At 66.6% G+C, this 56,510-nt stretch carries 52 protein-coding genes (1 of these 52 only partly in view); 13 read left to right on the top strand and 39 right to left on the bottom strand.

What is annotated here, in order from left to right; genetic code table 11:
• From AC6EUH_RS12685 to AC6EUH_RS12670, 4 genes are all read right to left on the bottom strand, one after another.
• On the bottom strand, positions 1-580 hold the 5' portion of the coding sequence (locus AC6EUH_RS12685) for a GntR family transcriptional regulator (protein WP_499738838.1). 131 nt of this gene lie to the left of the window's left edge; 580 of the gene's 711 nt are visible here — the first part of the coding sequence; the start codon lies at positions 578-580; its stop codon lies beyond the left edge, outside the window.
• A gap of 333 nt (positions 581-913) precedes the next feature.
• Entirely contained in the window at positions 914-1,984 is a 1,071-nt protein-coding gene (locus AC6EUH_RS12680) for an alkene reductase (protein WP_499738837.1), read from the bottom strand.
• An 82-nt stretch (positions 1,985-2,066) separates the two neighbouring features.
• Positions 2,067-3,122, bottom strand: coding sequence for a 2,3-butanediol dehydrogenase (locus tag AC6EUH_RS12675; protein WP_499738836.1), 1,056 nt, complete (start codon positions 3,120-3,122; stop codon positions 2,067-2,069).
• A 136-nt stretch (positions 3,123-3,258) separates the two neighbouring features.
• On the bottom strand, positions 3,259-5,049 hold the full coding sequence (locus tag AC6EUH_RS12670) for an NAD(P)/FAD-dependent oxidoreductase (protein ID WP_499738835.1): 1,791 nt from the start codon (positions 5,047-5,049) through the stop codon (positions 3,259-3,261).
• A 203-nt stretch (positions 5,050-5,252) separates the two neighbouring features.
• Between AC6EUH_RS12670 and AC6EUH_RS12665 the strand changes: the two genes are divergently transcribed.
• The gene (locus AC6EUH_RS12665; protein WP_499738852.1) at positions 5,253-6,590 is read left to right on the top strand and encodes a GAF domain-containing protein; all 1,338 of its coding nucleotides are present in this window, start codon (positions 5,253-5,255) and stop codon (positions 6,588-6,590) included.
• A 31-nt stretch (positions 6,591-6,621) separates the two neighbouring features.
• Here the strand turns inward: AC6EUH_RS12665 and AC6EUH_RS12660 are convergent, their stop codons facing one another.
• Together AC6EUH_RS12660 and AC6EUH_RS12655 are read right to left on the bottom strand one after the other, a co-directional pair.
• Positions 6,622-7,473: a hypothetical protein gene (locus AC6EUH_RS12660; RefSeq protein WP_499738834.1), complete on the bottom strand. Its 852-nt coding sequence runs from the start codon at positions 7,471-7,473 to the stop codon at positions 6,622-6,624.
• Between the two features lie 71 nt (positions 7,474-7,544).
• Positions 7,545-8,135: a DUF6318 family protein gene (locus AC6EUH_RS12655; protein ID WP_499738851.1), complete on the bottom strand. Its 591-nt coding sequence runs from the start codon at positions 8,133-8,135 to the stop codon at positions 7,545-7,547.
• Between the two features lie 269 nt (positions 8,136-8,404).
• Between AC6EUH_RS12655 and AC6EUH_RS12650 the strand changes: the two genes are divergently transcribed.
• The 3 genes from AC6EUH_RS12650 (at position 8,405) to AC6EUH_RS12640 (ending at position 9,740) form a co-directional block, all read left to right on the top strand.
• Complete coding sequence (locus tag AC6EUH_RS12650) at positions 8,405-8,839, top strand: pyridoxamine 5'-phosphate oxidase family protein (RefSeq protein WP_056424672.1); 435 nt, start codon at positions 8,405-8,407, stop codon at positions 8,837-8,839.
• Positions 8,840-8,900: 61 nt separating this feature from the next.
• Entirely contained in the window at positions 8,901-9,332 is a 432-nt protein-coding gene (locus AC6EUH_RS12645; protein ID WP_056424669.1) for a very short patch repair endonuclease, read from the top strand.
• A 114-nt stretch (positions 9,333-9,446) separates the two neighbouring features.
• Positions 9,447-9,740, top strand: coding sequence for a hypothetical protein (locus AC6EUH_RS12640; protein ID WP_499738833.1), 294 nt, complete (start codon positions 9,447-9,449; stop codon positions 9,738-9,740).
• 22 nt (positions 9,741-9,762) lie between these two features.
• Here the strand turns inward: AC6EUH_RS12640 and AC6EUH_RS12635 are convergent, their stop codons facing one another.
• From AC6EUH_RS12635 to AC6EUH_RS12585, 11 genes are all read right to left on the bottom strand, one after another.
• A complete protein-coding gene (locus tag AC6EUH_RS12635; protein ID WP_082492569.1) occupies positions 9,763-11,031 on the bottom strand; it encodes a 5-methylcytosine restriction system specificity protein McrC in 1,269 nt (422 codons plus the stop codon).
• Positions 11,018-13,249, bottom strand: a complete 2,232-nt coding sequence (locus AC6EUH_RS12630) for an McrB family protein (RefSeq protein WP_499738832.1) — start codon at positions 13,247-13,249, stop codon at positions 11,018-11,020. The genes AC6EUH_RS12635 and AC6EUH_RS12630 overlap by 14 nt, the downstream gene beginning before the upstream one ends.
• Before the next feature lie 76 nt (positions 13,250-13,325).
• On the bottom strand, positions 13,326-13,586 hold the full coding sequence (locus AC6EUH_RS12625; RefSeq protein ID WP_056424665.1) for a hypothetical protein: 261 nt from the start codon (positions 13,584-13,586) through the stop codon (positions 13,326-13,328).
• Positions 13,587-13,719: 133 nt separating this feature from the next.
• A complete protein-coding gene (locus AC6EUH_RS12620; RefSeq protein ID WP_056426504.1) occupies positions 13,720-14,148 on the bottom strand; it encodes an acyl-CoA thioesterase in 429 nt (142 codons plus the stop codon).
• Between the two features lie 68 nt (positions 14,149-14,216).
• Positions 14,217-16,160 (bottom strand): ABC transporter ATP-binding protein, encoded by a 1,944-nt coding sequence (locus AC6EUH_RS12615; RefSeq protein WP_499738850.1) that lies wholly within the window; start codon positions 16,158-16,160, stop codon positions 14,217-14,219.
• Between the two features lie 131 nt (positions 16,161-16,291).
• On the bottom strand, positions 16,292-18,025 hold the full coding sequence (locus AC6EUH_RS12610) for an ABC transporter ATP-binding protein (protein ID WP_499738831.1): 1,734 nt from the start codon (positions 18,023-18,025) through the stop codon (positions 16,292-16,294).
• Positions 18,026-18,273: 248 nt separating this feature from the next.
• Entirely contained in the window at positions 18,274-20,010 is a 1,737-nt protein-coding gene (locus AC6EUH_RS12605; RefSeq protein ID WP_499738830.1) for an MDR family MFS transporter, read from the bottom strand.
• Between the two features lie 10 nt (positions 20,011-20,020).
• Positions 20,021-20,500 carry a MarR family winged helix-turn-helix transcriptional regulator gene (locus tag AC6EUH_RS12600; protein ID WP_056424660.1) on the bottom strand — a complete coding sequence of 160 codons (480 nt, stop codon included), beginning with the start codon at positions 20,498-20,500 and terminating at the stop codon, positions 20,021-20,023.
• 181 nt (positions 20,501-20,681) lie between these two features.
• Positions 20,682-22,346 carry a thiamine pyrophosphate-binding protein gene (locus AC6EUH_RS12595; protein WP_056424657.1) on the bottom strand — a complete coding sequence of 555 codons (1,665 nt, stop codon included), beginning with the start codon at positions 22,344-22,346 and terminating at the stop codon, positions 20,682-20,684.
• The gene (speB, locus tag AC6EUH_RS12590) at positions 22,343-23,431 is read right to left on the bottom strand and encodes an agmatinase (protein WP_056424655.1); all 1,089 of its coding nucleotides are present in this window, start codon (positions 23,429-23,431) and stop codon (positions 22,343-22,345) included. Before speB ends, AC6EUH_RS12595 begins: the two co-directional genes overlap by 4 nt.
• A 150-nt stretch (positions 23,432-23,581) precedes the next feature.
• On the bottom strand, positions 23,582-24,157 hold the full coding sequence (locus AC6EUH_RS12585; protein ID WP_056424651.1) for a helix-turn-helix domain-containing protein: 576 nt from the start codon (positions 24,155-24,157) through the stop codon (positions 23,582-23,584).
• 310 nt (positions 24,158-24,467) lie between these two features.
• Here AC6EUH_RS12585 and AC6EUH_RS12580 point away from each other — a divergent pair, with 310 nt between their 5' ends.
• Entirely contained in the window at positions 24,468-25,991 is a 1,524-nt protein-coding gene (locus AC6EUH_RS12580; RefSeq protein ID WP_499738829.1) for a sodium:solute symporter family protein, read from the top strand.
• Between the two features lie 110 nt (positions 25,992-26,101).
• On the opposite strand, the gene AC6EUH_RS12575 is transcribed toward AC6EUH_RS12580, so the two are convergent.
• Positions 26,102-26,338, bottom strand: a complete 237-nt coding sequence (locus AC6EUH_RS12575; protein WP_056424648.1) for a hypothetical protein — start codon at positions 26,336-26,338, stop codon at positions 26,102-26,104.
• Positions 26,339-26,601: 263 nt separating this feature from the next.
• On the opposite strand from AC6EUH_RS12575, the gene AC6EUH_RS12570 reads away from it, so the two are divergent.
• The gene (locus AC6EUH_RS12570) at positions 26,602-27,801 is read left to right on the top strand and encodes a VIT1/CCC1 transporter family protein (RefSeq protein ID WP_056424645.1); all 1,200 of its coding nucleotides are present in this window, start codon (positions 26,602-26,604) and stop codon (positions 27,799-27,801) included.
• A complete protein-coding gene (locus tag AC6EUH_RS12565; protein ID WP_056424643.1) occupies positions 27,801-28,709 on the top strand; it encodes a matrixin family metalloprotease in 909 nt (302 codons plus the stop codon). Before AC6EUH_RS12570 ends, AC6EUH_RS12565 begins: the two co-directional genes overlap by 1 nt.
• Positions 28,710-28,713: 4 nt before the next feature.
• Here the strand turns inward: AC6EUH_RS12565 and AC6EUH_RS12560 are convergent, their stop codons facing one another.
• The 5 genes from AC6EUH_RS12560 to AC6EUH_RS12540 all read right to left on the bottom strand — a co-directional run bounded on the left by AC6EUH_RS12560 (position 28,714) and on the right by AC6EUH_RS12540 (position 33,655).
• Positions 28,714-29,847 (bottom strand): LOG family protein, encoded by a 1,134-nt coding sequence (locus AC6EUH_RS12560; RefSeq protein WP_056424640.1) that lies wholly within the window; start codon positions 29,845-29,847, stop codon positions 28,714-28,716.
• A gap of 114 nt (positions 29,848-29,961) precedes the next feature.
• Positions 29,962-30,735: an SDR family NAD(P)-dependent oxidoreductase gene (locus AC6EUH_RS12555; protein WP_056424637.1), complete on the bottom strand. Its 774-nt coding sequence runs from the start codon at positions 30,733-30,735 to the stop codon at positions 29,962-29,964.
• Positions 30,736-30,761: 26 nt separating this feature from the next.
• Entirely contained in the window at positions 30,762-32,147 is a 1,386-nt protein-coding gene (locus tag AC6EUH_RS12550; protein WP_499738828.1) for an MFS transporter, read from the bottom strand.
• A gap of 202 nt (positions 32,148-32,349) precedes the next feature.
• Positions 32,350-33,057 (bottom strand): FadR/GntR family transcriptional regulator, encoded by a 708-nt coding sequence (locus tag AC6EUH_RS12545; RefSeq protein WP_056424632.1) that lies wholly within the window; start codon positions 33,055-33,057, stop codon positions 32,350-32,352.
• Positions 33,058-33,142: 85 nt separating this feature from the next.
• Positions 33,143-33,655 carry an SRPBCC family protein gene (locus tag AC6EUH_RS12540; RefSeq protein ID WP_499738827.1) on the bottom strand — a complete coding sequence of 171 codons (513 nt, stop codon included), beginning with the start codon at positions 33,653-33,655 and terminating at the stop codon, positions 33,143-33,145.
• Positions 33,656-33,708: 53 nt separating this feature from the next.
• Here AC6EUH_RS12540 and AC6EUH_RS12535 point away from each other — a divergent pair, with 53 nt between their 5' ends.
• The 3 genes from AC6EUH_RS12535 (at position 33,709) to iolB (ending at position 36,485) form a co-directional block, all read left to right on the top strand.
• Positions 33,709-34,506 carry a gamma-glutamyl-gamma-aminobutyrate hydrolase family protein gene (locus tag AC6EUH_RS12535; RefSeq protein ID WP_499738826.1) on the top strand — a complete coding sequence of 266 codons (798 nt, stop codon included), beginning with the start codon at positions 33,709-33,711 and terminating at the stop codon, positions 34,504-34,506.
• Between the two features lie 169 nt (positions 34,507-34,675).
• The gene (locus tag AC6EUH_RS12530; protein ID WP_056424623.1) at positions 34,676-35,416 is read left to right on the top strand and encodes a GntR family transcriptional regulator; all 741 of its coding nucleotides are present in this window, start codon (positions 34,676-34,678) and stop codon (positions 35,414-35,416) included.
• A gap of 172 nt (positions 35,417-35,588) precedes the next feature.
• Positions 35,589-36,485, top strand: a complete 897-nt coding sequence (gene iolB / locus AC6EUH_RS12525; RefSeq protein ID WP_499738825.1) for a 5-deoxy-glucuronate isomerase — start codon at positions 35,589-35,591, stop codon at positions 36,483-36,485.
• A 125-nt stretch (positions 36,486-36,610) separates the two neighbouring features.
• Here the strand turns inward: iolB and AC6EUH_RS12520 are convergent, their stop codons facing one another.
• The 7 genes from AC6EUH_RS12520 to AC6EUH_RS12490 all read right to left on the bottom strand — a co-directional run bounded on the left by AC6EUH_RS12520 (position 36,611) and on the right by AC6EUH_RS12490 (position 44,130).
• Positions 36,611-37,645, bottom strand: a complete 1,035-nt coding sequence (locus tag AC6EUH_RS12520) for a Gfo/Idh/MocA family oxidoreductase (RefSeq protein ID WP_499738824.1) — start codon at positions 37,643-37,645, stop codon at positions 36,611-36,613.
• A complete protein-coding gene (locus tag AC6EUH_RS12515) occupies positions 37,642-38,436 on the bottom strand; it encodes a TIM barrel protein (RefSeq protein ID WP_499738823.1) in 795 nt (264 codons plus the stop codon). The genes AC6EUH_RS12520 and AC6EUH_RS12515 overlap by 4 nt, the downstream gene beginning before the upstream one ends.
• Entirely contained in the window at positions 38,436-39,566 is a 1,131-nt protein-coding gene (locus tag AC6EUH_RS12510; protein ID WP_499738822.1) for a Gfo/Idh/MocA family oxidoreductase, read from the bottom strand. Before AC6EUH_RS12510 ends, AC6EUH_RS12515 begins: the two co-directional genes overlap by 1 nt.
• A 32-nt stretch (positions 39,567-39,598) precedes the next feature.
• Positions 39,599-40,516, bottom strand: a complete 918-nt coding sequence (locus tag AC6EUH_RS12505) for an ATP-binding cassette domain-containing protein (RefSeq protein ID WP_499738821.1) — start codon at positions 40,514-40,516, stop codon at positions 39,599-39,601.
• Positions 40,517-40,531: 15 nt separating this feature from the next.
• Positions 40,532-41,581, bottom strand: coding sequence for an ABC transporter permease (locus tag AC6EUH_RS12500; protein ID WP_499738820.1), 1,050 nt, complete (start codon positions 41,579-41,581; stop codon positions 40,532-40,534).
• A gap of 52 nt (positions 41,582-41,633) precedes the next feature.
• Entirely contained in the window at positions 41,634-42,629 is a 996-nt protein-coding gene (locus tag AC6EUH_RS12495; protein WP_056424603.1) for a substrate-binding domain-containing protein, read from the bottom strand.
• Between the two features lie 271 nt (positions 42,630-42,900).
• Complete coding sequence (locus AC6EUH_RS12490; protein ID WP_499738819.1) at positions 42,901-44,130, bottom strand: MFS transporter; 1,230 nt, start codon at positions 44,128-44,130, stop codon at positions 42,901-42,903.
• 171 nt (positions 44,131-44,301) lie between these two features.
• Between AC6EUH_RS12490 and AC6EUH_RS12485 the strand changes: the two genes are divergently transcribed.
• Entirely contained in the window at positions 44,302-44,751 is a 450-nt protein-coding gene (locus AC6EUH_RS12485; RefSeq protein ID WP_056424597.1) for a MarR family winged helix-turn-helix transcriptional regulator, read from the top strand.
• A gap of 30 nt (positions 44,752-44,781) precedes the next feature.
• Here the strand turns inward: AC6EUH_RS12485 and AC6EUH_RS12480 are convergent, their stop codons facing one another.
• The 9 genes from AC6EUH_RS12480 to AC6EUH_RS12440 form a co-directional block, all read right to left on the bottom strand.
• On the bottom strand, positions 44,782-46,206 hold the full coding sequence (locus tag AC6EUH_RS12480) for a sugar porter family MFS transporter (RefSeq protein WP_499738818.1): 1,425 nt from the start codon (positions 46,204-46,206) through the stop codon (positions 44,782-44,784).
• A complete protein-coding gene (locus AC6EUH_RS12475) occupies positions 46,203-47,078 on the bottom strand; it encodes a sugar phosphate isomerase/epimerase family protein (protein ID WP_499738817.1) in 876 nt (291 codons plus the stop codon). The genes AC6EUH_RS12480 and AC6EUH_RS12475 overlap by 4 nt, the downstream gene beginning before the upstream one ends.
• Before the next feature lie 83 nt (positions 47,079-47,161).
• Positions 47,162-48,175: a Gfo/Idh/MocA family protein gene (locus tag AC6EUH_RS12470; RefSeq protein WP_056424591.1), complete on the bottom strand. Its 1,014-nt coding sequence runs from the start codon at positions 48,173-48,175 to the stop codon at positions 47,162-47,164.
• A gap of 19 nt (positions 48,176-48,194) precedes the next feature.
• Positions 48,195-49,106, bottom strand: coding sequence for a sugar phosphate isomerase/epimerase family protein (locus AC6EUH_RS12465; protein ID WP_056424588.1), 912 nt, complete (start codon positions 49,104-49,106; stop codon positions 48,195-48,197).
• A gap of 31 nt (positions 49,107-49,137) precedes the next feature.
• Entirely contained in the window at positions 49,138-50,652 is a 1,515-nt protein-coding gene (locus tag AC6EUH_RS12460; RefSeq protein ID WP_499738816.1) for a CoA-acylating methylmalonate-semialdehyde dehydrogenase, read from the bottom strand.
• Positions 50,653-50,701: 49 nt separating this feature from the next.
• On the bottom strand, positions 50,702-52,630 hold the full coding sequence (gene iolD / locus AC6EUH_RS12455) for a 3D-(3,5/4)-trihydroxycyclohexane-1,2-dione acylhydrolase (decyclizing) (RefSeq protein WP_499738815.1): 1,929 nt from the start codon (positions 52,628-52,630) through the stop codon (positions 50,702-50,704).
• Positions 52,631-52,669: 39 nt separating this feature from the next.
• The gene (locus AC6EUH_RS12450; RefSeq protein WP_499738814.1) at positions 52,670-53,632 is read right to left on the bottom strand and encodes a Cgl0159 family (beta/alpha)8-fold protein; all 963 of its coding nucleotides are present in this window, start codon (positions 53,630-53,632) and stop codon (positions 52,670-52,672) included.
• Positions 53,629-54,630, bottom strand: coding sequence for a 5-dehydro-2-deoxygluconokinase (gene iolC, locus AC6EUH_RS12445; RefSeq protein WP_056424576.1), 1,002 nt, complete (start codon positions 54,628-54,630; stop codon positions 53,629-53,631). The genes AC6EUH_RS12450 and iolC overlap by 4 nt, the downstream gene beginning before the upstream one ends.
• A gap of 244 nt (positions 54,631-54,874) precedes the next feature.
• Positions 54,875-55,279: a tautomerase family protein gene (locus tag AC6EUH_RS12440; RefSeq protein ID WP_499738813.1), complete on the bottom strand. Its 405-nt coding sequence runs from the start codon at positions 55,277-55,279 to the stop codon at positions 54,875-54,877.
• Between the two features lie 182 nt (positions 55,280-55,461).
• On the opposite strand from AC6EUH_RS12440, the gene AC6EUH_RS12435 reads away from it, so the two are divergent.
• Positions 55,462-55,860: an ArsR/SmtB family transcription factor gene (locus AC6EUH_RS12435; protein WP_056424571.1), complete on the top strand. Its 399-nt coding sequence runs from the start codon at positions 55,462-55,464 to the stop codon at positions 55,858-55,860.
• The gene (locus tag AC6EUH_RS12430) at positions 55,857-56,339 is read left to right on the top strand and encodes an SRPBCC family protein (RefSeq protein ID WP_056424566.1); all 483 of its coding nucleotides are present in this window, start codon (positions 55,857-55,859) and stop codon (positions 56,337-56,339) included. The genes AC6EUH_RS12435 and AC6EUH_RS12430 overlap by 4 nt, the downstream gene beginning before the upstream one ends.
• Positions 56,340-56,510: the final 171 nt, after the last annotated feature.

Genomic DNA, 56,510 nt, shown 5'->3' with positions numbered 1-56,510 from the left:
GTTCGGCGTCGGTGATACCCACTCCCCCGAAGAGCCGGAAGCGCTGGACCTGCCCGCCGAGGGCAGCGTAGGCGGCAACCATGAACTGGTTGCCGGTGTATTCAGCGATCAGCCGGTGGAAGCGCTCGTCGGCCTCTAGGTAGTCGCGGTATTCGGCAAACGACGGGCCCCTCGGCGCCTTCTTGAGATCGGCGACGGCCTGCGAAAGTTTGGCGAGGTGCGCCGGGGTCAACCGGGCGCACGCGAGGCGGGCATTGACCGGCTCGATCGCCAGGCGTGCCTCCATCAGCTCGGCGAAATCTTCCTGGGTGAAGACCGGGGCAACCCGGTACCCCTTGAGGGCCACACGGCGGACCATACCGGTGTGTTCCAGCCTGGCAAGTGCTTCGCGGACCGGCGTCGGGGACACGTCGAGCTCCCGGGCGGTTCCGTCGATGCTCACCGCGGCCCCGGGCTCGAGCCGCCCGTCCATCAGCGACGCCAGGAGTTCCTCGTACACGTGGTCCGCGAGAACCTGACGGCTGACAGGACGGCCTGCGGGGCGGATCTCAGGCCCGGTCCCGGACGAAGCTGGTTGCATCCTCAAATCCTATAGGACCGGCCGCATCGGAGCGCCCAAAGTCCCGTGCTCGGACATGCCCATTCTTCACTCCCGGGCACACGAGTCATGCCCACTTTTCACTCCCCTACCCGAGGGACATGCCCATTGTTAGGCCACGCCCATCTGGGACATGCCCACCCTTAAGCACCAACAGTGGGCAGAATGGCATTCTGCCCACTGTTGGTGGGTTACGCGGGACATGTCCAACGGTTAGCCTGGCTGCCGCGGGGACATTTCCACTGGTGGTGACTAGCGCGGCACATGTCCAGCGGCGCGCGTGCTGTTGGCGGCGGCGACGTGCCGGGGCCGGTGTTAGTTCTGGTACGCCGGGTAGTCCGTGTAGCCCTCGGCGCCGTCGGTGTAGAAGGTGGACGGGTCCGGCTCGTTGGTCGGAAGTCCTTCGCGCCAGCGGCGGACCAGGTCCGGGTTCGCGATCGCGGGGCGGCCGACGACGACGGCGTCAGCGTGGCCATCCTCGATTATGGCTACGGCCTCCTCGCGGGTGGTGATGACGCCGAAGCCCGAGTTCAGCAGGAAGGTGCCGCCGAAGCGGGCGCGCAGATCCTGCACCAGCTCGCTGGTGGGTTCCTTGTGCAGCACGCTCAGGTAGGCGAGCTTCAGGGGAGCCAAGGCATCCACCAGGGCAGTGTAGGTCTCATTGACGTCAGCCGCGTCGACCTCAAGAGCTCCCTGGACGTTGTGTTCCGGCGAGATCCTGATGCCCACCCGGTCCGCACCGATGGCGTCCGCGACGGCCTGTGCCACTTCAATCACGAAGCGTGCACGGTTTGCGGGCGAGCCGCCGTAAACGTCCTCGCGGTGGTTGGCAGACGGCGACAGGAATTCGTGCAGCAAGTAGCCGTTGGCGGAGTGCAGCTCGACGCCGTCGAACCCTGCACGGATCGCGTTGCGGGACGCGGTGACGAATTCCTGGACGATGCTCGGAAGCTCCGTGGTGGACAGGGCGCGGGGAACGGGGAACGGCTTCTTGCCCTCGTAAGTGCGGGTCAGGCCGTCGATCGCGATGGCGCTGGGCGCAACAACTTCGTGGCCGCCGTTCGTGTCTTCATGCGTGACGCGTCCGGCGTGCATCACCTGGGCGAAGATCCGGCCGCCCTCGGCGTGCACCGCTGCCGTAACCTCCGACCAGCCCTGGAGCTGCTCCTCGGTCACCAGGCCCGGCTGGCCGGGGAATCCCCGGCCGGCGCGGCTGGGGTACGTGCCCTCGCTGACGATCAGGCCGAGGGACGCCCGCTGCCGATAGTGCTCGACCAGCAGAGGACCGGGGATGCCTTCCTTGCCGGAGCGGACGCGCGTCAGCGGCGCCATCACCAGTCGGTTGGGCAGTTCCAGCTCGCCGAGAGTCATCGGGGAAAACAGCATGCGCATTTCCTTTCACCAGGGATTGGGTTCACTGGCGGCAACTGCCCGGCGCCTGCAACTATTCCACCTGAGACTCGGATCACTACGGGTGGACGATAATCTTGACCGCGGTGTCGTTGTGGTGGATCAGGGTGTCGAAGCCCCTGTCCACGAGATCGTCCAGGGCGATTCGTCCCGTGATGAAGGGCTTCAGATCGACTTTGCCCTCCTGGACGAGCTTGATCGCGGCCGCGTGATCACCGCAGTAGGCGATGGTGCCGCGGAGGTCGATTTCCTTCAGGACGACCTTCTGCATGTCCACGGTGGCCGGGTGTCCCCAGATCGAGACGTTAACGACGACGCCGGCCGGTTTCACGACGTCGAGCATGGTGTCCAGCACGGCATTCACACCGGCACATTCAAACGCTGCATCTGCCCCCGCGCCCTCAGTCAGCTCCAGCACCCGCGCCTTGACGTCGTCGGAGCTCGGATCCAGAACATGGTCCGCGACTCCCGAGGAAACCGCCTTGTCCTTCCGGGCCGCCGACAGCTCGGTGACGATCGTGGTGACGCCGAGGCCCTTGAGGACTGCTGCGGTCAGCAGACCGATGGGTCCCGCACCGCCGACGACGGCGACGTCGCCGGCTTTGACGTCGCTCCGGCCGACGGCGTGATAGGCCACGGCGAGGGGTTCGATGAGGGCGGCTTCGTCCAGCGGGATGTCGCCGACGGGGTGGACCCACCGGGTGTCGACGACGATTTTCTCACTCAGGCCCCCGCCGCCGCCGGCCAAGCCAATGAAGCCCAGTTTGGTGCACAGGTTGTAGTGACCGCTGAGGCACGGGCCGCATTCATTGCAGACAATATAGGGCTCCACCACAACGCTGTCCCCGACGGCGAGCCCGGTCACACCCTCGCCCAGTTCCTCGACAGTGCCGGAGAATTCGTGCCCCAGGGTGACGGGGGCGGCCTCATGCGAAAGCACGTGGGGGCTTCCGGGCGGCGGGGTGAAGATGGGCCCCTCCAGGAACTCGTGGAGGTCCGTCCCGCAGATCCCGCACCAGGCGACGGCGATTTTCACCGTTCCGGGGCGCAGCTCGGGCTCCTGAACGTCTTCGATCCGGAGGTCCTCACGGGCGTGGAATCGTGCTGCTTTCATGGTGTTTTTCCTTCGCGTTACGGGCCGTGGATGCGCCCGGTCAGGCGCATCCACGGCGGGTCGTTGGATAGTCAGGGAAAGTGGCCGTCAACCCCAGTGTGGTTCCCGGGGCTGTCATTGTCACGGTCCGTCCGGGTCAGCGCGTGTGGTGCGTTGGCTGACGTTCGAAAACCGGTGTCGGCAGCCCTTCCATCCTGGCCTTGAGCTGCAGCGCCAGATAGTTGGAGTAGTGGCGGCTTTGGTGCAGGTTGCCGCCGTGAATCCACAGGTTGTCCACGTTGGTGGGCTTCCACATGTTGCGAAGTTCGCCTTCCCACGGCCCCGGGTCCTTGGGAGTATCGGAGCCGAAGCCCCAGCACTTCCCGACGGCGTCGGCCACCTCGGGTGAGACCAGGTCGGCCAGCCAGCCGTTCATTGACCCGTAGCCGGTGGCGTAGATGATGGCGTCCGCCTCCAGCTCCATTCCGTTAGCCATCACGACGGCGTTCCCGGTGATCTTGCCGACCTCACCGCTGGCGAGCTTGACCCGGCCGTCGATGATCAGCTGCGAGGCGCCGACGTCGATGTAGTAGCCGGAGCCGCGCCGCAGGTACTTGAGGAACAGTCCGGAGCCGTCAACGCCGAAGTCCAGTTCGAAGCCGGCGGCCTCCAGCTGGGAGTAGAACTCGGCGTCGCGCTCGGCCATCTCCGCATAGACCGGGATCTGGGCTTCGGGCAGGATCCGGTACGGCAGGGACGCGAACAGCAGGTCGGCTTTCTCCGTGGTGACCCCGTTGGCCAACGCTTCCTCGGAGTACAGGCCGCCGAGGGCAAGGTCCATGAGGGATTCGCTGCGCGCGATGTGCGTGGAGGACCGCTGGACCATGGTGACGTCTGCGCCGTGTTCCCAGAGATCGGCGCAGATATCGTGGGCCGAGTTGTTGGAGCCAATGACCACGGCCTTCTTCCCGGTCCAGTCTCCGCCGCCCGGATGCTTGGACGAGTGGTACTGCTCCCCCAGGAAGGATTCGGCGCCGTCGAACGCTGGAACGCTGGGATACCCCGAGACGCCCAGGGCGAAAACGAGCTGCTTGGGGCGCAAGGTGACCGGTTCGCCGTCGCGCACTACCTCCACCACCCACTCCTGGGACGCTTCGTCGAAACGGGCATTGGTGCATTCGGTCTTGGACCAGTAATTCAGCTCCATGATCCGCGTGTAGTTCTCCAGCCAGTCGCCGATCTTGTCCTTGGCCGCGAACACCGGCCAGTCGTCGGGGAACTTGATGTAGGGCAGGTGGTCGTACCAGACGGGGTCGTGGAGGTGCAGGGACTTGTAGCGGTTGCGCCAGGAGTCGCCCGGGCGGTCGTTCTTCTCGATGATGATGGTGGGCACGCCGAGCCGGCGCAGGCGCGCGCCGAGCCCGATCCCTCCCTGGCCGCCGCCGATGATGACGGTGTACGGCTGGTCTTCGTAGCCCAGGCGGGCTTCCTGCTCTTCCTTCAGCTCCAGCCACGACTTGCGGCCCTTGCTGATCTCATGGGCGACCCCTTTCTCCCGGTTGGCACCCTTCTTTTCTTCGAAGCCCTTGAGCTCCTGCATCGTGGTGAGCAGGGTCCAGCACTTGCCGTTCCGGAGCCGCAGGTGGGCGTAGCCCCGGGCCTGGGCGGTCTCGAAATTAACCCATGCCTCGGTGTTGGCGGCATCCCCGGTGGCGTCCTCGGCCAGAGTCCAGTTGCTGGGCTGTACGTCGTCCAGGGTCGCATCCAGCATGCGCCGGATGTCCTCTTTGCCCTCAAGGGTTTTGAGGTTCCAGGTGAAGGAGACGAAGTCGCGCCAGTACGAATCGTCGTCGAAAAGCTCAAGCACGTCGTCTGTGTTGTGGCTGCGCAGCGCCTCATCGAACTGCGCCAGCCACGCCCCGACCACGCCGTTTGGAGTCTCAGGCATGTTTCCTCTTTCCGTTGCTAACTGGGGGCCGGCCCCGTTGCGTGGCATTCAGTCCACGCAGTGACCCGCATCACAAGTAAATTCCGCAGGGGGTTACAATCGGGTTACACAGGGCTCTCAAGCTCTTGGCCCGCGCCACTGGCGGCCAAGTGGGCGGATGCTGGCCGGGTGCGACGATTCGAGGGCGAGTTGGAACAATGACCATGCGGCAGGGCAGCCGTTCCATCACGCAGCTAGCGGACCTGAGGTTTTCCGCGCCTGCGGAGTATGCACGCGCCCTGCGAAAGGCCCACGAGTCCACTATCTCCGGCAATCCGAATCAGCATCTTTCGCCGTCGCTCGTCAAGTCCTGGCAGCGCTCCCTCGCGTTAGGCATCAATCCGGACCAGCACCGTCCGATCCACCGGCATGAAGTGTCCGAGGCGCGTTCGCTGGGTGCCGGCCACCGGCTGGCGGCCGTGATGCCGGCGCTGTCCCAATTGCTGGCCGACGAGACCGCGACCGGGCGCCACCTGCTGATCGTGACCGACCACGAGGGCGAAGTGCTGTGGCGCGTGGGCAGTAAACAGGCGTTGAAACTCGCGGACTCCCTGGAGTTCGTGGAGGGGGCAGACTGGTCCGAATCCGGGGTTGGCACCAACGCCATCAGCGAAGCCCTGGTGACGGGGGCCCCGGCTCAACTCTTCTCGGCCGAGCACCTGGTGCGGACGCATCACGACTGGGCCTGCACGGCCTCCCCGATTCGCGACCCTCTGACGGGGGAAGTCATCGGCGTCCTGGACGTGTCCGGCCCGTTCGAATCCGTCACGCCGGACAGCCTGCGCTTGGTGCGCTGTGGAGTGCGGCTGGCTGAGGAACTGTTGAAATCCGCCAGCCCGCCCGTGACGGCCGGCCCCAGGACCGGACTGCCTGCTGCCTCTGCCGCTGCGGGACGCCCCGAGATAGGGGTCCGGTCACAGCTGACGCTCCGGCTGCTGGGGGACGCTCCGTCCGCGGCCCTCGACGGCGGCGCCCGCCGCCCGCTGACACTGCGCCGCGCCGAGATCCTGGCCCTGCTGGCATCCCGGACCCAGGGCTGGAGCGCCGATGAACTTGCCTACGAGATCCACGGCGACGCAGGCACCGCTGCGGCGATCCGGACCGAGATGCACCGGATACGCAGCCTCCTGGGCAACGTCGTGGAAGCGAACCCCTACCGATTCTCGTCCGCCGTCCGGGTGGTCACTGATGCCTCAGAGGTGGCTTGCCATTTGCGGGACGGCCGGGTTGCCGAAGCCTTCGCCGCGTATGGGGCCAAATTTCTCAACCGTTCGAGCAACCTCGCGATCGGGTTTATGCGCGACGAGCTCAATGAAGCCATGGGCGCCTCTGTCCGGGCCAGCGGTGACGCCGGGTTAATGCTTCAGTGGTGCACCAGTGACATGGGATCTTCGGACACAGCGGCCGCAGCAGCGGCGGCCACACTGATGGGACCCCAGGATCCACGTTGTCAGCTGGTGAGCGCCCGGATGGAGCGGCTCGACCGGGAGCTGCGGGCTTAACTGCCACGCCTTCGGGGCCGACGGCTCAAGTTTAAGGTGCACGAGGCGCGACGCCGGGGCAACCTTGACCCTGCGGGTTGCGGAGGCAGTCGTCAGCATAGTTCCGTGTGATGGAGCGCCAGACGCTGACGGTCTGCGGCGGTGAGCTGAATTGCCCTTGGCCCGGGATGGGCAACGGCGGGCCGCCGTTGACCGAATAGGTCCCCTGGAAGTGGGTGGTCAGCACCACTCGGAAATCGCCGGTCGCGGTGTAGACGTGGCTGGTGGCGGTCTTTTCGCCCCAGCGGTCCTGCGGGAGGGGTCCCCCGGCCGCAGTCTGCGGCCCAAGCGAGCTGCCGTCGCCGTAGTTCCAGGTGTACTGGACGGGTTTTGCGACGATCGAGACGCTTTGACCGAGCATATCTACAGTGAACACTTGCTCAAGGGCCTCTGCGTAGAAGTTGGTCTCGGCACCCCTGAGTGTGTGCGGGCTCGGCTGCATTACGGAGTTGCCCGCATTGACGGGGAGTTGCCGGAACCTCATTTGAATCTGGGCAGCGATCCTACCCAATACGTCATCAGGCTTTTCGGAGTACACACAGCGGTCCGGGGTAATTCGGCTCCAATCGTTCGGGCCCGCGACTACCAACTTCCACCACCATCTGACCGGACGCCCGTTTTCGCCGGCATTACACTCTGACGTCGCGGCGAGACACTCGAGATCAAAAGCATTGTTGTCCACTAGGCACAGGTAATCGAACCTGTACTGATACGGACTCTCGGGAACCGTGTTCGGCGCGTCCACCCAGACCTTGAGGGAAGCGTCGTACCGCCAAACGCCAACGCCGGCTGAGTTCCAGAACACGTCCGAGGTATCGGCGGCAGCAGGTAAGCCGGCTGACATCGATATCAGAATGACAGCGACTAAGACCCTGGAACTGCGCCCAAGCCAGCCACGAAGACCCCCTCCTCGCTTCATACACCGAGCCGGTCAACGTCCAGCGCAGTCCATCTGCCTTCGGTAAAGCGAACCGTCATAATGTCGGCGAGAACCTGAGATGCAGGTACGGACTTCTCGACAGTTGAATCTGCCCGATAGAGGAACCCGACAGGCTGTTCCAACTGTGTGGTCACTTGATAATTACCCTCGGCCGTCCTCACAAACTCGGTGAACGCCCCCTTGACGACAACAAGGCCTCCGGCAATCCAGCGTCCGCCTGAGTTCCACTCAACAATGCCCGGGCGAACCTTCGCGCACATACGACATGCGGTGCCCGTGACAGCCTCCATCGGCCCGAAATCTCCCGTTTGGTAGGCGTAATTAAGAACTGTGTACCAGTGCTTAGCGAAGGCAATTGCACCTGCCTTCGTCTCCACCTTCGCAGCTTCCGGCAGCACTGGAACCGGGACGTTCTGCGCCCTGCCTGAGGCGTCCGCGGGTTTGTAGCTGGCCGTCGGCGTGGGGGTGGCAGTGGGCGTCGCCGACGGCGTCGGGCTCGATGTCACGGGGGCGGCTGTTGCACCCGGCGTGGTTCCTCCGCCGGTGCAGGCCGCGACTGGCAACATACTGAGCGCAACCAAGACAGCGCAAATCCGCCTGCGGCGGCCGAAGGATGAAGTGCGGGATGTCATGGTCAGCTATTCCCCCCGATAGAAAATCAAGACGCGTGCAGCCAAACAATGCCTTAAGGGTAACCGACATCACATTTCGGGCATCAAGGTTATCCACAGCCGCCCGATTGACCGCACGCACCACCGCATAAGTGCTTCGAGTCACACCGATTTCCCCGCACAAGCCTCTGGCGCTTTTGTACCCCGGCCAGAACAATGAACCCATGATCTTCGAACATCCAGACGACAACCCCATCCTCGTACTCACCGACGATCAGAGCTGGAAGCTGATTGAGGGCACCAAGCACGGCAGGCTGGTGGTGATCGTGGGCGGCGAACCCGATATCTTCCCGGTCAACTACGCCGTGAGCGGCCGGAAGCTTTACCTCCGGACGGCCCCTGGCAACAAACTCGCGGAACTGACCATCAACGCCAAGGTGCTGTTCGAGACGGACGGCATCCTCTCCGAGGAGGCCTGGTCGGTTGTCCTGCGCGGCACGGCCCGAGTGCTGGACAAATCCGCCGACATCGCGGCGGCTGAGGCGCTGGGGCTCAAGCCGTGGGTGCCCACCCTGAAGGACTTCTACGTCGAGATCGAGCCGACCAAGGTCAGCGGACGTCACTTCCAGTTTGGCGAGCACCCGGAGCGGGAGATCTAGCAACCGTTCGACGTCGGCAACGCCGCCGGCTCGGCCGGTCCCTGCCGCCTAGACTTAATCCATGGCCGACAAGCTGACCCCCGAGCGGCGCAGCTGGAACATGTCCAGGATCCGCGGCAAGAACACCAAGCCCGAACTGCTGGTCCGAAGACTGCTTCACGCCAAGGGCTACCGCTACCGGTTGCACGGCACCACCCGCGGCGGACGTCTCCCGGGTAACCCGGACCTGGTCTTCGCCGGCCGCCACAAAGTCATCTTCGTCAACGGTTGCTTCTGGCACTTCCACGACTGTCGGGTGGGGCAGCACGCCCCCAAGGCCAACGCCGAGTTCTGGGAAACCAAACGCACCCGGACGCGGAACCGCGACGCCGAGCAACGCCGCCTGCTGGAGCACTCGGGCTGGGACGTCCTCACCGTCTGGGAGTGCGAGCTCAAAGATGTGTCCGTGCTGGAGCAGCGACTGGACGAATTCCTGGACACGACACAAAATTGATCGTCGCGCCAGAGGCGACATACCGATGTGTCTCAGGTAACATGCGAACTCGGGGACAAGGACCCTACCGGTCCGCACTTACTCGAACTTTTCTACTCCACGGGAGAGCGCCAGATGCCGCACTTGCTGAGGTCCACCACGTCGCTGAGGACCGTAACTCGGCCCTCGAAGTCGTCACCCGATTACCGGCCGCAGGAGTTCCGGCGGTCCCCCGAGGTCGATGAGGAGCTGGAACCCCTGCGCCTGCAGGTTTCCGCGATCATTGACGCCATTCTCTCCGACACCAGGCCGGAAGAGGCGCAGGTGCGGGAGCAACTCCGGTGGCATCTCGCCAACTGCCCCGGCCAGCCTGAGAAGGCGCTCTTGAACCACCTCCTGTCTGTTTCCGTGGAGCAGGAAGCCAGCTAGCGGCGCGTCCGAAGGAGGTGCGTCAGCGGCTGATGGTCGCCTGACGCACCACTTCGCCCCACGACTGTTGCGCGAGGTCCGCCACGGAGGCCAGGATCTCCGACGGCGGCCGCGACAGGTCCAGCGGAAACTCCACCACGTCGATGTCCGTGTTGAGGATCCGGCGCAGCTTGATCTCCCCCGCGCCCGGGTACACCAGCCAGGCCGTCGGCACGCGCAGGGACGTGCAGTACGCCAGCATCCGGTAGTGGTCCCCCGAGAGTGAAGCACCGGCGTCGGCCGCTGCCTGGTACTTGGCGTCGTAGACCATCACCGGCCGCCCTCCCAGCAGGTGGACGGCGCCGGGCTGCACCACGATCCGGTCCGAGTCGCGCACAGCCTCGTTGAGCAGGGCGTTGTACCGGAGCCGCATCTCCCCCGGGTAGGCGGCCATGGCCTCGCGGAGCGCCGTGCCCACGAAGTCCTCGAACACCACGGACATGTCCACCACGAACGACGCCGACTGTTGCGTGCCGTCGCCGGCCTCCGCCGAGGCGTGGCGCAGAATCACCTCGGCGAGCCGCAGCGCCGCCTGGTAACGGGTGTTCATCCGGCTGGCCCGCCACACCGGCAAGGGCGCGCCGGGCTGCAGGCGGGTCACGGCGGCGAGCTTGCCCTTGAGCTGGCGGAGCCGGCTCAGCACCTCCGGCCGCACCCCCGGGACCTGCGACATCCGTTCCAGCGCCGCCCGCAGGACGCGGTTCTCGGCAATGTCCTCCGTGAACTCGTCATAGGAGACCTCCAGCGGCACCAGCATGCCGGGCCGCCGCGAGATCTGGTCGGAAATGCGGATCCGGCCCTTGACCGTCCGGAGTGATTCGTCGACGTTGAGGTAGCCCTGCAGGACACCGCGGCTCAGGGCACGGTCCGCGAGCTGGGCCAGCGACTCGGCCAGCGCGCTCCACAGATCCGCTTCCTCCACCGCGGCCACGGAGTCCTCCCGGAAGCCCTGGTCGCCGGCGTAGCCCAGCAGGAACAGGAGCCGGCCCAGGCCCAGCCGTTCCTTGGGCCGCACCTCAAGCTGCACGGTCGGCGTGCGCACCGAGCCGACCTTCCCCACCGGCTCGATCCGGTACAGGCCCATGCCCATGGGCGAGGCGTTGGCCAGGCCGCTGCCGTTGACAAAGGCGGCGCTGGCAGGGTCGAGCCGGTCGACGACGCCGCCGGAGAGCTCGTCGAGGACGATCCGGCGGACCGGCGGCGAACCCGGTGCGCCGTGGCCGGCCGGCCGCGGCTGGCTAGACGCGCGCAAGGCGGTCACGGAGCTGGTCCAGGCCGAAGCGCTCCTCCAGCTGGGCCCGGTTCAGCTGGCCGTGGTAGTGCTCCTCCAGGAGCGGCATCAGCTCGTACTTCCAGATCCGGCGCAGGCCCTTGGGCGTCTGGGCGGACTTCTTCATGAAGTAGGACGGGCCGATCATAAGGTCGCGGTCCCACTCGTCAATGGCGTCGTTGAGTGCGTCCATGAGCAGCGCCGGCGTCGTGTCCAGGTCCCGGGCCTGCAGGAACCGCAGCAGCGAGCCCTTCACCGGTTCCGTCTTGGGGTGCAGCTCAATGAAGGAGAAGCGGCGGCGGATGGCGGCGTCCATCATCGCAATGGACCGGTCAGCTGTGTTCATGGTGCCGATGATGTAGAGGTTGTCCGGCAGCGTGAACGGCTCGTTGGGGCTGTACTGCAGGTAGATCCGGTCGTCGCGGTATTCGAGCAGGAAGTACAGCTCACCGAAAACCTTCGCGAGGTTCGCCCGGTTCATCTCATCGATGATCAGGAAGTACGGCTTGCTCTCGTTCCCCGGCTTGGCGGCTTCCTCGGCGATCCGGCGCAGCGGCCCGGCGACCAGCTTGAAGGACACCTGGCCTTCCTCAGTCTTGTCCGGCCGGAAACCCTCGAAGAAGTCCTCGTAGGCGTAGGAGGGGTGGAACTGCACCAGCTTGACGCGTTCATCGGTGGTGTCGCCGGCGAGCTGGGCCGCCAGGTGCTTGGCCAGGTACGTCTTGCCGGTTCCGGGCGGGCCGTAGAGCACCAGCTGGCGGTTCTCCTCCAGCAGTTCGGCGATCTCCTGCAGCGGTTCCAGGTCCATGTGCAGGGACGCGGCGAACTCCGGCGTCAGCGGGCGGAACCCTTCACAGGCGGGTGCGACGACGGCGGCCGGCTCCGTACCGTCGTCGGGCTCGGCTTCCGCCTCGGCGGGCAGAAGCGCTTCCAGGGCTTGGATGACGCGGGTGATGTCCACGACGATGCCGGAGGTGGCCAGTTGGCGCTGCACGTGGCGGGGCAGCTCGGTCATGTTGTGGGTTTCGTCGAACCAGCGGACCTTGCGGCGCAGCCGGCGGTTGTCCTCGTGGTGCTCAGGCTCACCGAGGACCACCCCCACGCGGACGGTGCCCGAGCTCTGGTACAGGGTCAGGTCTCCGGGCTTCATCACGGTCAGGAAGGCGAAGACGGCGGTTTTGGTGTCCTCGCGTTCCACGTAGCCGAGGTGCTTGTAGTCCTCGTCCACGGCATGCTGGACCAGCCCGGCGGTGACGCCGGGGTCCAGCAGGCGGAGGTGCTCGACGTCGAGCGTCACCGATTCCTCGGCCTGCCAGGTGCCAAGCAGGTCAGCGTTGTCGTGGTGGGTGCGCAGCAGCCAGGCGCGGCGGCCGGGGTCGCCCACCTTCCGCCACTGGCTCACCAGCTGCCGGGAGTACCAGTCGATGCGTTGGCCGGCCTGCTCGTCGAGGTGCAGCCGGATGCGGTGGATGTCCGCGGAAACTTCCTCGTCGCTGTCGCCCTTCGCCCCGCCCACCAGGGAGGCAAAAGCGTCGCGGATCTCCTGGCGTTCGACATCGGCCACCACCGGCTCGAAGTAGCTGGGCCAGACCAGGAATTCGATGCTCCGGCGAATGGCCGGCTGGTCATCGGGGGTGCCGGCCACCAGCTGGTGGAATGCCAGCGGATCCTTGACGGCCGCCGCGACGGCGCCCGCCGGACGCTGGGCGACGTGCTGCACAAACCGGCAGAGCCATTTCAGGTGGTCCCAGATGGTCCAGTTGAACTCGGCGGTGCGGTCACGGATGACTCCGTGATCCGTCATGCCGGCGTACAGCTCGTCCGGCAGTTCCAGGGGCGGCTCCAGCCAGGACGCAGCCTCGGCCACCCGAGCACGCTTGACCTTGAGGGACTTCACCTCGTGTGCCAGAGGCAGGGACTGCAGGAAGAGCAGCTCGACCGCCAGCTGCTTGGCGCCCCGGGAAGCGTCCTGAAGGTTCTGCCGCAGGTTGGTCATCATGGGAGCTTTGGGGTCCGGCACCCCGCGTTCGAGGCGGTCGAGGAGCTCCGCTGCGGCCTGCACCGACCATGTTTTGGTGCGTCCGTCCAGGGCCGACGCTTTACCGTGCAGCCCCGGCCCCAAAACGAACCACGCCGCGTCTTCGATCTCTTTGGAGATGCCGAGGGCGCGGTGCATGGCAGGCTTTTTGGTTGGGGTCATGCTTTCAATTTACAGGCTTAAGCTGACAGCCCGCATCACGGTCCGCCCCGAAGTTACTGAACGGTAGCGCGTTTCCTTACTTAGCGGCGCGGCCGCGCTTGACGCCAAACGTGAAATAGCTGCCTGGTCCGACGAAGTTGACCAAGGTCGCCATCCGCCACAACGTTTTGCTGCCGCGGATCTGTTCAGCCGGGCGGCGGGTGATGTCCCGCTGCGCGGCGACCAGCATCGAAAGCTGGACGAGTGCGGCGGAAATCGTCCCGAACTTCGCCATGGGCGAGAGTTCCTTCCAGGTCTTCTTCTGGGCGTTCCTCTTGCGTGCTCGTTTGGTCACCATGACTCGTGCTCCTTGGCTTCGGGGCGGACTGCCCGCGGGTTGGTTCATTCTAGGGACGATCCGTGGAGCGAGATAGAGTCCATGGGACCGGATTTGCCTCCCCGGCTCCGCCGGATGGCTCACCCGGAATGGCTCACCCGGCGTGGACCGGGGTGAACCGGGCGAGCTTTTCCTTCTGCTCCGGCGTCAGCCTGAGCACCCGGCCGGTGGCCTCGTCCACGAACGCCAGGTGGCTCGTGGCCCGGACGCAGTCTTCGCGGGTGACGGGATCCTGCACGAGGTAGTGGATGTCAAAGCTGGCACCCTTCACCGCGCCGATCCAGAGCTGGACCAGAGCGGGTACGTTGCGGTACTCGAGGGTCCGGACGTAACGGATCTTGTGTTCCACGATCAACGCCAGGGTCCCCTCCGGGACCTCGTTGAAGAGGGACACCGGGGGCTCGATGCCCGGCAGCCCGGCGCCCCGGGGCGGCCCGAAGGCCGCGATGCGGGCTTCCTCGAGGATCCGGACGATCTGGACGTTGTTGATGTGGCCGTAAGCGTCCATGTCGCCCCAGCGCATCGGGATCTGCACCTCGATGCGCCGGGACAATGACTCTGCTGCGGACTCTGCCGCAGCGCCGGCGGCGCTCAGCTGTGCACCGCCGTCGCGTCGTTTGCCGTGTTTTCCGAAAAGGCCGTTTCTGCGTCTTCGCCGGCGAACTGGGACATGTACAGCCGGTAGTAGGCGCCCTTGAGGTCCAGCAGCTGGGCGTGGGCGCCCTGCTCCACGATCCGGCCGGCCTCCATCACCAGGATGGTGTCGGCGTCGCGGATGGTGGAGAGGCGGTGGGCGATCACAAAGCTGGTGCGCTCGGTGCGGAGGGCGGCCATGGCCTTCTGGACGAGCACTTCGGTGCGGGTGTCCACCGAGCTGGTGGCCTCGTCCAGGATCAGGAGCGAGGGATTGGCCACGAAGGCCCGGGCAATGGTGATCAGCTGCTTCTCGCCGGCGCTGACGTTGTTGCCTTCCTCGTCGATGACGGTGTTGTAGCCGTCCGGGAGGGCACGGACGAAGCGGTCAACGAAGGTGGCCTTCGCTGCCTCCATCACCTGTTCCTCGGTGGCGTCCAGCTTGCCGTACCGGATGTTGTCGTAGATGGTTCCGCCGAAGAGCCAGGCATCCTGCAACACCATGCCCACCTTGGCGCGCAATTCCGCACGGCTCAGATGGGTGATGTCCACGCCGTCCAGGGTGATGCTGCCGCCCTGGAGTTCATAGAAACGCATCACGAGGTTCACCAGGGTGGTCTTGCCGGCCCCGGTGGGGCCAACGATCGCCACGGTGTGCCCGGGTTCCGCGGTGAAGGACAGGTCCTCGATCAGCGGCTTGTCCGGGGTGTAGCTGAAGGACACGTGCCGGAACTCGACGTGGCCGTCGGTCTTGGCCGGCAGCTGCTCGGTGGCGGTCTCGGCGTCCTGTTCCTCGGCGTCGAGGAATTCAAAGACCCGTTCCGCGGAGGCGACACCGGACTGCAGCATGTTGGCCATCCCCGCCATCTGGCCCAGCGGCTGGGTGAATTCGCGCGAGTACTGGATGAACGCGGTGGCGTCGCCCAGGCTCATCCCGCCGGACGCGACGCGGAGGCCGCCGACGACGGCGATTCCGACGTAGCTGAGGTAGGACACGAACTGCATGACCGGCATGATCATGCCGGAGACGAACTGCGCGCCGAAGCTGGCCTTGTAGAGGGCCTCGTTGCGCTCGTCGAAGCGGTCCAGCATGTCGGCGTCGCGGCCGAAGACCCGGACGAGGTCGTGGCCGGAGAAGGATTCCTCGATCTGGCCGTTGAGCTCGCCGGTGTTTTTCCACTGGGCGGCGAAGAGCTTCTGGCTGCGGGAGCCGATGATGCCGGCGGCGACGGCCGAGAGCGGCAGCGCGACCAGGGCAATCAGCGCCAGCTGCCAGGACACGATGAACATCATGATGACGATGCCGATCACCGTCAGTGCCGAGTTCACCAGCTGCGCGAAGGCCTGCTGCAGCGCCTGCTGGATATTGTCGACGTCGTTGGTGACCCGCGAGAGGATGTCACCCCGCTGGCGGGTGTCGAAGTAGTTCAGCGGGAGCCTGTTGAGCTTCTTCTCGGTGTCGTCGCGGAGTTTGCGGACCACCCGCATGACCAGGATGTTCAGGACGTAGCCCTGCAGCCACAGGAAGATGTTGGCGACGAAGTACATCACCAGCACCACGCTGATCAGGAAAGCGAGCTCTTGGAAGTTGATGCCGACCCCGGGGATAACATCCATCCGGGCGAGCATGTCCGCGAAGTTGTCCTGGCCCTGGGCACGCAGGCCTTCGACGAACTGCTCTTTGCTGCCGCCGGCTGGCAGCTGCTTGCCGATGACGCCGGCGAAGATCACGTCCATTGCCTGGCCGAGGATCCGCGGCGCGACGACGTTGAGGACGACGGCGACCGTCACCATCGCGAGCACGGCGATGATGCCGGCCCGCTCGGGCTTGAGCAGGCCCATCAGCCGCTTCGCGGAGGGCCAGAAGTGCTGGGCCTTTTTGGCCGGAATGTCGCCGAACATGCCGCCGTCGGCTTCGCCGGGCTTGTATTCCTCCTCGTAGAAATCGTCGTCCGGCTCCGTCGCGGTGAGCTGCGGGTCGGGTTCCGTGGCGATGGGCCTGCCGGACTTTGGCGTGACGTTCTCTTTGGTGCTCATGCCACTGCCTCCGCGGTCAGCTGGGATTCGACAATTTCCTGGTAGGTGCTGGAACTTTCCAGCAGCTCGTCGTGGGTGCCGCGGTCCACAATCCGGCCGTTGTCGAGCACCAGGATCTGGTCGGCGTCGGAGATGGTGGAGACGCGCTGGCCGACGATGATCACGGTGGCGTCCGCGGTTTTAGCCTTGAGGGCCCGGCGGAGCCGGGCGTCCGTGGCGACGTCGAGGGCGGAGAAGGAGTCGTCAAACAGGAAGACCTTGGGCTCGGTGACAAGGGCGCGGGCGATGCAGAGCCGCTGGCGCTGGCCGCCCGAGACGTTGGTGCCGCCCTGGGCAATCCGTGACCCGAGCCCGTTTTTCTTCTCGCGCACAAAGTCCGCCGCCTGGGCCACGGTCAGGGCGTCCCAGAGCTGCTCGTCCGTGGCGTCGGGCTTGCCAAAGCGCAGGTTGTGCTCGATGGTCCCCGAGAACAGGTACGGCCGCTGCGGCACCATGGCGACGCGCTGCGTGATTTCCGCCCGGTCCAGGTTGGTGACCGGGACGCCGTCGAGCAGCACTTCCCCCGAGGCGGCGTCGTAGAGGCGGGGCAGCAGGGCCAGCAGGCTGGACTTGCCGGCGCCGGTGGAGCCGATGATCGCCACGGTCTGCCCGGGTTCGGCGGTGAAGCTGATGTCGCTGAGCACCGGCGCCTCGGCGCCGGGGTACGCGAAGGACACGTTCCGGAATTCCACCCGGCCCGCCTTCTCAGCCGGCGCCACGGGGGTGAGTGCCTCGTGGATGGAAGGTTCGACGTCGAGCACCTCACCGATGCGGTCCGCGCAGACCGAGGCACGCGGAATCATCATGGCCATAAAGGTGCCCATCATGACCGCCATCAGGATCTGCAGCAGATACTGGAGGAAGGCCGTGAGCGCGCCGACCTGCATTTCGCCGGCGTCGACCCGCTGGCCACCGAACCACAGCACGGCCGCGGTGGAGATGTGCAGGATCATGCCGATCGCAGGGAACATCAGGACGAACAGCGCACCGATTTTCAGTGACACGTCGGTCAGGTCCTTGTTGGCAGCGCCGAAGCGCTCGGCCTCGTGGGGTTCGCGGACGAAAGCACGGACAACGCGGATGCCGATGATCTGTTCGCGGAGGACGCCGTTGAGCCGGTCGATCTTCGTCTGCATGGACCGGAACAACGGCATCAGGCGAACCACGAGGTAGCCCACAACCACCACGAGCACCGGAACCGAAACCCAGACCAGCCAGGACAGGTTGACGTCCTCCCGGACAGCCATGAAGATGCCGCCGATGCACATGATGGGGGTGGCCACCATGAAGTTCAAGCCCATCAGCATGAGCATCTGCACCTGCTGGACATCGTTGGTGCCACGCGTGATCAGGGTGGGGGCGCCGAATACGTTGACGTCCTTCGCGGAGAAGCTGGTGACCTGGCGGAACACGCCGCGGCGCAGGTCGCGGCCGAACGCCATGGCCGCTTTGGACCCGAAGTACACCCCGGCGATCGCGGTGGCGACCTGGATGAGGGCGACGCCCAGCATCACCCCGCCGGTGCGCCAGATGTAGTCCGTGTCGCCGCGGGAAACGCCCTCGTCAATAATCTGGGCGTTCAGGCTGGGAAGGTACAGCGCCGCGATGGTGGAGGCCAGCTGGAAGAAAATGACTGCCCAGATGTACGGCAGATACGGCTTCGAATAGCGCCGTATAAGAGTGACAAGCATGCCCACGAGTCCTTAGGAGATACCGAATAAATGAGGCTGGAGAAGTGCCTGGCGGGGAACATCAACCGGATGCTCCCAGTAGTAGCAAAGGGGGCCGACAGCCATAGCCATCCAACTCTACGAAACGACCAGCCCGGGTGGAACATCGGCGACCGAAAATCATCCAAACGGCGTACTTTTCGCGCCCGGATCTCCCGGGGAGCCCGCGGCCGGCCCTGTCCGGGCCGGCCAGCGTGCCACTCCCCCACTCAGTCGCCCCGGCGCTGACTTTCGCGCTGCCGGCTGAGCACGTCAACGAATTCCCGGTCGAGGTCGACGATTCCGGTCCCTGCCATGGGACTGGCGGACGCGGCCGAGACGGGCGCCGCCGACTCAACCGCAGTCGCAGCGGACGGGGCCGTTGCAGACGGGGCCGGGCCGCCGCCGTCGACACCCTTTGACGAGGGGTTGACGATGTCCACGGTGCGCCGCAGCGGTTCTTCCTTGATGAAGAGGATCGCAACCAGGGCGACCAGCCCGATGATCGCGGAGACCATAAAGATCTGGGCCGTGGCGTCTCCGTAGGCGGCGCGCATGATCTCGCGGACGGGTTCCGGCATGTCTTTGAGGTCCATGCTGGCGCCGGCGCCGCCGCTGACGGGAATCCCCGCGGCAGCGAGTCCCTCGGTGGCGAGTTCCTTGACGCGGTTGGCCATGATGGCGCCCAGGACGGAGACGCCGATGGCGCCGCCCACCGACCGGAAAAACGCGACGGAGGCGCTGGCGGTTCCGATGTCGCTGGCCCGCACGGTGTTCTGGACTGCCAGGACGAGGTTCTGCATCAGCAGGCCCAGACCGATGCCGAGGATCGCGGTGTACACACCGGTCTGCCAGAGTTCGGTGGTGTGATCGATGGTTCCGGTCAGTCCGAGGCCACTGATCAGCAGGATGGCGCCCGCCACGAGGTACCGCTTCCATTTTCCGGTCCGGCTGATCAGCTGCCCGGAGACTACGGAACCGATCAGGTTGCCGGCGATCATCGGCAGGGTCAGGAGCCCCGCTTCGGTGGGCGATGCGCCGCGCGCCACCTGGAAGTACTGGCCCAGGAACGCGGAGGAACCGAACATCCCGACGCCGACGGCGATTGAGGCCAGGATGGCGAGGGCGGTGGTTCGCTGCGAAATGATCTTCAGCGGGATGATGGGCTGCGGCACCTTGGATTCCACCAGGACCAGCAGCGCCAGCAGGACCACGCCGCCGCCCACCATGGCCACGGTCTGCCAGGACCACCAGTCGTAGTAATCCGGGTTGCCGGCGAAGGACACCCAGATCAGCAGCAGGCTCACGCCGGAGGTCAGCAGGATGGAGCCGAGCCAGTCGATTTTCGCGGGGCGCCGGACGTGCGGCAGCTTCAGGGTGACCTGCAGCAGGATGAGGGCAATGATGGCCAGCGGGACACAGACGAAGAAGGTCCAGCGCCAGCCCAGCGGGCTGTCCACGATGAAACCGCCGAGCAGCGGTCCTCCCGCGGTGCCCACGGCCATCACGGCGCCCATGTAGCCGGAGTACTTGCCGCGGTCGCGGGGCGGGATGATGGAGCCGATAATGGCCATGGCCAGTGCCGTGAGCCCGCCCATAGCGACGCCCTGGATAACGCGGGCGGTCAGCAGCAGCGGGATGGTCTCCGACAGGCCTGCCATAACGGACCCGGCCACGAAGATCACGATGCTCAGCTGGACCAGGAGCTTCTTGTTAAAGAGGTCGGCCAGCTTGCCCCAGATCGGCGTGGTGGCGGCGTTGGCCAGCAGGGCAGCGGTGATGACCCAGGCGAAGTCCGTCTGGGTTCCATGGAGCTCGGACATGATCGTGGGCAGGGCGTTCGCGACGATCGTGCTGCTGATGATCGCGGTGAAGAACGCGGCCAGCAGGCCTGTGAGGGCTTCCATGATCTGGCGGTGGGTCATCACCGCCGCCGGGGCGGGTGGCTTCTCTGTGGTTGCTGTCATGGGGTGCTCCTCAAACAATGTCGGTCGTGGTGGTGGATCCGGCCGTCGTTGCCCGGGCTGATGTCCTGAGGGACTCAGCAAGTTTCTGCAGGGTATTGGTGGTTTCCTCGACGTCCTGCTCACTCCAGTCCTGCAGGAAACCGAGAAGTGTGGCGGCGCGCTGGTCCTCGATGGCGCGGAGTTTTTCGACCCCCGACGCGGAGAGCGCGATCAGTTGCGCCCGGCCGTCCAGGGGGTCGGGCCGGCGGACCACGTAGCCCTGTTCCTCCAGTTCGGCGATGTGCCGGCTGAGGACGGGGGCGCTGACGCCGAGCCGTTCCGCCAGCGCTGTGGCGCGGGATTCCCCCTCCCCCACGAAACGCAGGACGCCCTGCAGTGCCACGCCGGTGTCCTCGCCGCGCAGCTTCAGGGCGGCGACGCATCGGACGGCGCGTTGCAGGTCGAAGATCTGGTGGACGAGTTTGGCGGCGGTGTCCGGCGCGACTGCCATAGCGGCTCCCCTTTTGTTTGCCTAAGGCAACAAATATACCGGAAATTAGTTACTTTGGGAAACTAACCCTGTTTTCTGGGGGCTTGGCGGCTTAAACGCCAAGCGCAGACCGGCAGCAGTGCTGCCGGTCCGCGCTTGTTCTCGCAGAGGCGTGGAGCGTGGTGCTCAGACGTCCAGGTGCTTATGCCTCCAGGTGGGTGGGGGCGAACATCTTGAGCAGGGTCTCGACGACGACGACGTTCGGTCCGTCGGCGGCGAATCCGGCCTTGAGCGCGTCCCCGACGTCCTCGGGGGCAACGCGGACGGCCGGAACCCCGAACGCCTCCGCCAGCTTCACGAAGTCGGGGCGGGCAAGTTCGGTGGCGGTGGCCTTACCGAAGGCGCCCACCATGTATTCGCGCAGGATGCCGTAGCCGCCGTCGTCCACGATCAGCCAGGTGACCGGGACGTTGTGCTGCTTGGCCGTGGCCAGTTCGGAAATGGAGTACATCGCCGAGCCGTCGCCGGACACGGCGAGCACGCGGGCCGAACCGCCGGGCCTGCCGGTGGTTTCCAGGCCGACGGCGCCGCCGATCGCCGCGGGGAAGCCGAAGCCCAGCCCGCCGGCGCCCTGGGCGGAGTGGAACTGGCCTTCGCGGGCGTCCCAGCAGCTCCAGGCCCAGTATGCGGAGATGGTCATGTCCCAGAACGTCTGCATGGCCGAGGGGACGGCCTCGCGGATGTCCGCCATGAACTTCAGTTCCTTGCCGAGGTCCTGGGATTCCAGCCGGGCCTTGACCTTGGCCAGGGATTCCTTGACCAAGGCTTCCGGTGAGGTGCCGTGCCAGTCCGCCCGCTCCCCGTGCGGTTCCGTCAGGGCAGCGTCGAGGGCGTCGAGCGCCTGGCCGGCGTCGGCCCGGATGCCCAGGCCGGGGCGGTTGGATTCCAGCACGCGGGGTTCGGCGTCGATCTGGATAATCCTGCCGCGCGGCTCAAAGGTGAAGTAGTTGGAGGTCACTTCACCCAGCGAGGAGCCGATGACGATCAGCACGTCGGCGTCTTCGAGCAGCTCTGTCATGTGCTGGTCCTCGATCCAGGACTGCAGTGAGAGCTCGTGGTTCCACGGGAACGCGCCGTTGCCGCCGGGGGTGCAGATGACCGGCGCCCGCAGTTTCTCGGCGATGGAGAGCAACGATTTTTCGGCCCGGCCGCGGCGGGTGCCGCCGCCGGCGATAATGGCGGGACGTTCCGCCGTCGAGAGCCATTTCACGGCTTCGCGGACCAGTTCCACGCGGGGCGGGTTGTCGGCGGCCTCGGCGAGGGCGTCCTCCACCGGCGGAACCATGATGGGATCCAGCAGGACGTTCTGCGGGATTTCCAGCCACACCGGTCCCTGGGGCGAGGAGATCGCCTCGGTCCAGGCGTCCTGGATGGCGGAGGGAATCCCGGAGGCGTGCTGGATCAGCCGCTGGCTCTTGGTGACGTTCGCGGCCGAGGCCTTCTGGTCATCGAGCTGGTGCAGCATGCCCTTGCGGCGCGCGCCGAGTCCTTCGAGCGGGATCTGGCTCGCGACGACCACCATGGGAACGCCGGTGGCGTAGGCCTCCTGCAGCCCGGCCAGCGAGGTCAGGGCGCCGGGTCCGGTGGAGAGGAAGAGGACACCCACCTCGCCGGTGGCGCGGGAGTAGCCGTCAGCGGCGAAGGCCGAGTTGTTCTCCACCCGGGAGGAGACGAAGTGCAGGTTTCCGCGGCCCATCGCGTCGAAGAGGCCCAGGGCGTGCTGGCCCGGGATGCCGAAGACGGTCTTGGCGCCGAGCGCTTCAAGGGTCTCGACGACGAGGTCGCCGCCGTTGCGTACGTCCGTCACTGGGACACCCCGCTCTGGACGCGCGGGGACGCAGGAGTCGCGAAGCCGGCCGGGCGGCGGGATTCCTGGCCGAGGGCCTGGGCGGCGTAGCCGGTGGCCGCACCGAAGCGGTCGCCTTCCACGGCGCGGTCCGCCATCAGGGTGACCAGTTCGTAGGCGACGTGACTGGCCGCGACGCCGGTGATGTCGGCGTGGTCGTACGCGGGGGCGACCTCGACGACGTCGGCCCCCACGAGGTTCATGCCGCGGAAGCCGCGGATGATTTCCAGCAGCTCGCGGCTGGTGATGCCGCCGGCTTCCGGGGTTCCGGTGCCGGGCGCGTGGGCGGGATCCAGCACGTCGATGTCCACCGAGATGTAGAGCGGGCGGTTGCCGATCCGGTCGCGGACCTTGGCGACGGTTTCCAGCACACCCTGGTAGTAGACGTCGGCGGAGGTGACGATGCCGAAGCCGAAGCGGTGGTCGTCGTCGAGGTCCTTTTTGCCGTAGAGCGGGCCGCGGGTGCCGATGTGGCTGATGGCCTCGGTGTCCAGGATGCCTTCCTCGACAGCGCGGCGGAACGGCGTGCCGTGGGTGTATTCGGCACCGAAGTAGGTGTCCCAGGTGTCCAGGTGCGCATCGAAGTGCAGCATGGCAACGGGCTCGCCGGCGCGTTCCGCGGCCGCGCGCAGCAGCGGCAGCGCGATGGTGTGGTCGCCGCCGAGGGTGACCAGCTTGCTGCCGGAGGCGGTCAGGTCCAGGGCGTTCTGCTGGATGGTCTCGATCGCTTCGTTGATATTGAAGGGATTGACAGCCATGTCGCCGGCGTCGGCCACCTGGATGTTTTCGAAGGGGCTGACGTCCCAGGCCGGGTTGTACGGGCGCAGCAGGCGGCTGGCCTCGCGGATGTGGTTGGACCCGAAGCGGGCGCCGGGGCGGTAGGAGACGCCCGAGTCGAAGGGGACGCCGACCAGGGTGACGTCCGCCTTCGCGACCTGGTCCAGCCGCGGCAGGCGCGCATAGGTGGCGGCTCCCGCGTAGCGCGGAATGCGGGATGAATCGATGGGGCCAAGGTTGCCATTGGCCTCGATGCGCAGCTCTTCCAAAAGAAAGCCTCTCCTTCGAGGATTGACCGACGGGTGTGACAGCCATCATACACTCGAAGTTGCCTCTTGTGCATCAAATGTTTACCGATGCTCGTCTGCGGGCGCGGGTCGCGACGTTCCTGCCCAGCTACAACGGCGCCCCCGCCGGACCTAGCGACTGGCGGCTGGGACCAGCACCCAGAGGACCTCGACGGCGTCATCCGTCGGGTTTACCCAGGTGTGCGGCTCGCGGCCCGGGAAGGTCACGGTGTCCCCCGTGTGCAGTTCGAATTCCTCGTTGGTGAGGATCAGCCGGATGCTGCCTTTGACCACGTGGAGGACATCGACGTCGCAGTCCACCGCATAAAGTTCCGATTCGCCGCGGCCGCGGGGCTCGATCACGGCCTGGATGATCTGCACGCGGCGCTCCGAGCGCGCCGTCAGCAGCCGCTCCACGATACCCTCGCCGCCCAACGAGATCCGTGGACCTTCGTTCTTCTTGGTGAGATGCGTTTCCGGGGCGGCGAAGAGATCGCCGATCGAGATGGAGAGCACCTGGCACAGCGTCACGAGGGACGCCACCGACGGTGATGTGAGGTCGCGCTCGACCCGGCTGAGGAAACCCTTGGTCAGCCCGGTGGCATCGGCCACCTGCTCGATGGTGAGCCGCTGCGACTGCCTCGCGGCACGGATCCGGGAACCGATGGCAACGGGAACGTTGCTCGGTTCAACTGGTAGAGCCTTCATGTAGGAACCTTTCACGGCCGGCCGCTCGGCCCCATTGTTGGAGCAATACTAGCGGGACGGCACCCGCGGAACACCGGATCCGCCCGCGCCGCGTAATGCGTCTTGACTGTTACCCGGATCACAACATACTGTTTGGCAACAAGTGTTGCCTATTAGGCAATAGATGCCAAAAGGCGTGGTGGAGTACCTTACCCAGGGACCCTTCCGCCGGCAGTCCGTCACCGTACCCGTCAAGAAGCACCTGAGCCCCCGCGCCCTGTTGAGCGCCGGCGGGTTCAGCCGTGCTCCGAACAGCTCTGAGGAGCCCTTAATGGACGCAAGTTTCGTCAACATCGCCATTGTGGTGGTGTACCTGGTCGCCATGCTGGCGTTCGGGTGGTGGGGTAAGTCCCGCACCAAGAACAACAGCGACTTCCTGGTGGCCGGCCGCCGCCTCGGCCCGTTCCTCTACACCGGAACCATGGCCGCCGTCGTCCTCGGTGGCGCCTCCACCGTCGGCGGCGTCGGCCTGGGCTACAAGTTCGGCATCTCCGGCATGTGGCTCGTGGTCGCAATCGGCGCCGGCGTGCTGCTGCTCAGCCTGCTCTTCGCCGGCACCATCCAGAAACTCAAGATCTACACCGTGTCCCAGATGCTGAGCCTGCGCTACGGCAGCAACGCCACCCAGACGTCCGGCATCGTGATGCTGGCCTACACGCTGATGCTCTGCGCCACCTCCACCGGCGCCTACGCCACCATCTTCGTGGTGCTCTTCGGTTGGGACCGCGCCCTCGCAATCGCCATCGGCGGCGCGATTGTCCTGGTCTACTCGACCATCGGCGGCATGTGGTCCATCACGCTGGCCGACCAGGTCCAGTTCGTCATCAAGACGGTCGGTATCTTCCTCCTGATGCTGCCCTTCACGCTCAACGCAGCCGGCGGCTTCGAGGGCATCCGGGCCCGCGTGGATGCCAGCTTCTTCCAGATTGACGGCATCGGCATCCAGACGATCATTACGTACTTCGTCGTCTACACCCTGGGCCTGCTGATCGGCCAGGACATCTGGCAGCGCGTCTTCACCGCCAAGACCCCCACGGTGGCCCGCTGGGGCGGCGCCACGGCCGGCATCTACTGCATCCTCTACGGTGCGGCCGGCGCCCTGATCGGCCTCGGCGCCCGCGTCGCGCTGCCGGACATCGACGTCAAGGCCCTCGGCAAGGACGTTGTCTACGCGGAGGTCGCCACCAACCTGCTCCCGATCGGCATCGGCGGCCTGGTGCTCGCCGCGGCCGTCGCCGCCATGATGTCCACGGCTTCCGGCGCCCTGATCGCCGCCGCCACCGTGGCCCGCGCCGACGTCCTGCCGTTCGTCGCCAGCTGGTTCGGCAAGAACATCAACACCGATGACACGGACAACCCGGAGCACGACGTCAAGGCCAACCGCATGTGGGTCCTGGGCCTCGGGATCGTTGCGATCGTCATCGCCATCATCACCAAGGACGTCGTCGCAGCCCTCACCATCGCGTACGACATCCTGGTCGGCGGCCTCCTCGTCGCCATCCTGGGCGGCCTGGTCTGGAAGCGCGGCACCGGCGTGGCCGCCGCCGCCTCCATGGCGGTGGGCTCGGTCATCACCCTCGGGACCATGATCGTCCTGGAGATCAACGCCGAGGTCCCGCTCGACGGCATCTACGCCAACGAGCCGATCTACTTCGGCCTGCTGGCCTCCGCAGTGGTCTACATTGCGGTGTCCCTGCTGACCAAGCCGACGGACCCCGCGGTCATGGCCAACTGGCACCGCCGCGTCGCCGGCGGCGCCGCCGAGGAAGAACAGGTCCCCGTCCTGACCCACTAGGGTCCTGCCAGCGAGTTAAAGGTCGACGGCGGCGCTCCCTTTGAGGGGGCACCGCCGTCGAACTTTTAAGCTGAGCCTTGAGGCCGCTTGCCACTCAAACGCTGGGACAATCACTCATTCTCTTCAGGCTCAAGGAATTCTTCCCCGTCGCGGGCCACCACCGGTTTGTCGTCGCCCAGGAAGTCCTGTTCCTCCAAGGGAACGATCCGGTCGGCCTCTTCGAAAAGCTCTTCCTCTTCCGTTTCCGCGGAGTCACTCACAGGCGCGTCCTCGGCGTAATCGTAAGCGGGATCGGACTCGAGGGAATCCCGGGCCGGCTGGATAGGACGTGAACCGATGTTGTCCATGATGCAACCTCCGTGTGACTGGGGTGGCGGCAGCGGCTCCGAAGAGCGCGCCCTGGGTTTTCATTCGAACACTGGGAACCCGGCCGGTCAAGACCTCCCGCCGGCGCTGACCGCGACAGCCGCAAACGTCCCGGCGGCACCGGAATTTTTACGGTTTGCCTAAACTCCCCGCTGAGGATCGCCAGCCGAAAAAACGCGGAAATACGGGGTACGCTGGAAACGCAACGGGGCCGAACCATGCCCGCTTAAGCCCAGGAGCTTCCGTGTCTCAGCACGCCACATCTGATCCGTCCAACCCGGACCCCCGCCGCCCGGAACCCCGCGAGGACGCGCCGGCCGCAACACCCGCCGCTGCCCCCAGCAGCGCAATTCCGCCCGCCGCAGCACCCAGCGCCGCGGATATCAAACGGTGGCGGCAGTACCTCGCCGACGAACGCGCCGAGGCCTCCGTCTACCGGGACCTCGCCCAGAACCGCCACGGCGAAGAGCGCGAGATCCTCCTCGCCCTGGCCGAAGCCGAAGGCCGCCACGAGGCGCACTGGCTCCAACTGCTCGGCGACCAGGCCGGCCGCCCCCGCCCCGCCTCACTCCGCAGCCAGTTCCTGGGTTTCCTGGCACGCCACTTCGGCTCGGTCTTTGTGCTGGCCCTCGCCCAGCGGGCCGAAAGCCGGTCCCCCTACGCCACCGAGCCCTCCGCCACGCCGGCCATGGTCGCCGACGAGCAGATCCACGAGGAAGTGGTCCGCGGGCTCGCTACCCGGGGCCGCAACCGGCTGGCCGGAACGTTCCGCGCGGCCGTTTTCGGGGCCAACGACGGACTGGTCAGCAACCTGTCCCTGGTCATGGGCATGGCCGCCTCCGGCGTGGGAAGTTCCGTGGTCCTGCTCAGCGGTGTCGCCGGGCTGCTGGCCGGGGCGCTGTCCATGGGGGCGGGCGAATTCATTTCCGTGCGCTCCCAGCGCGAACTCCTGGCCGCTACGCTCCCCACCCAGATCACCCTGGCCGCCGCACCGTCGCTGGACATCGCACACAACGAACTCCTGCTGGTCTACCTGGCGCGCGGCATGTCGCGGGAGGCTGCCGAACACCGCGTGGCGGAGCGGATGGGCCTGCGCGACTGCGACTGCGATCCCAGCCTCTCCCTGCAGCCGGAGGTGCCTGAATCCCGTGACGAACATGTTGCCGTCGGCACCGCCTGGAGCGCGGCGGCGTCGAGCTTCTGTTTCTTTGCCTCCGGCGCCATCGTTCCCATCCTGCCCTTTGTCCTGGGCATGACCGGGGTCGCGGCCCTCGTGGTGTCCGCGGCTCTGGTGGGCCTGGCACTCCTGTTCACCGGCGGCGTCGTCGGGCTCCTCTCCGGGACGTCGCCCACCACCCGCGGGCTCCGCCAGCTGGCGATCGGCATGGGCGCGGCAGGTGTGACGTACTTGCTGGGTATGGCCTTCGGCGCTGTGGTCGCCTAGTGGACGGTCCTGAGTTCCGGGACCGGTCACCGCGGCATAGCCGTCCGCGCACCACGTGGCGGATCTTCCGCGGCCTCGCCGCCGCTGCGGTCATTGCCGGCGCGGCGTTCCTGGCCGCAGGCTTCATCTACGGCGATCCGCGCTTCTCGGGACTCTTCGAAGTCAGCCGCGGAACCGGTCCGGGCACAGCGATGGCGGGCCAGCCCGGGCAGCCGGCTGTCGCTGAGTCGGTCCGGACGGACACTCCCCCGCCCGGAGTCGAAGAACAGGACGAGCCGCTGGGCCACCCGCAGAAACCGGACGTCGCCAGCGAATCGTACAAGTTCCTGGCCACGAACGACGACGGCACCCCAGTGGGCTATTCGCCATGCCGGCCGCTGCACTACGTGGTGAACGCGGCGCTCGCTCCAGAAGGCGCCGAGCGCCTGGTCGAGGATGCGATCAGCACGATCTCCCGGGCGACCGGCATTCAGTTCGTCGACGACGGTCCCACCACCGAGGCGCCGTCGCAGTCCCGCATCCCGTACCAGCGGGACGTCTACGGGGAACGCTGGGCGCCGCTGCTGATCGCGTGGACCACCCCGGACCAGGCGCCGCAGCTCAAGGGACCGGTGATCGGGACCGGCGGCAGCACCCACTTCAGCTTCGGCGACGGGCCCAAGAGCTTTGTCACGGGCAGCCTGGAACTCGACGCCCCGCAGATCGCCGAGGACCTCAGCCAGACGGACGGTTCCGCGTATGCCACCGCGGTGATCCTGCACGAACTGGGCCACGTCATGGGGCTGGAGCATGTGAACGACCCGGTGCAGCTGATGTACCCCGAGATCGGCGCCCCGGACGGACTGGCCGCGGGCGACCTGAACGGCCTGTACCAGCTGGGCAAGGCGCAGTGCCGCAAGGACCTCTGACCGATCAGCGGTCCAGGACGGCGAGCGCTTCCTCCACGGTGTCCACCAGGAAGATCCGGCTCTCCATCTGCCGTCCGGCCGCGAGGCTCTGCAGCAGGGGCCAGGCCGGGTAACGCCGGAGCCAGTGCTCCTGCCCCACCAGCACCATCGGCATGATGGTCTCCGGGGTGCCGTAGTAGTTCTCGCAGGCATCCTGGAAGATCTCCTGGACGGTGCCGCCGGAGCCGGGCAGGAAGACAATGCCGCCGTTGCACAATTCCAGGAGGACGGCCTCGCGGATGGCGTTCGCGAAGTACTTGGCGATGTGCGTGGCGAAGAAATTCGGGGGCTCGTGCCCGTAGAACCACGTGGGGATCCCCAGCGACGGCGTGCCGTCCGGATGACGTTCGACGACGGCGGCGGCGGACCGCGCCCACGTTGACACGGAGGGCAAGAACCCGGGAACCGCGGCGAGATCGGAGAGGGCCCGCCGGAAGTCCCGCTCCGGAGCAGTGCTCAGGTAGGCGCCCAGGTTGGCGGCCTCCATGGTGCCGGGCCCGCCGCCGGTGGCCACCAGCCGGCCGGCCCTCGCCAGCAGCCGTCCCAGCAGTGCGGCCTCCTCGAAAACGGCGGAACCGCGGTGGGCGGCGTGCCCGCCCATGACGCCCACCATGGTCCGGCCGGCGCAGAGTTCCGAGCGGGTCAGTTCATCGAGGGCATCGCCGATCGAATGGTCATGCAGTGCCGCGGCCAGGGTGGCGTCCAGCCGGTGGCGCTGGCCCGGCCGGATGCTCCACTGGTACACCCTGGCGTCGGGGGTGTCCTCATAGCGTGAGTCCGAGATCCCCGCGTAGAGCTCCTGCGGGGTGTAAAGACGCCCGCGGTACGGGTTGAACGGTACCGCCTCAAGTTTGGGGAAGATCAGGGCACCGCGGCTGCGCAGCGACTCCTCCATGCCGGCGTCGAAGGTGCATCCGAGGAAGATCCCGCCCTGCGCGTGCAGTCCGGCGAGCTGTGCCGTCCGTCCGCGCAGGTCCAGTGACTGGACATGCCAGCCCTGCATGGTTTTGGCCCCGGCCGCGACCAGCCGGTCAAAGCTGTCGAGGGATTCGACCTCCAGCGTGCGGGGGCTGGGGTGCAGGCTGCGGGCGGCGTTCATGGAGCCAGCCTAGACCGTGGCGTTTAACCCCGTTGCGCTATCACTTTTGGCGGCCATTCCGGGAGGATGAGGCCGAAAAAGTGATAGCGCAACGGGCGGTGGGCCGGGTTCCGGTCAGGAAACCTGGAGACCGCCGTTGATGTCGTAGGTGGCGGCGGTGATGTAGCCCGAGTCCTGGCCCAGCAGGAAGGCGATCAAGGCCGCCACTTCCTCGCGGGTGCCGACGCGGCCCATCATGATGCCCTCGGACAGCTGTGCCTTGCGCTCATCGGTGAGGGTTCCACCCATGATGTCGGTGTCGATCGGGCCGGGGGCAATGGCATTGACCGTGATTCCGAACTCGCCAACTTCACGGGCCAGCGCACGGGTGAACCCAAGAATTCCGGCCTTGGTGGCGCTGTAGGCAACCTTCGAGAACGTGCCGCCGCCGCGCTGGGCGGAGATGGAGGAAATGCTCACGATGCGCCCGAGCTTGCGCTCGATCATGCCCTTGAGCACGCGCTGGGACACGATGAAGGTTCCGCGCATGTTGATGGCGAAGACCTTGTCCCACTCCTCCACCGTGGTTTCCATGAACGGCGTCGGGGAGCTGATGCCCGCCAGGTTGGCCAGCGCAACGATCGGCGGGAGTGAGGCTTCGATCTCGGCGATTGCCCGGTCAACGGACGCTTCGTCGGATACGTCGGCGCCGACGCCGATGGCCTTGACCGCACGGTTGGAGCCAATCTCCGCGGCGGCAGACTTGGCGTCCTCCGCATTGATGTCAAGGATGGCGATGGACCATCCCTCGCTGGCCATCCGGTCGGCGGCCGCGCGGCCGATGCCGCGTGCGGACGCGGCGCCGGTCAGGACAACCGTGCGTTCGGAGGGGAAGGTGCTGGGAGTCATGAGGTTTTCCTTCGGGGATTTCGGGATCAGGAGAGTTTGGCGGTGGCCGCGGAGTCAGCGGTCACATCGGCAGTCGCGGCAACTGCCGGATCCAGCGCGGCATCGCCTTCCGGGCGTTTACGGGCGTAGAGGTAGGTGGCCACCGCGGTGATGCACAAGCAGAGGGACAGGAACAGCAGGCCGCTCTGGTTGTTGCCCGTGGCATCGTTCAGGAGTCCTACGGCGTACGGGGCAACGAACCCGCCCAGGTTGCCCAGCGAGTTGATCAAGGCCAGCCCGGCAGCTGCCGCCGCCCCCGTCAGTGCGGCGGACGGCATGGAAAGGAACGGGGCGATCGCGCCGTAGATACCCATGGCGGAGGCCGTCAGGCCGATCATGGCCAGGATCGGGTTGACGGGCAGCAGGTATCCTGCGGCCAGCAGACCCATGCCGGCCAGCACCATGCTCACGGCGGTGTGCCAGGCACGCTTGCCGGTCCGGTCTGCACGCTTGCTCCAGAAGTACACAAAAACGGCGGCCACGGAGTAGGGGATCAGCACGATGAAGCCGATCTGCGCCGTGGAGAACGTTCCCATGGCGGAGACGATCGTGGGCATCCACAGGCCCAGTCCATAGATGCCGCAGACCAGTCCGAAGTAGAGGGCGGAGTAGGTCAGGGTGCGCTTGTCCTTCAGGCCTGCCAGGAAATTGTGGTTGCCGGTGCTGGACTTGACGGCCAGTTCCTTGTCCATGGTGGAGGCAAGCCATTCGCGCTCCTCCGGGGCGAGCCACTTGGCGTCCCGCGGACGGTCGGTCATAAGGATGGGGGTGAGCAGGCCCAGCAGGATGGCCGGGATGCCTTCGATGATGTACAGCCACTGCCACCCCTGGAGACCCATGATGCCGTCCATCTGCAGGAGCAGGCCGGAGACCGGAGCGCCGAGGGCGTTGGACACGGGCTGCGCGAGGATGAAGATGCCGAGCACCGTGACACGCTGCGCGGCGGGGAACCACAGCGTCAGGTAGAACAGGATGGCGGGGAAGAACCCTGCCTCTGCCGCACCCAGCAGGAACCGGATGATGTAGTAGGTGGTCTCACCGTTCACCATGCACATGGCCGTCGCGAAGATGCCCCATGTGATGAGGATCCGGGCCAGCCACTTGCGTGCGCCGAACCGGTACATGCCCGCATTGCTGGGGACCTCCAGGAGCGCGTAGCCGAGGAAGAAAATACCGGCGCCCAGGCCATAGGCGGCGGCGTTCAGGCCGATGTCCTCACTCATGGTGAGTTTGGCGAAGCCCACGTTGTTGCGGTCAAGGTAGGCAACGAAGTAGAGCAGGACGATCAGGGGCATAATGCGGCGGCGGACCTTGCGGAGCGTACGCTCGCCAAGCTCGCCGAGTCCGGCGGACTTTAAGGAGAGTGAAGTCATCTTCGACCTTCTGTCTAACGGAGGCCGTCACCTGCGATGGTGGCGGGAATCCGTGGGGATATGTGGGGGCGGTCCGGTTCAACGGGGGAACTGGAGCTGACGCAATCTAAGTCAGATGTCAGACATCTGATTGAGGAACTGAGAAAAAGCATAGAAGAGTGATGTGGATTACGTCAAGACCCTACTGGTGCGTGGCGTTAAATCAGGAGGCCGGGTTGTGCACGTAGCGTTCGTAGTCCTGGTACGTCTGCTCCATGTGATCGTCCATGGTGCGCCGGGCCAACTCGGAGTCGCCGCTGAGGATGCTGTCCATGACCTTCTGGTGGTATTCGATGGCGTGCACCTGGATCTGCTCAACGGCAGAGGTCTCGCGTCGCTTCACGTAGAGGAGCTGGCCCAACTGGGCGAACAGCGCCCGGATAAAGGGGTTTCCGGCGGCCCTCAGGACGGCGTCGTGGAAACCGATGTCGGCCGCGACGAAGGCATCCAGGTCGCCGGAATCGTGAAAGCGCTTCATATCCGCGATGCACTGGCGCATCTGCTCTGCGTGCTCGGTGGTGTGGCGTTTGGCCGCGAGCGCGGCGGCCCCGGTTTCCACCATGCGCCGCATTTCGATCAGGCCCACCGCGACCTGCTCCGCGCCGTTCCCGTGCGAAGCGGCCTTGAAGATCGCATCCAGCCCGGTCCAGTTATCGGACGGGTTGACGAAGGTCCCGCGGCCGGCTTTGACGTACAGGATGTTCTGCGCCCGGAGGGCCTTGAGCGCCTCGCGCACCGTGAGGCGGCTGACGTCGTAGGCCTTGGCGATGTCGGCCTCGGGCGGGATGGCTTCGTGGGGCTGCAGCTTGCCGTCCAGGATGTCGTCGAGCAGGCCGTCAACGAGGTCGTCAACGAGTGTCCTGCGGCCCATTGCGCGTCCCACCTTCATTCTTGCCTTGTGCTCCCGGTGCCACCCACATTACAGAAGCCGGGGGACGGGCCGGGACCGGCCCGCGTCACCGTCCTTCTGGGTGGCCATCCGTGGAACTCCCCGCGCGGCCCGCTTCGCGCGGCCCGGAAGCCGCCAGATAGGCCTCAAGCTTGGCCAGGGTCTTTTCCAGGTTGGCAGGGTGCCGCCGCAGGTAGCCCGCGAGCCGCAGGAAGAACTTGCCGCGGACCTGGCGGGCGTCCCACTGTTCGGTGACCAGTGTGCCCGGCTTTCCGTCCGAATCCGCGGCGGGTTCCAACAGGTAGCGCCAGACGTGGCCGTAGAAGTGCCGCCACGCGATCCGCCGGCCCTCCTCGAACTCGCACACCGTGTTGAGGATCTTGTAGTCCATTTTCATGTTCATTTCCATGCCGAACTTCGCACCAAGGGCCAGCCGTTCAGGGCCGCGCGGCTGGGCACCCTTGACGGTGTCCGAGCCGTCGATGACGCTGTGCAGCGCAGGCGTGGCCAGCACCTCGAAGATGGCAACCGGCGCGGCGGCGATGAAACGGCTGCGGGACACAAGATATCTGTTCGTCATCCGGCAATCCTAGCCCTGCGTTGTGACACAGAAATTGTGGTGCAAAATAAATCATGCAGACTCCGCCCCTCCCCCGCAGCAACCGGCCCCGCATCGGAATTCCCGTCCGGCTCAGCAGCTCTACTGACCCGGATCCGCGCGTGGCGGAGGCCGACGAGCTCTTTGACTACATAGTGGAACTGGTGCGCGACGGCGGCGGCGAACCGGTGCTTCTGGCGGCGCCGGATGAGGCGCTTAAGGCGCTCGACGGCGTCGTCCTTCCCGGCGGCGGCGACCTGGACCCCCGGCTCTACGGCGAGGAACCCGGTGACGCCTGCTACGACGTCAGCCATGCCCAGGACGAGTTGGACCTGGCCATCGCGCGGCGGTCCATCGACGCCGGACTGCCGGTGCTGGGCATCTGCCGGGGGCACCAGCTGCTCAACGTCCTCTACGGCGGAACGCTGATCCAGGACATGGACCCGGGCACCGTAGCGCACCGGGAACCCGCGCCGGCGCACGGGGCCGGGCCATGGGCCTGGCACGAGGTTGACCTGCACGGGGGAAGCAAAGTGGCTGGACTTTACGGCGCATTCGGGAACGGCGGCACGGGGAACACCGGCCGGACGGACGGCACCACCGGCGTCACGGTCAAGATTGCCTCCGGTCACCATCAGGCCGTGGCGCGGGTCGCCGAAGGTCTTGTGGTGACAGCTGTCGCCGAGGACGGGACCGTCGAGGCGCTGGAGGACCCGGAGCGCTGGGTGGCGTCCGTGCAGTGGCACCCCGAGGCCCTGGAACTCCCGGCCGAAGAACGGCTCGCCCCGTTCCGCGCCTTTGTTGAGATCTGTCGACGGCGGCAGCTGCGGTAGACGCGGCAGCTCGGACGTATTTTGTCCTGACATCCCCGGCTTTCCCCTGCTACTATCAACTTAGGCAGTATGTCCTATCAAGCGAACATATGCCGGACACATGACTGGCGGCCGCACCGGGTTCCAGTCCGGGGCACAAGGGAGCGCTTCAACAGTGGCTATGCAAAAAGTGGCGAATCAACTTAATCTCAACATCGACAGGTCCTCCCCGGTGCCGCTCTACCACCAGGTGGTCCAGGGTATTGAAGCCGCGATCCACGGCGGGGTGCTTCCCCCGGGCAGCCGCCTCGACAACGAGATCGACCTTGCCGCCCAGCTGAACCTTTCCCGCCCCACCATGCGCAAGGCCATGGACGAATTGGTCCGCTCGGGCCTGCTGGTGCGCAAGCGCGGCGTCGGCACGCAGGTGGTCTCCAGCCAGGTACGGCGCCCCCTGGAGCTGTCCAGCCTCTTCGATGACCTCAGCAACAACGGCAGCAAGCCCACCACGGAGGTGCTGAGCTTCTCCCACGACGAGGCCGACGCCGCCACCCGGGCGGCACTCCAGCTTCCCGACGGCGCAAAGGTCTACCATTTCACCCGGCTCCGGAAGGTCGGCGGAAAACCGCTGGCGCTGATGGAGAACTGGGTCCGCGATGACATCACCCCCATCGACGAGGCGCTCCTCGGCGCGCAGGGCCTCTACGGGATCCTCCGCAACGGCGGCGTGAACTTCCGCCTCGCGTCGCAGCGCATCGGCGCCATGATCGCCAACGACTACCAGGCATCGCTGCTGGACACCACCCCCGGTTCAGCCCTCGTCACCATGGAACGCACCGCCGTGGATGACACCGGACGCCAGGTGGAAACCGGACACCACGTCTACCGCGCGGATTCCTACAGCTTCGAAATGACGCTCGTCCAACGCTAGGCCCCACCGGCGCCAACCGGCAGCGCCGGCCGTCCGGCGCTGCCAGTCCGGCATTGCCCGGCCTGGGCGCCAGGCGGTGGCGCACTGCGCGACGTCGTGAACGCACCCACCCCGTATCCCCCCGCGCCCCCCTCCGGCGCGGCAGTGACGCGACAACGAAAGGGCACAACTCATGGCCAACTGGGTCTATCCGCTCGGCACCGCCGCCCAAGGCACCTGGGACGTCTCCCTGGGAACGTCCGATTCCACGCTGGAGGTGGCGGGCTGGGCCCACACCGGACTGAAGGTCGCCACGCTGGCGGCCGCGGCCGCCGTCGAACTTCCCGCCGCGGACGAGGAGCGCATTGTGGTCCCGCTTAACGGCGCCTTTACGGTGTCCGTCGACGGCGAGGAGTACCGGCTGGCCGGCCGGGACAGCGTCTTCAGCGGCCCCAGCGACGTTCTGTACACCGGAACGGGCAAGGCGGTGACCATCAGTTCGTCCGACGGCGGACGCGTCGCCGTCGCCACCGCCCCGGCCAAATCCTCATACCCGACGCGCCTCATCACGGCCGCCGAGACGCCGGTGGAACTGCGCGGAGCCGGCAATTGCTCCCGCCAGGTCCACAATTTCGGGACCCCCGCCGCACTGGAGGCGGACCGCTTCATCGTCTGCGAGGTCCTCACGCCGGCCGGCAACTGGTCCTCCTACCCTCCGCACAAGCACGATGAGGAGAAGGACGGCGAGACCAGCCTCGAGGAGATCTACTACTTCGAGACCCGGGTCTCCCCCGGCGCGCCGGCCCGGCTGGGAGCGGACGACGCGATCGGGTATCAGCGCGTCTACGCCTCGGACGAGCGGCCCATCGACGTCTCCGCGGAAGTGCGGACCGGTGACGTCGTCCTCGTGCCCTACGGCTGGCACGGCCCGGCCATGGCAGCCCCGGGCTACGACATGTACTACCTCAACGTGATGGCGGGCCCCGGCCCCGTCCGCGACTGGCTGATCAGCGATGACCCGCACCACGGCTGGATCCGCCAGACCTGGGAAGGCCAGGACCTCGACCCGCGCCTGCCGTTCGGCGCCTGAAGCTGAACCGAAATGCCTATCCCGGCAAGCCCGCGCAGCGCAAAAAACCCCGGAGCCACCAGGCTCCGGGGTTCTTTCGTCTTTGGCGCTCCACCCCGGTGACGGAACCGGGGTGGAGTGCCGGCTTAGCGGGCCACGGTCTGGGCCACCCGGACCGGCACGCCGGTCGCGAGGGATTCCTGTGCGGCGTCGGCCACCCGGGAGGCTGCCACGGCGTCCTCGGGGGTGCAGGGGTTGTCCCGGCGGCCCAGGATCAGCTCGACGAAGGCCGCCATCTCCGAGCGGTAGGCCTGGTCGAACCGCTCCGCGAACGTGCGGTGGGGCTCCCCCGCCGGGAACGTGATCCCGGCTTCGGCGGAGGCCAACGCGGTCTTGTCGTCCAGGCCCACCATGAGCGAGCTGCGGGAACCCTGGATTTCCAGCCGTACGTCGTGGCCGGCGCCGTTGTACCGCGTGGCCGAAACCGTCCCGACGGTGCCGTCGTCGAACGTCACCAGCGCGAGGGCCGTGTCCACATCGCCGGCGGCACCAATGGCAGGGTCCCCGTTGTTGGAACCCCGGGCGTAGACCTCGACGATTTCCCGGCCGGTGAGCCAGCGCAGGATGTCGAAATCGTGGACCGAGCAGTCCCGGAACAGCCCGCCGGAGCTGGCCAGGAACTCGACCGGCGGTGGCGTCATGTCGCACGTGACGGCGCGCAGCGAGTGGATCCAGCCCAGTTCCCCGGCCTGGTGGGCCCGCCGGGCCTCCTGGTAGCCGGCGTCGAAGCGCCGCTGGTGGCCGATCTGGACCACGCCCTGCCGGTCCCGGATGTAGTCGAGCACGGGCAGGGCGTCCGCCACGTTCAGGGCCACGGGCTTCTCGCAGAAGACCGGGATTCCGGCGTCCACGCCGGCCTTGATCAGTTCGGGGTGGGTCCCGGTTCCTGTGGCGATGACCAGTCCGTCCAGCCCGGAAGCCAGGATCGACTGCACCGAGGGCAGGAACTCGGCACCGAGCCCGGCGGCTACGGCCCGGGCGTGGTCGGCGGCGACGTCAGTGAGCCGGAGCCGGACGTTGATGCCCTGCGGATTCAGCACCCCGTTGAGCGCTGCGATGTTGTTGGCGTGCATGACGCCGATCCGGCCCACGCCGACCAGTCCCAGGATTACGTCTCTCATGCTCCTACTTCCGCGTGTGGTGCGGGCACGGTGAACGCTGCCCGGAAGGCCTCCAGGGCCGCGTAGCTGTCACCGCTGGCCCAGGCTTCCATGCCCACGGTTCCGCCGTAGCCGGCCTCCGCGAGCGCCCTGGCGACGGCAACGTAGTTGATTTCCCCGGTGCCGGGTTCGCAGCGCCCGGGAACATCCGCCACTTGGATTTCGCCGACGTACGGCAGGGCGTTCCGGACGAGCTCGATCAGGTTCCCCTCCCCCATTTGGGCGTGATAAAGATCCAGCATGAGCCTGGCGTTGGGGTGCCCGGCGGCCTGTACCAGCGCCAGGGTGTCCTTGGCCCGGGCCAGCGGGATGCCGGGGTGGTCGAGGATGGTGTTGAGGTTCTCAAGGCAGAAGGTCACCCCGTACTTGTCGCCGAGCCGGCCAAGCCGCTCCAGGGTCCCCGCCCCCGTGCTCCACATGTGGCCGCTGGGCCGGTAGACCGGACGGGCTGCCTGGCCGTCGATGAGTTCAGCCGGGTGCACCACCATGCGGCTCACGCCGAGCTCCAGGGCAGTGGGGATGAGCGTCTCCGCCGTCCGCACCACCTCGTCGGCCGAGTCCGGGTCAACCAGGCTGCCGGCGGTGTAGCCCGTCATGGACGAAAACACCGCCCCGGTGGCCTTGAGGGCCCCGATGTCCTTGGTCCGCGAGTCCCAGAGCTCGACGTCGAAGCCGGCCTCATGGATCCGGCGCACCCGCTCCGTGAACGGAAGGTCGGTGAAGACCATCTCGGCGCAGACGGCAAGGCGCATCAGAGGACCGCCGCGGTGTTGACTGCCGCAGTATTGACCGGCGCTGCGTTGACCCCTACGGGGGTGCCGCGCTTGACCGATTCGATGCAGGCCAACGCCATGGCCAGCGCGCGCCGGGCGTCCGCCGCGCCGGGCGTGAGTGAGTACGCGGCCGACGACGGCGCTGGATCGTCACTGCGTCCGTCCCGCCGTACCCGCACGGACTCGGCGAAGTCGACGAGCTCGTCCGTATAGGCCTGCCGGAAGAGCTCGACGTTCAGCCGTGGTGTGTCCGCCGACATGCCGTCGGCGGTGTAGCGGCGGGCGGCGGTTTCCGTGGCCCGCCCGGCCTGCACCATGCCTCTGGAACCAAAGACTTCCCCGCGGATGTCATAGCCATAGAGGGCGCTGAAGTTTGCCTCGGCCACGGCGATGGCACCGTTGCTGTACCGGATGGTCACGACCGCCGTGTCCAGGAAGCCTTGGTCGCGCAGGCCCGGTTCCACGAGCGCATCGGCGATGGCGTAGACCTCCACCGGCTCCGCGCCTTCGTTGAACCAGTTCAGGGTATCGAAGTCGTGGATCAGGGTTTCCAGGAAGACAGTCCAGGCCGGGACCCTGGCCGCGTTTGGAATGCTTCCGGTGCCGGGATCCCGGGTCAGCGAGCGCAGCAGCTGCGGCGTTCCGACCGTTCCCGCGGCTAGATCCTTCTTGGCAGCCTGGAAGTCGGCAGCGTACCGGCGGTTGAAACCGATCTGGAAGTGCACGCCGGCCGCCTCCACGGCGGCCAGGGCGGCGTCGAGCTCAGCCAGGCCCAGCCCGGCCGGCTTCTCGCAGAACACATGCTTGCCGGCGGCGGCAGCCTGGGCGATCAGGGCCGAGTGGAAGCGCGCCGGGCTCGCGATAATCACGGCGTCGATCTCCGGATCGGCCAGGATGTCGGCGGCGTCCGCCGTCACCTTGCTCGCACCCAGGACGGACGCCAGCCCAGCGGCGGACTCAACATTGGGGTCCGCGATGGCGGCGAGCTCGGCGCCGGGGACCCGGCGGGCGATGCTCTCTGCGTGGAAAGCGCCCATCCAGCCGGAGCCGATCAGTCCGATCTTCACCGGCTGGGTTGCGTCGGACGGGTTGCGGTTCAGGTAAGCCAAAGGCTTGTCCTTTCAAGAATCGGGACGGCAGCTCACCCGTAGGTTTTGCCGGTTGTCTGGGCCACGTCGGCGACTTCGCCCTTGACTTCCTTGACGATGTCGCCATGGCCGCCGAGTTGTTCGAGTTCGTGGGCGAGTTCGGCGAGTTCGGCGCCGCCGGCCATTTGGGCGGTGAGCTCGTCGAGGGTGATGTCCTTTTTGTCGTAGTAGCCGATCGATTTGCCGCGCTTGAGCAGCAGGAACCGGTCGCCGACGGGGAAGGCGTGGTGGGGGTTGTGGGTGATGAAGATGACCCCGAGGCCCCGGTCGCGGGCCTGCAGGATGTAGCGGAGTACCACGCCGGACTGCTTCACGCCCAGGGCCGCGGTGGGCTCGTCCAGGATCAGGACCTTCGCGCCGAAGTACACGGCCCGGGCGATCGCGACGCACTGGCGTTCACCGCCGGAGAGCTGCCCGATGGGCTGCTCCACGTCGCGGAGGTCGATGCCCATTTCGGCGAGTTCCTTGAGCGTGATCTCCTTCATCTTCTCGACGTCCATGCTCTTGAACGGGCCGAAGCCGGAGGTGAGCTCGGAACCGAGGAAGAAGTTCCGCCAGATCGGCATCAGGGGCACCACGGCCAGGTCCTGGTAGACGGTGGCGATGCCGGCGTCCAGGGCGTCCCGGGGAGAACCGAACTTCCGTTCCTCGCCCATGATATTCAGGACCCCGGCGTCGTGCTGGTGCAGTCCGGCGATGATCTTGATCAGCGTGGACTTGCCGGCGCCGTTGTCGCCCAGCACGCAGGTGACGCGGCCGTTGTCCACGGCCATTGTGACATCGGACAGGGCGATGATGTTGCCGTAGTGCTTGCCGACCCTCTCGAGGGAGAGCAGGTGGACGGGCGTGTGCGTGAGGGGATCTTTTTCGTTTTGGAGCAGCGTTTGCTGGTCGATCTCGTTGGCATTCATTTCTCTCCGGCCCCTTTACTTGAGTTCCGCGCGGCGCTTGACGATGAGGTTGACGATGGTGGCCAGCAGCAGCATCAGGCCGAGGAAGAACTTGAACCAGTCCGGGTTCCACTGCGCGTAGACGATGCCCTTGTTGGCCATGCCGAAGATGAAGGCGCCGATCGCGCCGCCGATCGCCGAACCGTAGCCGCCGGTCAGGAGGCATCCGCCGATCACCGCGGCAATGATGTAGAGGAATTCGTTGCCCACGCCTTCACCGGACTGCACGGTGTCGAAGGCGAAGAGGTTGTGCATGCCCAGGATCCAGGCACAGAAGCCCACGCCCATGAACAGTCCGATCTTGGTGGCCTTGACGGGCACACCCACGGCGCGGGCCGCGTTCGCGTCGCCGCCGACCGCGAAGATCCAGTTCCCCACCCGGGTCCGCATCAGCACCCAGGTGGCCACCGCGACGAGCGCGATCCAGATGAACACCGTGATTTTGACGTCGACGCCGGCGATGTTCACCGAGGACGCGAACACGGCCCGGGCGGAGTCGAAGCCCTCCATGTTGGAGATCGAGGGCGATGACACGCCGCCGCCGATCAGGCGGGTCAGGCCCAGGTTCAGGCCGGTCAGCATCAGGAACGTGGCCAGGGTGACGATGAAGGACGGCAGCTTGGTCTTCATCAGGATCCAGCCGTTGAGGTAGCCGATGCCCAGGGACACCACCAAGGCCAGGCCGACGCCGACCCAGACGTTCGTGCTGAAGTACCAGCTGAACATCGACGCCGTCAGCGCCGAGGAGATCACGGCGACGCCGGTGGAAAGGTCGAACTCCCCGCCGATCATCAGCAAGGACACACCCACCGCCATGATCCCGATGGTGGAGGAACCGTACAGCACGGTCGCGAAGGCATTCGGCTGGGTAAACGTCGGGGATACCAACGCGAAGAAGACGAACAGGACGATCGCGCCCACCAGGGCGCCAATCTCGGGCCGGCCAAGCAACTTCTGGAACGGACTGCGCTTGGCGACACGCTCATCGGCCGCCGGCGCCGGGGTCTTTGTCTGGGTGATGGTCATGATAGCTCTCCTTGCTGCCGGGCCGGTGTGAGCCGGCCCGGCCAGCGGACTGTTAGCGGATGCCCTGCTGGGCGAAGGTCAGGACATCGGCGGCATTGGATTTGTCGACCAGACTCGGGCCGGTAAGGACCGACTGGCCGCCGCCGATGGTGAAGCCGCCGCGCTTGTTCTGCCACAGCGCATCAACGGCGCCGTAGCCCTGCAGCCACGGCTGCTGGTCCACGGTGAACAGAACTGCACCATCCACGATCTTCTGGGCGAGGTCCGCGTTCAGGTCAAAACTGGCAACCTTGGCCGAGCTGCCGGCGTCCGTGACCGACTTGAGGAGAGTCAGGGTGATGGGGGCGCCGAGGCCGATGATGACGTCGGCGTCCTTGGAAGCCTGGAGCTTGGCCGTCGCCGTGGACTGGACAGAGGTCATGTCTTTTCCGTCGACGTACAGGATCTCCGTTGCGGGCACTTTCGCCTTGACGCCTGCGCATCGTGCTTCAAGTCCGACGTGGCCCTGTTCCTGGATCACGCAGACCGGGTGCTTGAAGTTCTCCGCCGCGAGCCGGGTGCCGACTGCCTCACCGGCGAGATTTTCGTTCGAGCCGAAGTGGGTGAAGGCCCCCAGCTGCGCCGAGACACCCTCGCCGGCGTTCAGGCTCACAACCGGGATGCCGGCGTCGGTGGCCTTCTTCAGGACGTCTTTAAGGGCTTCGGGCTTCGCAAGCGTCACCGCGATGCCGTCAACCTTCTGGTCGATAGCCTGCTGGATGAGCTGGGCCTGGCGCCCGGCTTCGGGATCGGACGTGTAGAGGAGCTCAACGTTGTCCTTCGCCGACGCCTCCTCGGCCCCCTTGCGGACGATGTCCCAGAAGGTGTCACCTGCAGCGGCGTGGGTGATCAGGGCAATCTTCATCCGCTCCGTGGAGGCGACCTGGCCGCCGCCGGCCGCAGCGCCGGAGTCTGCAGGCTTGCCGCCGGTGCTGGAACACGCGCTCAGGGCCAGCATGGGTACCACGGCCGCCACGAGGGCCGTCTTCCGCCACGAGAACTTGGTCACGATTAATCTCCTTTGATTCCGGGCCACGCCGACCGCATCTTTGCGTCAGTCCGTGAGCCGCCTACAACTGATCATGGTGATTTACCTCACTCATGTCAATAGTTTGTCCTGACATTAGGATGTAATCACGTAACGATTGACTTTCGGCCAGTAAACAAACGCCGGGGTTCGGGCCCTTCCGCGGGGCACCAAACTGCCGGCAAACGCCGGCGACGGCGGCAGCCCAAGGCCGCCGCCGTCGTCGCGATGTTCGAAAATGAAGTTGAGGAAGTTAGGCCCGCTGGAGCTCCGCACCCTCCCGCAAACCGTCCGCGCCGGCGCCGTCGGCCGCGGCAAGAACGCCGTCGCGCCCGCCGCCTTGCCGCCCGGCAGAGGCTGCGGCGACCACCATCACGGCCAGGCCCAGCAGCGTGATCCCGGCGCCGGCCCAGATGGGCGAGGTGTAGCCGAGGCCGGCCGTGATGGTCACTCCGCCCAGCCAGGCGCCGAGGGCGTTGCCCACATTGAAGGCTCCGATGTTGGCCCCGGAGGCCAGGGTGGGGGCGGTCGTGGCGTATTTCATGACGCGCATCTGAAGTCCGGGGACCGTGGCGAAGCCGAAGCCGCCCAGCAGCACCATGGAGGCGATGGTCATGGGCTGGCTTCCGGACGTCAGGGCGAAGATCACCAGGACCACAACCAGGGCGGAGAGCGCCACGAGCAACGTTCGGTCCACGTTCCGGTCCGCGGCCTTGCCGCCCGCGGTGTTGCCGATGAACAGGCCCACGCCGAAGAGAATGAGCAGCCACGGCACGGTGGAGGCGGAGAATCCGGTGACCTCGGTGAGCGTGAAGGCGATGTACGTGAAGGCGCCGAACATGCCGCCGTAGCCGAGGATGGTGACCAGGATGGAGAGCCAGACCTGGCCGGACCGGAAGGCCCGGAGTTCCCCGCTCAGGCCGCCGGCCTGGCCCGCGCCGGTCTTCGGGACCAGGGTGAGGATGCCGACCAGGGCCAGCACGCCGATGCCTGTGATCGCCCAGAAGGTGGACCGCCAGCCGGCGGCCTGGCCCAGCATGGTGCCGAACGGAACGCCCAGGACATTGGCTGCGGTCAGCCCGGTGAACATAATGGCGATGGCCCCGGCTTTTTTGGTGGGGGCCACCATGCTGGCGGCGACCACCGCGCCGATGCCGAAGAAGGCGCCGTGTGCCAGCGCCGCGATGATGCGGCCGATCATCATCAGCGAGTAGTCCGGCGCGACGGCCGAGATCAGGTTGCCCGCGATGAACAGCACCATCAGCACGGCCAGGACCGGTTTGCGCTCGAAGCGCGTTACGGCGGCGGTCAGGAGCAACGCCCCGACCACGACGGCGAGCGCATAGCCGGAGATCAGCCAGCCGGCCGTGGCCTCGCTGACGCGGAAGTCGGCGGCCACTTCGGGCAGCAGGCCCATAATGACGAACTCGGTGAGTCCGATCCCGAACCCGCCGAGGGCAAGTGCTATCAGGCCGATTGGCATGGAGGTGCTCCTTCAAAACTGTACGGAAAGAATTGCGAAGCGTAAGCTATTAGTTGCAGACGCGTTATTTATTGTTGCACAAGCAACTATGCCGCGCAAGCAACTAATTTGTGGGCTGCCGTTGTTCCGGGACTTTCCGGGCGGGGCGGGCTGATCTGAAGGGAAGAACTGATGGGCATCAAGGACGACGCCGTCGAGGTCCGGGCGCAAGGCTGGCGGACCCTGGCGGCCCTGCACGGGCTGATCGAGGCGGAGCTGGAGCGCGCGCTGCAGGCGGTGGCGCAGCTGTCCGTCGTGGAGTACACCGTGCTGGATGCGCTGAGCCGCCAGGACGGCTGGCACATGCGTATGCAGCAGCTGGCCCGCGCCACGGCGTTGAGTGCCAGCGCCACCACGCGGCTGGTCAACCGGCTGGAGGACCGCGGCCTGCTGACCCGGATCCTGTGCGCCGATGACCGCCGCGGCATCTACACCGAGCTCACTCCGGGCGGCATCAAACTGCTGGAGGAGGCCCGGCCCAGCCACGACGCCACGCTGGAGCGTGCGCTGGCCGAGGCGCAGGAGGTGCCGGAGCTGGCGCCCCTGGTCGATGCGCTTCCGAAGCTGCACGCGCACGCGTAGCCGTTTAACCCCGCGCCGCCCCCGGCCAGGCTACGCGGCGACGGGTTGTTTGGCAGCCAGTTGCTTGAAGTGGTGCTCCAGGTCTTCCAGGCTCTTGTCCTTTGTTTCCGGGATGTAGTTCGCGGCAAACGCAATGGCGCCGACACCCAGCACGGCGAAGACGAAGAACGTGCTGGCGAGACCGATCGCGGCGAGGAGCTGAGGGAAGCCGAACCCAACCAGGAAGTTCACCGTCCACAGCACAAAGGCTGAGGCGCCCATGCCGAGGCCGCGGATTTTCAGCGGGAAGATCTCAGACAGCATCAGCCACGTGACCGGGGAGATCGCGCCCTGCTGGAAGGCCAGGAATGTCACGGTCAGGGCCAGGATCACGAAGCCCCGGGCGGTGCCTTCGGGCAGGACCAGGGAGAAGACACCGATCAGCAGCAGCGCCGCCGTCGTGCCGATCTGGCCGGTGATGAGCATCTTGCGCCGGCCCACCTTGCCCAGCAGCCAGATCCCCACGAAGGTGGCCGCGACGGAGATGATGCCGTTGGCGATGTTGGCCGTCAGCGCGGCTTCGCGGCCGAAGCCGGATTCCGCGAGGATCTGTGTGCCGTAGTACATGATCGAGTTCACGCCCGTGATCTGCTGGATGACGGCCAGGCCGATGCCCACCACGAAGATGCGGCGCAGCCAGGGCACACCGAGGTCCCGCCAGGAGCCCATTTTGGACTTGTAGTCCTCCACGGCCATGGCCTTGACTTCCTCGAACTCGGCCCGGGCCCCGGACTGGGAGCGGATCCGTTGCAGCACGCTGAGGGTCTCGCCGAAGCTGCCCATCGAGGCCAGCCAGCGCGGGCTTTCGGGCATGAAGTTCATCCCGATCCAGAGTGCGATCGCCGGCAGGGTGGCGATGACGAGCATCCAGCGCCAGATCCCGCCGGATTCGCCGAAGGTGTTGCCGAGGTAGGCGTTGAAGATGAAGGCCAGCAGCTGGCCGGTGACGATCATCAGCTCGTTCTGGGTGACGATCCGGCCGCGCCGGGCGCTCGGAGAGACCTCGGCGAGGTAGACGGGCACGGTGACGGACGCGCCGCCGACGGCGAGGCCCAGGACGAAGCGGGCCAGGATCATGACCTCGGTGTTCGGGGCGACGGTGCAGGCCAGGGTGCCGACCAGGAAGATCACGGCCAGCACCATGATCATCTTGCGCCGTCCGTTGCGGTCCGCGAGGCGCCCGCCGAACAGGGCGCCGAAGGCGGCGCCAAAGAGCAACGAGGAGGTCACCAGCCCTTCGGTGAGCGGCGTGAGGCCCAGGTCCTCCTGCATGTAAGGCAGGGCACCGTTGATGACGCCGGTGTCATAGCCGAAGAGGAGGCCGCCGAAGGTGGAGATGATGGTGGCGGTGCGCAATGCCTTTTTATGGTTGGCCGGCGGCGCCTTCCGCTGTTGGGCGGTTGCCGTCGGCGTCATACGCTCACCTTCTGGATCTGCTGCTTCATCGTGTCCAGCTGGTAGCGGGAGACCTCGGCGGCGTTGTCGTCCTCGGCGAAGACGCTGGAGACCATCACGGTGTCCTCCCGATCTAGGAAGCCGATTTCCTGCAGGCCCCCGAAGAACTCGTCCCAGTTGACGTCGCCGTCGCCGATTTTCAGGTGCTGGTGCACCCGGACCGGGTTGCCGGGCGGGTTGGTGATGTAGCGCAGCCCGTGCGAGGCGTGGTGGTCCATGGTGTCGGCGACGTGGACCAGGCGGAGCTTGTCCCCCGCCGCGCGCATGATATCCAGCGGCGCGTCCTTCATGTGGAAACTGTGAGAGGCCACGTAGACCAGGCCCACGTTCTTGGAGTTCAGGCCGCGGATCACCCGGATCGCGGCGAGGCCCTCCTCGACGAAGTCGTCCGGGTGCGGATCGATCAGGAGGTCGATGCCTTCCCGTTCGATGATCGGCAGCAGTTCCTCCATGGAGCGGTAGAACGCACGCTCGGATTCCTCGGCCTTCTCCGGGCGTCCGCTGAACTCGGTGTTCATCGTGCTGACGCCCAGGTCCACGGCGATCTGGATGGCGCGCTTCCAGTAGCGGACGGCGGCTTCGCGGGCGTCCTCATCAGGCCCGGACCAGCGCAGGACCGGCAGCACGGAGGCGATTTCGATCCCGGCGTCCTTGCAGGCCGCCTTCAGCTGGCCCACCAGTTCGTCGTCGGCCTTCGGGTGGTTGAAGAACGGGATGAAATCGGGGTGCGGGGTCATCTGCATGTACTCGTAGCCGAGGTCGGCGACGACGCGCGGGAACTCCAGGAGTCCGAGGCTGTGGTGGAACGGCGTGGGATCAAGTGCGATTTTCACTTCGGAACACTCCATTGCGGATCTGGCGGGTTGAGCGTGGGACCGGAGGAACGGGAGGGGGCCACGGCCCCCTCCCGTTCGTCCTAGCGGTAGAGCGCGGGCTTGGCGTTGAGCTTCACGGCGACCTTTTCGCCGTTCTTCTGCGCCTCGACGCCGGCCTCGCAGCAGGCGGCGGTGGCGTACCCGTCCCAGGCCGTCGGTCCGCCGATTTCACCGCGGACGGCGGCGTCCACCCAGGACTGGATTTCGACGTCGTAGGCGGCGCCGAAGCGCTCCTCGAAGCCGGGGGTGATGTTCCCGCCCCAGCGGCCGGCAGTGCGCGTGGACGGGCCCTTGTCGCCGCCGATGCTGACGATGCCGTCCTCGAAGGAGGCCTGCGTGGCCACCTCGTAGCCGAACTTGGCGTTGACGAAGATCTCGACGTCGGCCAGGACGCCGGATTCGGTTTCGATCAGCACGTGCTGCGGGTCGTGCTGGCCTGCCGGAGCGTTCCTGGTGGCCTTGCCGAGGCGGACCTGGACGGACGTGATCTCCTCGCCGGTGAAGAACCGGATGGCGTCGAACTCGTGCACCACGGAGTCGTTGATCAGCATCTCGTTGGTGAAGCCGGCCGGGGTGGTCGGGTTGCGGTGCTGGTGGTGGAGCATCAGCAGCTCGCCGAGTTCGGAGCTCCGGATGATGTCGCCCAGGGCGGCGTATTCGGCGTCGAAGCGGCGCATAAAGCCGACCTGGATGCGCTGGCGGCCCAGCTGTTCCTCGGCCTGGACGATCTTCCAGGCGGAGGCGGCGTCCGGGGTGAGCGGCTTCTCGCAGAGGATCGGGATGTCCTTGGCAATCGCCTTGAGCAGGATGTCCTCGTGCAGGAAGCCGGGCGTGGCGATCAGCACGGCGTTGACGTCGCCGTTGTTGAGCGCCTCGTCGGCGTCGGCCAGGGCGACGGCGCCCGGGATTCCCTCGATGGCGGCCTGGGCGCGGGCCAGGTCGACGTCGACGACGGCGGCAACTTCCGCGCCGTGGATGCGGGTGTTAAGCCGCAGGATGTGGTCTGCGCCCATACGGCCGGCGCCGATGACAGCTACACGGAGGGTCTTGGTCATGGTTCTGGTCCTTTGAGTTCTAGTTGACGGCGGTGCGGGAGCCGCAGGAGAGCAGGTAGTTGCGGGTGCGCTTGGCGATCGGCATGGGCACATCGAAGGCTACGGGGTACATGTCCTGTTCCACGATGCCAAAGATCGGGCGGTTCAGCGCCTCGACGGCCTCGATGACGGCGCGCAGGTCCGGCAGGCCGTTCGGCGGTTCGGTCATGACGCCGGCCAGGTTGGCAGCGGCCCAGGTCATGTTCTCCTGGTTGACCTTTTTGAGGATGTCCGGGTTGATCTGCTTGAGGTGCAGGTAGCCGATCCGGTCCGGGTAGTTCTTGATCAACTCCAGGCTGGACGCACCGCAGTACTCGGCGTGCCCGGTGTCCAGGCACAGGTTGAGGTACTGGCCGTCCGTGGCGGCGAGCAGGGTCTCGATGTCCTCCTGCGCGCCGACGTGGGAGTCCGCGTGGGAGTGGAACTGCTGCTTCAGGCCGAAGTCCTCCAGCAGGGTCTTGCCGAGGCGGTTGTGCCCGGCGAAGAGGTCGGCCCAGGCCTTTTCGGTGAGCTCGCCGCTTTCCACGGCCTCGCCGGTGACGTCGTCGCGCCACATCGCGGGGATCACCACGATGTGTTCGCCGCCCATCGCGGCGGTGAGTTCGGCGACCCTGCGGGCCGGCTCCCACGCGGTTTCCCACTGGTCCAGGCCACGGTGGAAGGCGGTGAACACGGTGCCGGCCGAGATCTGCAGGTCGCGGGCCTTGAGCTCCTCGGCGAGCCGGGCGGGGTCGGTGGGGAGGTAGCCGTAGGGGCCGAGTTCAATCCACTTGTAGCCGGATTCGGCCACCTCGTCGAGGAAGCGTTCCCATGGGGTCTGCTTGGGGTCATCCGCGAACCAGACGCCCCAGGAGTCCGGCGCGGTGCCGATGATCAGCTTGTTCTCAGTCATGACAGCGTTGTCTTTCTTGGTCGGGCCGGGACTAGTTGGAGGGGAAGTTGTAGGAGGCGCCCGAGGCGTGGGTCGGTTCGGGCCAGCGGGACGTGACCACCTTGCCGCGGGTATAGAAGGAGACGCCTTCGGGGCCGTAGATGTGCTTGTCGCCGAAGAGCGAGGCCTTCCAGCCGCCGAAGGAGTGGTGCGCCACCGGCACGGGCAGCGGCACGTTGATGCCGATCATGCCCACGGTGACGGAGCGCTGGAACTTGCGGGCGTTGGCGCCGGAGGAGGTGAAGATGGCGGTGCCGTTGCCGTAGGGGTTGGAGTTGATCAGGGCGATACCGGCGTCCAGGTCCTCCACCCGGACGACGACGAGGACGGGTCCGAAGATTTCCTCGCTGTAGGCGGTCATTTCGGTCTTGACGTGGTCGATGACGGTGGGGCCCACCCAGAAACCGTCCTCGTGGCCTGCGACGACCAGGCCGCGGCCGTCCACCACCATCGCCGCTCCGGCGGCCTCGGCTTCGGTGACGATCCGGACGATGCGCTCCTTGGACGCCGGGGTGATGACGGGGCCCATTTCGGCGCCCGGCGCGGTGCCGTTGTTGACCTTGACCGCCAGGGCGCGTTCCTGGACCTTCTCGACCAGCAGCTCGGCGGCGTCACCGACGGCGACGGCGACCGAGATGGCCATGCAGCGCTCACCGGCGGACCCAAAGGCGGCGGCGGCGAGGTGGTCCGCGGCATTGTCGAGGTCGGCGTCGGGCAGGATGATGGCGTGGTTCTTGGCGCCGCCGAGGGCCTGGACGCGCTTGCCGTGCTTGGTGGCGGTCTCGTGGACGTACTTGGCGATCGGGGTTGAGCCGACAAAGGAGATGCCGTCCACGTCCGGGTGGGTCAGGAGCCCGTCGACGGTTTCCTTGTCGCCGTGCAGGACCTGGAAGACGCCGTCGGGCAGGCCCGCGTCTTTCCACAGCTTGGCCAGCAGCATCGAGGCCGAGGGGTCGCGTTCGGAGGGCTTCAGGATGAAGGCGTTGCCGGTGGCGATCGCCATGGGAGCCATCCACAGCGGCACCATCACCGGGAAGTTGAACGGGGTGATGCCGGCGACGACGCCGAGCGGCTCGCGGAAGGAGAAGACGTCGATGCCGGTGGAGACCTGGTCCGAGTAGTCGCCCTTGAGGAGTGTCGGGATGCCGCAGGCATACTCGATGACCTCGAGGCCTCGGCCGATCTCGCCCTTGGCGTCGGAGAGGACCTTGCCGTGCTCGGCGGTGATCAGCTCGGCGAGGGCGTCGACGTGCGCCGCGACGAGTTCGCGGAACTTGAACAGCACGGCGGTGCGCTTGGCCAGCGAGAAGTCGCCCCAGCTGTCGGCGGCCGCGCGGGCGGCGGCCACCGTGGCGTCCAGGTCCGCCCGGTTGGCCAGCCGCAGCTCCCCGGTGACGGCGCCGGTGGCCGGGTTGTAGACGGGCTGGGTGCGGGTGCCGTCGCCGGCGGTTTCTGCGCCGTTGATGAAGTGGTGGATGGTTTTGGTGGTGACGGTCGTCGTTGACATGGTGATGGACTTCCTTGGTCTGTGGATATGCGGGAGGGGTGAAGGGGGCTCAGCCCAGCAGCTTGCGCTGGCGGCTCTTGTGGTCGACGTAGGTCTGGAAGGCCTGCTTGGTGGAGTCCAGTTCGGAGACCTGGGACACCGGAACGTCCCACCAGGACTCGGAACCGGGGGCGTCCAGCAGCGGATTCGATTCGACATGGATGACAATCGGGCCGCCGCGTTCGGGCGCCGCTTTGGCGTCGCGGACGGCCTGTTCGAGTTCGGCGATGACCTTCTCCCCCGGTTCGATCCGGATCACCTTCACGCCGAGGCTTTCGGCATTCAGGGCCAGATCCACGGGGAGCCGCTCGCCGTCGTCGAAGCTGTGGTGCTCCTCGTCCAGGGCGCGGTACTGGGTGCCGAAGCGCTGCGAGCCGAGGGACTCGGAGAGCGAGCCGATCGAGGCGTAGCCGTGGTTCTGGATCAGGACCACAATCAGCTTGATCCGCTCGGCGACGGCGGTGACCAGTTCGGTGTGCATCATCAGGTAGGAACCGTCCCCCACCATGACGACGACGTCACGCTGCGCTCCGCCCTTCGCGGCTTCGGCCAGCGCCGCACGCTTGACGCCGAGGCCGCCCGGAATTTCGTAGCCCATGCAGGAGTAGGCATATTCGACGTGGTAGCCGAACGGGTCCCGGACGCGCCACATCTTGTGCAGGTCCCCGGGGAGGGACCCCGCCGCACAGATGACCACGTCCTGGGCGTCCATGGCCCGGCTGGTGGCGCCGATGATCTCGTTCTGGGCCGGCAGCGGGGTGAAGCGGGTGTCGAACGCCGCGTCCACCGTAGTGTTCCAGCGGGTCTTCTCGGCCGCGATCCGCTCTTCCAGGTCCGCGCCGATCCGGTAGCCGCCGAGGGCCTGGTTCAGTTTGATCAGGGCCTTGCGGGCGTCCGCGACGATCGGCAGGGAGCTGCCGTGCTTGTAGGCGTCGATCGCGGCTACGTTGATGTTGATGAACTTCACGTCCGGGTTCTGGAACGCGGTCCGGGACGCGGTGGTGAAATCCTCATAGCGGGTGCCGATGCCGATGATCAGGTCGGCCTCGGCAGCGACGGCGTTGGCCGCCGTGGTGCCGGTGGAGCCGATCGCGCCGAGGGAGAACCTGTGGTCCCAGGGCAGGACACCAACGCCGGCCTGGGTGTTGCCCACCGGGATGCCGGTCAGGTCCACGAACCTGGCGAGTTCCTCGTTGGCGTACGCGTAGAGCACGCCGCCCCCGGCGATGATGAGCGGACGCTTCGCGGCGCGGATCGCGTCCGCGGCGCGGCGGATGTCCTCGTCGTCGGCGTCGGGACGGCGGATCCGCCATTCGCGTTCGGCGAGGAATTCCTCCGGCACGTCGAAGGCCTCGGCCTGGACGTCCTGGGGCAGCGAGATGGTGACCGCGCCGGTCTCGGCCGGGTCCGTCAGGACACGCAACCCGTGGTGGAACGCGGAGAACAGCTGCTCGGGCCGGGAAACCCGATCAAAAAACTTGGACAGCGGCCGGAACGCGTCGTTGACGGTGATGTCGTAGGCGTAGGGCTGCTCGAGCTGCTGCAGCACCGGGTCCGCGGCCCGCGTAGCGAACGTGTCGCTGGGCAGCAGCAGCACGGGGAGCCGGTTGGTGGTGGCCAGTGCCGCGCCGGTGAGCAGGTTCGAGGAACCCGGACCGATCGAGGTGCTGATCGCGAAGGTCTGGCGCCGCCGGGTGTGCCGGGCGTAGCCGACGGCCTGGTGCGCCTGGGCCTGTTCGTTCCGGCCCTGGTAGTACGGCATGATCGTCGGGTCGAGCTGCTGATACTGCTTGAGGGCCTGCCCGACGCCGGCAACGTTGCCGTGGCCGAAGATCCCGAAAGTGCCCGGAATCAGCCGCTCACGGTAGTCCTGGCCGCCGATCGAGTCGACGGTGTACTGCTTGGACAGGTATTCGACGACGGCCTGGGCGACCGTCATTCTGCGTGTTCCTGAGGCAGATCTGATTCCCATGGGAAGTTACTCCGATACTTCTGCGGTGCGGGTGGACAGGGTGCGCGGGGCGGACCGGTGCAGCAGCGAGGCCGCGGTCGCCACGGCGCCGGCGACGTCGCCGTCGTGCGGGTACAGCAGGGTCCGTCCGACGGTGAGTCCCTGGACGCCGGGCAGCGCGAGGGCCGCTTCCCAGCTCGCAAAGACGTCGTCCTGGCTGCTGTCCGGATCTCCGCCGAGCAGCACGGTGGGCATTGTGGTGGCCGCCATGACGCGCTCCATCTCAGCCACCACCGGGAGCTTCATCCAGGTGTACGCGCTGGTGGAGCCAAGCCCCTCGGCGATGGCCACCGACTTGATCACGGCATTGGTGGAGAGGTCGTTGCGGACCTTGCCGTGCTCCCGGACGGACAGGAAGGGTTCCACCATGGCGATGAGCTTGCGTTCGGCGAGCGAATCGATGGTTTTGGCGGTGGCTTCCAGGGTGGCCACGGTGTCCGGATCGCCGAGGCAGATGCGGGTGAGCATCTTGCCGCCGTCGGCCCCCAGCGCTTCCAGCGCGGCGGCCGTGTGGCCGGTGAAGCGGTCGTCGAACTCGTTGACGAGGCCGGAGAGCCCACCGCGGTTCATCGAGCCGAAGAGCAGCTTGCCGTCCAGCGCCCCGAGCAGGAGCAGGTCGTCCATGATGTCCGGGGATGCGAGAATGCCGTCCACGTCCGGGTTGGCGAGCGCGATCTGCAGCCGGTCCAGGAGCTGGCGGCGGTCTGCCATCGCCACGGGGTCGTTGCCGACCGCGAGGGCGCCGCGGGCCGGGTGGTCGGCGGCGACAATGAAGTTCTGCGTGCCGGATTTCAGACCGGGGTGGCGGCGGCGCGCCTTCGCGGCGCGGGCGATCGCGTCCGGGTCCTCGAGCCGGATGGTGCTCAGATGCTCGTAGCGGCGGGGATCATCGTCCGTGGCGGTGGTGGCGGAGGCGGGATTGAGGCTCACAGCGTTGCTCCTTCGGGGGCGTGGGTGCCCGGCACCAGGCGGCCGCGTTCGGCGAGCAGGGAGGTGACTTCCCCCGGCGTCGGCATGGCATCCGCGCAGGACAGCCGGGAGGCGACCAGGGCGCCTGCTGCGTTGGCGAAGTCGAGGATCTGGGCGAGCGGCCAGCCGGACAGCAGTCCGTGGCAGAAGGCCCCGCCGAAGGAGTCACCGGCGCCGAGGCCGTTGACGGTCTCCACCGGGACCGGGGCGGACACGACACGCTCGGTGCGGGTCTTGGCCATCACGCCTTCGGGGCCAAGCTTCACGACGGCGATTTCGACGCCGGCTGCCAGCAGCCGGTCCGCCTGCTCGTCCGGGGTGCCCTCGCCGACGGCGACGGCACATTCCTTGTCATTGCCGATCGCGACGGTGACGTGCGGAAGGATCTTGGCGACCTGCTCCCGGGCTTCCTCTTCGGAGGCCCAGAACATCGGCCGGTAGTCGAGGTCCAGGATGGTGAACTGGCCCGGCTTCAGCCCGGTGCGGGGCCGTGCCTCGTGGGCGGCGAGGTGCGCCGCGCGGCTGGGCTCCTGGCAGAGGCCAGTCACCGTGGACCAGAAGATGCCGGCGTCCCGGATGGCGCCGAGGTCCAGCTCCCCTGCCTTGATCTGCAAGTCCGGCGCCGTGGGAAACCGTCCGTAGAAGTACAGCGGGAAGTCCTCCGGGGGTTTGATCGCGCAAAACGTCACCGCGGTGGGCCATTCCTTGACGGCGGTGACGAAGGAATCGTCCACGTTGAACTTGCGCAGTTCGCGATGCAGGTATCTGCCGAAGGCGTCGTCGCCGGTTCGGGTGATGACGGCGGTTCGGCGGCCGTGGCGGGCCGCGGCCACGGCCACGTTGGACGGGGAGCCGCCCAGGTACTTTCCGAAGGACGTGACATCCTCCAGATCCACCCCGATGTCATTCGGGTAGATATCAACGCTGATGCGCCCGATCGTGAGCAGTTCGTGGGTCACGGTGATCGTGGACCTTTCTGGTGTGAACTCTGTACCTTTACACAGCGGCTGCATGTCAGTATGTGTGGCCCGGAGGGGGCTCCGGATGCCCCGCAGTGAGCGGGGCCACATCGACTACTCTGCCCTAGAATCCATGTACTGTCAAAGGTTTGTACTGACATATTTACAACATTACACGGAGCCCGGAATCCTCCCGGCCCGCAACCCCCTGCGCACTCCCTGTGAGATCTGGGGCGCGCCGGAACTACCGCCAGGGAGTGGCGAGTTCGCCGGTCACATACTGGGCGCGGCCGAAACCGAACGACCAGTCCCCCGGCCCGTTTTCGACGTAGCCGATAAAGACGTCTCCACCGGTGATTCCGTCTGCGGCCAGGTTTGCGGCGATCGCCGCAAACAGGGACTGCTTGGCCTCTTGGCTGCGTCCCGCCTGCGTAAAGATCTGGATCATCACAACATCCGGCGTCCGCTCAAACCCCAGCCCCGCATCCTGGGCGACGATCTGCCCCTGCGCATGCTCAGTCAGCACGTGGAAATAGTCCCGCTCCGGAATGCCGTATTCGGCCAGGATGGCGTCGTGGATGCCCTGACTGATCTGCCGGAGCCGCTCGGGGCCGTGGCCCTGGTTGACGTCTATGCGCACGAGAGGCACTCTTTGCTCCCTCGATAGTTTGTCCTGACATACTAACAAAGCGTGGAAGAGTGATGCAAGGTTTGGTGACCCCGCGTTGAGGTATTGCGCGCGCCCGGCCACCAGGCGTAGTCTTAAACAACCAGAAGGTTGATCAATGAGTTAGTTGATTAGCCGTAGGTTGATTACTGAATGACAACCGGATGGCTACCGACGGCGAGGAGGTGGGGAACCAAGTGCAGGTCCGCGACGACGACATGCTCGACTCGGCCTTCCTGGCCCTCGCCGACCCCGTCCGCCGCCGCATCATTGCCCGGCTCAGCCGGGGCCCGGCCACCGTGAACGAACTGGCGGAACCCTTCGCGATCACCAAGCAGGCGGTCTCGAAACACATCCAGGTCCTCGAGCAGGCGCAGCTGGTCACCCGCACCCGCGACGCGCAGCGCCGGCCCGTCCACCTGAACCCCGCACGGCTGGAGGCGCTCACCGCATGGATCGACCAGTACCGGCTGGTCCGCGAGGAGCAGTTCCGGAGCCTTGACGCCGTGCTCCAATCGAACGCCGCGGCACGCGGCACCCAGGCAAAGGACTCATCATCATGACCAACGCCCTGAAACTCAGTGTCCCGGAGGGCCTGCCCTTCATCGATTGCGAGCGGGAGTTCGATTTCCCCGTCGCCGAGGTGTTCCGGGCCCACAAGGAACCCGCACTCGTAGCCCAGTGGCTCGGCCCGCGGCGGCTGAAGATGGAGATCGACCACTACGATTTCCGGACCGGCGGCAGCTACCGCTACACCCACAAGGGACCGGACGGCGACACCTACGGCTTCACCGGGGTCTTCCACACGGTCCGGGAAAACGACTTCGCCATCCAGACCTTCGAGTTCGACGGCTACCCGGACGTCGTCAGCATCGAGTTCCTCACCTTCGAGGATCTTGGCGGCGGCCGCACCCGGCTGAAGGCCCACGGGGTGTATCCCAGCATGGAGGCGCGCGACGGCATGGCGCAGTCCGGCATGGAAGGCGGGCTGACCGAAGGCTACGAGCGGCTCGACGAACTCCTGGCCGGCGCAAAAGTCTGAGCTGCACCGTTCCTGGCTGGCCGTGGTGCCGAACGGCCGTGTTCTTGAAAGCAGTGCACGACGGCGGCGGGTCACCATCCGTGGGGATGGTGACCCGCCGCCGTCGTACTTTCGTTAAACGCACAACGCGGGGTCACCTCCGGTCCATCCCAGCGAGTAGGACGGGCCGGC

Source organism: Arthrobacter sp. 001422645, assembly GCF_059816125.1.
Note: the sequence above shows the minus strand (reverse complement) of the source record. Positions and strands in the feature narration are given on the sequence as shown.

Excerpts from the sequence above, each read along its gene's own strand:
- AC6EUH_RS12680 (WP_499738837.1), bottom strand. The coding sequence starts at position 1,984 with ATGCTGTTTTCCCCGATGACTCTCGGCGAGCTGGAACTGCCCAACCGA.
- AC6EUH_RS12675 (WP_499738836.1), bottom strand. The coding sequence starts at position 3,122 with ATGAAAGCAGCACGATTCCACGCCCGTGAGGACCTCCGGATCGAAGAC.
- AC6EUH_RS12670 (WP_499738835.1), bottom strand. The coding sequence starts at position 5,049 with ATGCCTGAGACTCCAAACGGCGTGGTCGGGGCGTGGCTGGCGCAGTTC.
- AC6EUH_RS12665 (WP_499738852.1), top strand. The coding sequence starts at position 5,253 with ATGCGGCAGGGCAGCCGTTCCATCACGCAGCTAGCGGACCTGAGGTTT.
- AC6EUH_RS12660 (WP_499738834.1), bottom strand. The coding sequence starts at position 7,473 with ATGTCAGCCGGCTTACCTGCTGCCGCCGATACCTCGGACGTGTTCTGG.
- AC6EUH_RS12655 (WP_499738851.1), bottom strand. The coding sequence starts at position 8,135 with ATGTTGCCAGTCGCGGCCTGCACCGGCGGAGGAACCACGCCGGGTGCA.
- AC6EUH_RS12650 (WP_056424672.1), top strand. The coding sequence starts at position 8,405 with ATGATCTTCGAACATCCAGACGACAACCCCATCCTCGTACTCACCGAC.
- AC6EUH_RS12645 (WP_056424669.1), top strand. The coding sequence starts at position 8,901 with ATGGCCGACAAGCTGACCCCCGAGCGGCGCAGCTGGAACATGTCCAGG.
- AC6EUH_RS12640 (WP_499738833.1), top strand. The coding sequence starts at position 9,447 with ATGCCGCACTTGCTGAGGTCCACCACGTCGCTGAGGACCGTAACTCGG.
- AC6EUH_RS12630 (WP_499738832.1), bottom strand. The coding sequence starts at position 13,249 with ATGACCCCAACCAAAAAGCCTGCCATGCACCGCGCCCTCGGCATCTCC.
- AC6EUH_RS12625 (WP_056424665.1), bottom strand. The coding sequence starts at position 13,586 with ATGGTGACCAAACGAGCACGCAAGAGGAACGCCCAGAAGAAGACCTGG.
- AC6EUH_RS12620 (WP_056426504.1), bottom strand. The coding sequence starts at position 14,148 with ATGCGCTGGGGCGACATGGACGCTTACGGCCACATCAACAACGTCCAG.
- AC6EUH_RS12615 (WP_499738850.1), bottom strand. The coding sequence starts at position 16,160 with ATGTTCGGCGACATTCCGGCCAAAAAGGCCCAGCACTTCTGGCCCTCC.
- AC6EUH_RS12610 (WP_499738831.1), bottom strand. The coding sequence starts at position 18,025 with ATGCTTGTCACTCTTATACGGCGCTATTCGAAGCCGTATCTGCCGTAC.
- AC6EUH_RS12605 (WP_499738830.1), bottom strand. The coding sequence starts at position 20,010 with ATGACAGCAACCACAGAGAAGCCACCCGCCCCGGCGGCGGTGATGACC.
- AC6EUH_RS12600 (WP_056424660.1), bottom strand. The coding sequence starts at position 20,500 with ATGGCAGTCGCGCCGGACACCGCCGCCAAACTCGTCCACCAGATCTTC.
- AC6EUH_RS12585 (WP_056424651.1), bottom strand. The coding sequence starts at position 24,157 with ATGAAGGCTCTACCAGTTGAACCGAGCAACGTTCCCGTTGCCATCGGT.
- AC6EUH_RS12580 (WP_499738829.1), top strand. The coding sequence starts at position 24,468 with ATGGACGCAAGTTTCGTCAACATCGCCATTGTGGTGGTGTACCTGGTC.
- AC6EUH_RS12575 (WP_056424648.1), bottom strand. The coding sequence starts at position 26,338 with ATGGACAACATCGGTTCACGTCCTATCCAGCCGGCCCGGGATTCCCTC.
- AC6EUH_RS12560 (WP_056424640.1), bottom strand. The coding sequence starts at position 29,847 with ATGAACGCCGCCCGCAGCCTGCACCCCAGCCCCCGCACGCTGGAGGTC.
- AC6EUH_RS12555 (WP_056424637.1), bottom strand. The coding sequence starts at position 30,735 with ATGACTCCCAGCACCTTCCCCTCCGAACGCACGGTTGTCCTGACCGGC.
- AC6EUH_RS12550 (WP_499738828.1), bottom strand. The coding sequence starts at position 32,147 with ATGACTTCACTCTCCTTAAAGTCCGCCGGACTCGGCGAGCTTGGCGAG.
- AC6EUH_RS12545 (WP_056424632.1), bottom strand. The coding sequence starts at position 33,057 with ATGGGCCGCAGGACACTCGTTGACGACCTCGTTGACGGCCTGCTCGAC.
- AC6EUH_RS12540 (WP_499738827.1), bottom strand. The coding sequence starts at position 33,655 with ATGACGAACAGATATCTTGTGTCCCGCAGCCGTTTCATCGCCGCCGCG.
- AC6EUH_RS12535 (WP_499738826.1), top strand. The coding sequence starts at position 33,709 with ATGCAGACTCCGCCCCTCCCCCGCAGCAACCGGCCCCGCATCGGAATT.
- iolB (WP_499738825.1), top strand. The coding sequence starts at position 35,589 with ATGGCCAACTGGGTCTATCCGCTCGGCACCGCCGCCCAAGGCACCTGG.
- AC6EUH_RS12520 (WP_499738824.1), bottom strand. The coding sequence starts at position 37,645 with ATGAGAGACGTAATCCTGGGACTGGTCGGCGTGGGCCGGATCGGCGTC.
- AC6EUH_RS12515 (WP_499738823.1), bottom strand. The coding sequence starts at position 38,436 with ATGCGCCTTGCCGTCTGCGCCGAGATGGTCTTCACCGACCTTCCGTTC.
- AC6EUH_RS12505 (WP_499738821.1), bottom strand. The coding sequence starts at position 40,516 with ATGAATGCCAACGAGATCGACCAGCAAACGCTGCTCCAAAACGAAAAA.
- AC6EUH_RS12500 (WP_499738820.1), bottom strand. The coding sequence starts at position 41,581 with ATGACCATCACCCAGACAAAGACCCCGGCGCCGGCGGCCGATGAGCGT.
- AC6EUH_RS12490 (WP_499738819.1), bottom strand. The coding sequence starts at position 44,130 with ATGCCAATCGGCCTGATAGCACTTGCCCTCGGCGGGTTCGGGATCGGA.
- AC6EUH_RS12485 (WP_056424597.1), top strand. The coding sequence starts at position 44,302 with ATGGGCATCAAGGACGACGCCGTCGAGGTCCGGGCGCAAGGCTGGCGG.
- AC6EUH_RS12480 (WP_499738818.1), bottom strand. The coding sequence starts at position 46,206 with ATGACGCCGACGGCAACCGCCCAACAGCGGAAGGCGCCGCCGGCCAAC.
- AC6EUH_RS12470 (WP_056424591.1), bottom strand. The coding sequence starts at position 48,175 with ATGACCAAGACCCTCCGTGTAGCTGTCATCGGCGCCGGCCGTATGGGC.
- AC6EUH_RS12465 (WP_056424588.1), bottom strand. The coding sequence starts at position 49,106 with ATGACTGAGAACAAGCTGATCATCGGCACCGCGCCGGACTCCTGGGGC.
- AC6EUH_RS12460 (WP_499738816.1), bottom strand. The coding sequence starts at position 50,652 with ATGTCAACGACGACCGTCACCACCAAAACCATCCACCACTTCATCAAC.
- iolD (WP_499738815.1), bottom strand. The coding sequence starts at position 52,630 with ATGACGGTCGCCCAGGCCGTCGTCGAATACCTGTCCAAGCAGTACACC.
- AC6EUH_RS12435 (WP_056424571.1), top strand. The coding sequence starts at position 55,462 with ATGGCTACCGACGGCGAGGAGGTGGGGAACCAAGTGCAGGTCCGCGAC.
- AC6EUH_RS12430 (WP_056424566.1), top strand. The coding sequence starts at position 55,857 with ATGACCAACGCCCTGAAACTCAGTGTCCCGGAGGGCCTGCCCTTCATC.